At 70.1% G+C, this 53,635-nt stretch carries 64 protein-coding genes (1 of these 64 cut by a window edge); 20 read left to right on the top strand and 44 right to left on the bottom strand.

Annotation, left to right across the window (positions count from 1 at the left end; genetic code table 11):
• Positions 1–910: the 5' portion of a PucR family transcriptional regulator gene (locus tag ACGFYY_RS32830; protein WP_393715026.1), read on the bottom strand. Its footprint begins 71 nt before the window's first position; the window shows 910 of its 981 coding nt (coding positions 1–910); the start codon lies at positions 908–910; its stop codon lies off the left edge, out of view.
• Positions 911–1,563: 653 nt separating this feature from the next.
• Between ACGFYY_RS32830 and ACGFYY_RS32825 the strand changes: the two genes are divergently transcribed.
• The 6 genes from ACGFYY_RS32825 to ACGFYY_RS32800 all read left to right on the top strand — a co-directional run bounded on the left by ACGFYY_RS32825 (position 1,564) and on the right by ACGFYY_RS32800 (position 9,744).
• On the top strand, positions 1,564–1,980 hold the full coding sequence (locus tag ACGFYY_RS32825) for a hypothetical protein (protein WP_393715024.1): 417 nt from the start codon (positions 1,564–1,566) through the stop codon (positions 1,978–1,980).
• Positions 1,981–2,034: 54 nt separating this feature from the next.
• A complete protein-coding gene (locus ACGFYY_RS32820) occupies positions 2,035–4,233 on the top strand; it encodes a DUF6571 family protein (RefSeq protein WP_393715022.1) in 2,199 nt (732 codons plus the stop codon).
• 2 nt (positions 4,234–4,235) lie between these two features.
• On the top strand, positions 4,236–4,823 hold the full coding sequence (locus ACGFYY_RS32815) for a hypothetical protein (RefSeq protein ID WP_393715020.1): 588 nt from the start codon (positions 4,236–4,238) through the stop codon (positions 4,821–4,823).
• A gap of 973 nt (positions 4,824–5,796) precedes the next feature.
• Positions 5,797–6,945, top strand: a complete 1,149-nt coding sequence (locus tag ACGFYY_RS32810) for a ParA family protein (protein ID WP_393715018.1) — start codon at positions 5,797–5,799, stop codon at positions 6,943–6,945.
• Positions 6,942–7,985, top strand: a complete 1,044-nt coding sequence (locus tag ACGFYY_RS32805; RefSeq protein ID WP_393715016.1) for a ParB/RepB/Spo0J family partition protein — start codon at positions 6,942–6,944, stop codon at positions 7,983–7,985. Before ACGFYY_RS32810 ends, ACGFYY_RS32805 begins: the two co-directional genes overlap by 4 nt.
• Positions 7,986–8,199: 214 nt before the next feature.
• Entirely contained in the window at positions 8,200–9,744 is a 1,545-nt protein-coding gene (locus ACGFYY_RS32800) for a DUF2637 domain-containing protein (protein WP_393715014.1), read from the top strand.
• A gap of 1,079 nt (positions 9,745–10,823) precedes the next feature.
• Here the strand turns inward: ACGFYY_RS32800 and ACGFYY_RS32795 are convergent.
• On the bottom strand, positions 10,824–10,979 hold the full coding sequence (locus ACGFYY_RS32795) for a hypothetical protein (RefSeq protein WP_393715012.1): 156 nt from the start codon (positions 10,977–10,979) through the stop codon (positions 10,824–10,826).
• A gap of 181 nt (positions 10,980–11,160) precedes the next feature.
• Between ACGFYY_RS32795 and ACGFYY_RS32790 the strand changes: the two genes are divergently transcribed.
• Positions 11,161–11,778 carry a hypothetical protein gene (locus ACGFYY_RS32790; RefSeq protein WP_393715010.1) on the top strand — a complete coding sequence of 206 codons (618 nt, stop codon included), beginning with the start codon at positions 11,161–11,163 and terminating at the stop codon, positions 11,776–11,778.
• A 185-nt stretch (positions 11,779–11,963) separates the two neighbouring features.
• On the opposite strand, the gene ACGFYY_RS32785 is transcribed toward ACGFYY_RS32790, so the two are convergent.
• The 18 genes from ACGFYY_RS32785 to ACGFYY_RS32700 form a co-directional block, all read right to left on the bottom strand.
• The gene (locus ACGFYY_RS32785; RefSeq protein ID WP_393715008.1) at positions 11,964–12,446 is read right to left on the bottom strand and encodes a hypothetical protein; all 483 of its coding nucleotides are present in this window, start codon (positions 12,444–12,446) and stop codon (positions 11,964–11,966) included.
• Positions 12,446–12,649, bottom strand: a complete 204-nt coding sequence (locus ACGFYY_RS32780) for a hypothetical protein (protein WP_393715006.1) — start codon at positions 12,647–12,649, stop codon at positions 12,446–12,448. Before ACGFYY_RS32780 ends, ACGFYY_RS32785 begins: the two co-directional genes overlap by 1 nt.
• Positions 12,650–12,674: 25 nt before the next feature.
• Positions 12,675–12,932: a hypothetical protein gene (locus ACGFYY_RS32775; RefSeq protein WP_393715004.1), complete on the bottom strand. Its 258-nt coding sequence runs from the start codon at positions 12,930–12,932 to the stop codon at positions 12,675–12,677.
• Positions 12,929–13,345 carry a hypothetical protein gene (locus ACGFYY_RS32770; protein ID WP_393715002.1) on the bottom strand — a complete coding sequence of 139 codons (417 nt, stop codon included), beginning with the start codon at positions 13,343–13,345 and terminating at the stop codon, positions 12,929–12,931. The genes ACGFYY_RS32775 and ACGFYY_RS32770 overlap by 4 nt, the downstream gene beginning before the upstream one ends.
• Entirely contained in the window at positions 13,342–13,848 is a 507-nt protein-coding gene (locus tag ACGFYY_RS32765) for a nucleoside 2-deoxyribosyltransferase domain-containing protein (protein ID WP_393715000.1), read from the bottom strand. The genes ACGFYY_RS32770 and ACGFYY_RS32765 overlap by 4 nt, the downstream gene beginning before the upstream one ends.
• A complete protein-coding gene (locus ACGFYY_RS32760; RefSeq protein ID WP_393714998.1) occupies positions 13,845–14,372 on the bottom strand; it encodes an HIT family protein in 528 nt (175 codons plus the stop codon). The genes ACGFYY_RS32765 and ACGFYY_RS32760 overlap by 4 nt, the downstream gene beginning before the upstream one ends.
• Positions 14,373–14,426: 54 nt before the next feature.
• Positions 14,427–14,669 carry a hypothetical protein gene (locus ACGFYY_RS32755; RefSeq protein WP_393714996.1) on the bottom strand — a complete coding sequence of 81 codons (243 nt, stop codon included), beginning with the start codon at positions 14,667–14,669 and terminating at the stop codon, positions 14,427–14,429.
• A 102-nt stretch (positions 14,670–14,771) separates the two neighbouring features.
• Positions 14,772–15,440, bottom strand: a complete 669-nt coding sequence (locus ACGFYY_RS32750; protein WP_393714994.1) for a GGDEF domain-containing protein — start codon at positions 15,438–15,440, stop codon at positions 14,772–14,774.
• 154 nt (positions 15,441–15,594) lie between these two features.
• Positions 15,595–16,158, bottom strand: coding sequence for a hypothetical protein (locus tag ACGFYY_RS32745; RefSeq protein WP_393714992.1), 564 nt, complete (start codon positions 16,156–16,158; stop codon positions 15,595–15,597).
• A 119-nt stretch (positions 16,159–16,277) separates the two neighbouring features.
• Positions 16,278–17,030: a hypothetical protein gene (locus ACGFYY_RS32740; RefSeq protein ID WP_393714990.1), complete on the bottom strand. Its 753-nt coding sequence runs from the start codon at positions 17,028–17,030 to the stop codon at positions 16,278–16,280.
• Positions 17,031–17,128: 98 nt separating this feature from the next.
• Positions 17,129–17,806 (bottom strand): hypothetical protein, encoded by a 678-nt coding sequence (locus tag ACGFYY_RS32735; RefSeq protein ID WP_393714988.1) that lies wholly within the window; start codon positions 17,804–17,806, stop codon positions 17,129–17,131.
• Positions 17,807–17,899: 93 nt separating this feature from the next.
• Positions 17,900–18,124, bottom strand: a complete 225-nt coding sequence (locus tag ACGFYY_RS32730; protein ID WP_393714986.1) for a hypothetical protein — start codon at positions 18,122–18,124, stop codon at positions 17,900–17,902.
• 21 nt (positions 18,125–18,145) lie between these two features.
• Complete coding sequence (locus ACGFYY_RS32725) at positions 18,146–18,496, bottom strand: hypothetical protein (protein ID WP_393714984.1); 351 nt, start codon at positions 18,494–18,496, stop codon at positions 18,146–18,148.
• Positions 18,493–19,413, bottom strand: a complete 921-nt coding sequence (locus tag ACGFYY_RS32720) for an AAA family ATPase (protein WP_393714982.1) — start codon at positions 19,411–19,413, stop codon at positions 18,493–18,495. The genes ACGFYY_RS32725 and ACGFYY_RS32720 overlap by 4 nt, the downstream gene beginning before the upstream one ends.
• A gap of 2 nt (positions 19,414–19,415) precedes the next feature.
• Positions 19,416–20,006: a hypothetical protein gene (locus tag ACGFYY_RS32715; protein WP_393714980.1), complete on the bottom strand. Its 591-nt coding sequence runs from the start codon at positions 20,004–20,006 to the stop codon at positions 19,416–19,418.
• 88 nt (positions 20,007–20,094) lie between these two features.
• Positions 20,095–21,021, bottom strand: coding sequence for a DUF6919 domain-containing protein (locus tag ACGFYY_RS32710; RefSeq protein ID WP_393714978.1), 927 nt, complete (start codon positions 21,019–21,021; stop codon positions 20,095–20,097).
• 82 nt (positions 21,022–21,103) lie between these two features.
• Positions 21,104–22,282, bottom strand: coding sequence for a hypothetical protein (locus ACGFYY_RS32705; RefSeq protein ID WP_393714976.1), 1,179 nt, complete (start codon positions 22,280–22,282; stop codon positions 21,104–21,106).
• 41 nt (positions 22,283–22,323) lie between these two features.
• Complete coding sequence (locus tag ACGFYY_RS32700) at positions 22,324–22,707, bottom strand: RRQRL motif-containing zinc-binding protein (protein WP_393714974.1); 384 nt, start codon at positions 22,705–22,707, stop codon at positions 22,324–22,326.
• 109 nt (positions 22,708–22,816) lie between these two features.
• On the opposite strand from ACGFYY_RS32700, the gene ACGFYY_RS32695 reads away from it, so the two are divergent.
• Positions 22,817–23,026: a hypothetical protein gene (locus ACGFYY_RS32695; RefSeq protein ID WP_393714972.1), complete on the top strand. Its 210-nt coding sequence runs from the start codon at positions 22,817–22,819 to the stop codon at positions 23,024–23,026.
• A gap of 4 nt (positions 23,027–23,030) precedes the next feature.
• On the top strand, positions 23,031–23,501 hold the full coding sequence (locus tag ACGFYY_RS32690; RefSeq protein WP_393714970.1) for an endonuclease domain-containing protein: 471 nt from the start codon (positions 23,031–23,033) through the stop codon (positions 23,499–23,501).
• A gap of 112 nt (positions 23,502–23,613) precedes the next feature.
• Here the strand turns inward: ACGFYY_RS32690 and ACGFYY_RS32685 are convergent, their stop codons facing one another.
• The 20 genes from ACGFYY_RS32685 to ACGFYY_RS32590 all read right to left on the bottom strand — a co-directional run bounded on the left by ACGFYY_RS32685 (position 23,614) and on the right by ACGFYY_RS32590 (position 37,479).
• Complete coding sequence (locus ACGFYY_RS32685; RefSeq protein WP_393714968.1) at positions 23,614–23,898, bottom strand: hypothetical protein; 285 nt, start codon at positions 23,896–23,898, stop codon at positions 23,614–23,616.
• Entirely contained in the window at positions 23,898–24,959 is a 1,062-nt protein-coding gene (locus tag ACGFYY_RS32680; RefSeq protein ID WP_393714966.1) for a hypothetical protein, read from the bottom strand. Before ACGFYY_RS32680 ends, ACGFYY_RS32685 begins: the two co-directional genes overlap by 1 nt.
• A gap of 110 nt (positions 24,960–25,069) precedes the next feature.
• A complete protein-coding gene (locus tag ACGFYY_RS32675) occupies positions 25,070–25,804 on the bottom strand; it encodes a hypothetical protein (RefSeq protein ID WP_393714964.1) in 735 nt (244 codons plus the stop codon).
• Between the two features lie 20 nt (positions 25,805–25,824).
• The gene (locus tag ACGFYY_RS32670) at positions 25,825–26,061 is read right to left on the bottom strand and encodes a hypothetical protein (RefSeq protein WP_393714962.1); all 237 of its coding nucleotides are present in this window, start codon (positions 26,059–26,061) and stop codon (positions 25,825–25,827) included.
• Between the two features lie 86 nt (positions 26,062–26,147).
• A complete protein-coding gene (locus tag ACGFYY_RS32665; protein WP_393714960.1) occupies positions 26,148–26,744 on the bottom strand; it encodes a hypothetical protein in 597 nt (198 codons plus the stop codon).
• A 93-nt stretch (positions 26,745–26,837) separates the two neighbouring features.
• Positions 26,838–28,919 carry a hypothetical protein gene (locus tag ACGFYY_RS32660; RefSeq protein WP_393714958.1) on the bottom strand — a complete coding sequence of 694 codons (2,082 nt, stop codon included), beginning with the start codon at positions 28,917–28,919 and terminating at the stop codon, positions 26,838–26,840.
• A gap of 150 nt (positions 28,920–29,069) precedes the next feature.
• The gene (locus ACGFYY_RS32655; RefSeq protein WP_383981155.1) at positions 29,070–29,300 is read right to left on the bottom strand and encodes a hypothetical protein; all 231 of its coding nucleotides are present in this window, start codon (positions 29,298–29,300) and stop codon (positions 29,070–29,072) included.
• Positions 29,301–29,396: 96 nt separating this feature from the next.
• Positions 29,397–29,768, bottom strand: coding sequence for a hypothetical protein (locus ACGFYY_RS32650; RefSeq protein WP_393714956.1), 372 nt, complete (start codon positions 29,766–29,768; stop codon positions 29,397–29,399).
• Between the two features lie 48 nt (positions 29,769–29,816).
• Complete coding sequence (locus ACGFYY_RS32645) at positions 29,817–30,716, bottom strand: hypothetical protein (RefSeq protein WP_393714954.1); 900 nt, start codon at positions 30,714–30,716, stop codon at positions 29,817–29,819.
• A gap of 17 nt (positions 30,717–30,733) precedes the next feature.
• Positions 30,734–31,255 (bottom strand): hypothetical protein, encoded by a 522-nt coding sequence (locus ACGFYY_RS32640; protein WP_383981160.1) that lies wholly within the window; start codon positions 31,253–31,255, stop codon positions 30,734–30,736.
• 183 nt (positions 31,256–31,438) lie between these two features.
• Entirely contained in the window at positions 31,439–31,711 is a 273-nt protein-coding gene (locus ACGFYY_RS32635) for a hypothetical protein (protein ID WP_393714952.1), read from the bottom strand.
• A 132-nt stretch (positions 31,712–31,843) separates the two neighbouring features.
• The gene (locus tag ACGFYY_RS32630) at positions 31,844–33,589 is read right to left on the bottom strand and encodes a DUF2637 domain-containing protein (protein WP_393714950.1); all 1,746 of its coding nucleotides are present in this window, start codon (positions 33,587–33,589) and stop codon (positions 31,844–31,846) included.
• A 33-nt stretch (positions 33,590–33,622) separates the two neighbouring features.
• A complete protein-coding gene (locus ACGFYY_RS32625) occupies positions 33,623–33,751 on the bottom strand; it encodes a hypothetical protein (RefSeq protein ID WP_383981166.1) in 129 nt (42 codons plus the stop codon).
• A gap of 270 nt (positions 33,752–34,021) precedes the next feature.
• Positions 34,022–34,207: a hypothetical protein gene (locus ACGFYY_RS32620; protein WP_393714948.1), complete on the bottom strand. Its 186-nt coding sequence runs from the start codon at positions 34,205–34,207 to the stop codon at positions 34,022–34,024.
• 128 nt (positions 34,208–34,335) lie between these two features.
• Entirely contained in the window at positions 34,336–34,686 is a 351-nt protein-coding gene (locus tag ACGFYY_RS32615; protein ID WP_393714946.1) for a hypothetical protein, read from the bottom strand.
• Positions 34,683–35,216, bottom strand: coding sequence for a WhiB family transcriptional regulator (locus ACGFYY_RS32610; RefSeq protein ID WP_393714944.1), 534 nt, complete (start codon positions 35,214–35,216; stop codon positions 34,683–34,685). Before ACGFYY_RS32610 ends, ACGFYY_RS32615 begins: the two co-directional genes overlap by 4 nt.
• Positions 35,217–35,572: 356 nt before the next feature.
• Positions 35,573–35,728: a hypothetical protein gene (locus ACGFYY_RS32605; protein WP_393714942.1), complete on the bottom strand. Its 156-nt coding sequence runs from the start codon at positions 35,726–35,728 to the stop codon at positions 35,573–35,575.
• Positions 35,729–35,741: 13 nt separating this feature from the next.
• Positions 35,742–36,659 carry a hypothetical protein gene (locus ACGFYY_RS32600; protein WP_393714940.1) on the bottom strand — a complete coding sequence of 306 codons (918 nt, stop codon included), beginning with the start codon at positions 36,657–36,659 and terminating at the stop codon, positions 35,742–35,744.
• 288 nt (positions 36,660–36,947) lie between these two features.
• Positions 36,948–37,229 carry a hypothetical protein gene (locus ACGFYY_RS32595; protein ID WP_393714938.1) on the bottom strand — a complete coding sequence of 94 codons (282 nt, stop codon included), beginning with the start codon at positions 37,227–37,229 and terminating at the stop codon, positions 36,948–36,950.
• A gap of 46 nt (positions 37,230–37,275) precedes the next feature.
• On the bottom strand, positions 37,276–37,479 hold the full coding sequence (locus tag ACGFYY_RS32590; RefSeq protein ID WP_393714936.1) for a helix-turn-helix domain-containing protein: 204 nt from the start codon (positions 37,477–37,479) through the stop codon (positions 37,276–37,278).
• A 159-nt stretch (positions 37,480–37,638) separates the two neighbouring features.
• On the opposite strand from ACGFYY_RS32590, the gene ACGFYY_RS32585 reads away from it, so the two are divergent.
• The 4 genes from ACGFYY_RS32585 to ACGFYY_RS32570 all read left to right on the top strand — a co-directional run bounded on the left by ACGFYY_RS32585 (position 37,639) and on the right by ACGFYY_RS32570 (position 40,713).
• Positions 37,639–38,178, top strand: a complete 540-nt coding sequence (locus tag ACGFYY_RS32585) for a GntR family transcriptional regulator (RefSeq protein ID WP_393714934.1) — start codon at positions 37,639–37,641, stop codon at positions 38,176–38,178.
• Entirely contained in the window at positions 38,179–38,943 is a 765-nt protein-coding gene (locus ACGFYY_RS32580) for a GntR family transcriptional regulator (RefSeq protein ID WP_393714932.1), read from the top strand.
• Between the two features lie 166 nt (positions 38,944–39,109).
• A complete protein-coding gene (locus ACGFYY_RS32575; RefSeq protein WP_393714930.1) occupies positions 39,110–40,147 on the top strand; it encodes an AAA family ATPase in 1,038 nt (345 codons plus the stop codon).
• Positions 40,144–40,713 carry a guanylate kinase gene (locus ACGFYY_RS32570; protein WP_393714928.1) on the top strand — a complete coding sequence of 190 codons (570 nt, stop codon included), beginning with the start codon at positions 40,144–40,146 and terminating at the stop codon, positions 40,711–40,713. The genes ACGFYY_RS32575 and ACGFYY_RS32570 overlap by 4 nt, the downstream gene beginning before the upstream one ends.
• A gap of 7 nt (positions 40,714–40,720) precedes the next feature.
• Here the strand turns inward: ACGFYY_RS32570 and ACGFYY_RS32565 are convergent, their stop codons facing one another.
• Entirely contained in the window at positions 40,721–41,560 is an 840-nt protein-coding gene (locus ACGFYY_RS32565; protein ID WP_393714926.1) for a DUF1932 domain-containing protein, read from the bottom strand.
• Between the two features lie 7 nt (positions 41,561–41,567).
• The gene (locus ACGFYY_RS32560) at positions 41,568–42,218 is read right to left on the bottom strand and encodes an HAD family hydrolase (protein WP_393714924.1); all 651 of its coding nucleotides are present in this window, start codon (positions 42,216–42,218) and stop codon (positions 41,568–41,570) included.
• 174 nt (positions 42,219–42,392) lie between these two features.
• Between ACGFYY_RS32560 and ACGFYY_RS32555 the strand changes: the two genes are divergently transcribed.
• Positions 42,393–43,346, top strand: a complete 954-nt coding sequence (locus tag ACGFYY_RS32555) for a helix-turn-helix domain-containing protein (protein ID WP_393714922.1) — start codon at positions 42,393–42,395, stop codon at positions 43,344–43,346.
• Between the two features lie 984 nt (positions 43,347–44,330).
• Here the strand turns inward: ACGFYY_RS32555 and ACGFYY_RS32550 are convergent.
• Positions 44,331–44,750, bottom strand: coding sequence for a hypothetical protein (locus ACGFYY_RS32550; protein WP_393714920.1), 420 nt, complete (start codon positions 44,748–44,750; stop codon positions 44,331–44,333).
• Positions 44,751–45,187: 437 nt separating this feature from the next.
• Here ACGFYY_RS32550 and ACGFYY_RS32545 point away from each other — a divergent pair, with 437 nt between their 5' ends.
• Together ACGFYY_RS32545 and ACGFYY_RS32540 are read left to right on the top strand one after the other, a co-directional pair.
• Complete coding sequence (locus ACGFYY_RS32545) at positions 45,188–47,599, top strand: hypothetical protein (protein ID WP_393714918.1); 2,412 nt, start codon at positions 45,188–45,190, stop codon at positions 47,597–47,599.
• Complete coding sequence (locus ACGFYY_RS32540) at positions 47,596–48,441, top strand: DUF721 domain-containing protein (protein WP_393714916.1); 846 nt, start codon at positions 47,596–47,598, stop codon at positions 48,439–48,441. Before ACGFYY_RS32545 ends, ACGFYY_RS32540 begins: the two co-directional genes overlap by 4 nt.
• Before the next feature lie 163 nt (positions 48,442–48,604).
• Here ACGFYY_RS32540 and ACGFYY_RS32535 read toward each other — a convergent pair whose 3' ends face one another.
• Complete coding sequence (locus ACGFYY_RS32535) at positions 48,605–49,609, bottom strand: DUF6083 domain-containing protein (protein ID WP_393714914.1); 1,005 nt, start codon at positions 49,607–49,609, stop codon at positions 48,605–48,607.
• 129 nt (positions 49,610–49,738) lie between these two features.
• Between ACGFYY_RS32535 and ACGFYY_RS32530 the strand changes: the two genes are divergently transcribed.
• The 4 genes from ACGFYY_RS32530 to ACGFYY_RS32515 all read left to right on the top strand — a co-directional run.
• Entirely contained in the window at positions 49,739–50,344 is a 606-nt protein-coding gene (locus ACGFYY_RS32530; RefSeq protein WP_393714912.1) for a DciA family protein, read from the top strand.
• Between the two features lie 81 nt (positions 50,345–50,425).
• Complete coding sequence (gene dnaB / locus ACGFYY_RS32525; protein ID WP_393714910.1) at positions 50,426–51,769, top strand: replicative DNA helicase; 1,344 nt, start codon at positions 50,426–50,428, stop codon at positions 51,767–51,769.
• A gap of 366 nt (positions 51,770–52,135) precedes the next feature.
• Entirely contained in the window at positions 52,136–52,804 is a 669-nt protein-coding gene (locus tag ACGFYY_RS32520) for a hypothetical protein (RefSeq protein WP_393714908.1), read from the top strand.
• A gap of 544 nt (positions 52,805–53,348) precedes the next feature.
• On the top strand, positions 53,349–53,635 hold a 287-nt coding region (locus ACGFYY_RS32515; protein ID WP_393714906.1), incomplete at its 3' end, for a hypothetical protein.

Here is a 53,635-nt window from a genome sequence, read left to right as displayed (position 1 = left end):
CCGGGTCGGCCGGGTCGGCGCCGGTCAGGCTGTGAATCCGCTCCAGCCGGTAGGTCAGCGCCCGTACGCTCAGCGACAGCCTGCGCGCGGCCTCGGTAGCCACGCAGCCGCTGTCGAAGTACGCGGTGAGGGTGTCGATGAAGAGCCGGGCGCCCCCGCGCCCCTTACGGAGCGGGCCCAGCACGCTTTCCACCAGGTCGGCCATCGCCTGCCGGTCCCGCGTCAGGACCGGGTAGACCAGCAGGTCCGCGGCGTGCAGCACCGGCCCGTCCAGGCCCATCCGCTCGGCCAGGTCGAGGGCGTTGAGAGCCTCCTCGTAGGAGTGCACCACGCCGCCGGCGCCGGGATGGGAGCGGCCTATGGCCACTTTGCCTCCATCGGTGGCGGCGTACGCCTGCTTGGCGAAGAACGCCAGAACGTCCGGCTGGTCTCCTGGGGCCACACAGATCAGCCGCCCGTCCTTGGTGGTGAGCAGGATCTGTCGGCCCGCAAACCGGGTCAGCACCGCCGACTCGATGCCGCGGGCCACCGGGTAGCCGTCTCCGTACGGCTCAGGTCCGCTCGCCACGGCCACCGCGTGGGCCTGAGAGAGGCGCAGCCCGAAGCGTTCGGCACGCTCCGCCAGCCTCCCGAGATCGCTGCGCCCGTAGAGGAGGTCGTCGATGAACTCGCGACGCGCGGCCTCCTCCTGGCGCACGGCCTGCTGCTGGGCGCGCTCGTAGCCTTCGACGAAGGCGTCCACTGCCTGTTCGGTCACGGCAAGAAGCGAACCTGCCTGCTGGATCGGCACCCGGGTGAGGACCTCCTGGGACACTGCCAGGTGCTCGCGGATCATCACACGCAGAGCGAGGCCGAGTTCCGCTGCCCGTTCCCCCTCGGCGCGGCGTGCCTCCAGCTCGGAGCGCGTCATCCGGCGCCCAGTGGTACAGGCGTCGCGCAGGCACTCGACATACCCTGTCAGCTGGTCTTGCGGCGCTTCCCGCTCCGTCACGCGCTCCCCCGTTCTCCTCGCGTCGGCGAACCCCTTGACGCGCAATCAGGTTGCCATACGCCGCAAAGGGTCCTTCACCGGCAGCCAATGGTGGGTGAAGACTGCCGGTCGACGGCAATGCGCTGCCACGAAGCGGCGAAGAAGATCAAGGGATGCCTTGTGTCGGGGAGAGCTGCGCTATCAGCGGTTTCGAGCAGCCGCCCACCGCCTCCATGACCGTCGGCACGCATGCGGCAACAGCAAGCAGCGGGCATACCGGAGCGGGCCGGGCAGCACAGCGCCAGGCCGGCCGCGGTCAGCACACAAGACAGCGGGAAGGACCGGAGAGCTCGGGCCGCGCCGGGTACCGCGGGTCATGGCATGCACTCCCATTGTGAGGGGACAGGTCGCGAGTCGGCGTCGCGGGCCGCGCTTGCACACAAGGAAGGCCGCACAGATGATCGATCATCTGTAGCCGTTCGACACCCAGAGGTGGGCGGCGTGGCGGACGTGGCAGGTTTACGACGAGTAACACGGGGGTGCTGACGGTGTCGTTCGAGGAAGAGTGGGCCGCGGACAAGGCGGCCGTAACCATGAGATTGAACCAGGCCGGCAGTTCGGGCGGTTCGGCGCCGACGCCGGGCTCGGCCGACTATGTGGTCGAGGACGACGATCTCGGCGAGATCGGCCATGCCGCCAACGGGCTCTTCAACGGCCTGGAGCCCGCGGGCAAGCACGCGAGCGCGGCGAGCGAGAGCGCCGGAAGCAGCCTGAAGGGTGACGGCTTCGACACCGGTGCCGCGCTCTCGGAGGTGAACAAGACCTGGGAGACGCAGGTGAAGACCCTGCTCCAGGCATGCGCGCACATCTCCAACCACCTCGACTACACCAAGAAGTCCAGCAAGGCCAATGACGAGTGGATCGGAGCGCAGCTGCGCATCGTCGGACCCGTTGCGCCGGGCCGCGAGGGTTCCGTGTCCGCATCCCAGATCGACAAGTTCTTCCGGTAAGGAGCCACAGCCATTCCTACCTTCGAGCAGCTCCTGAACGCCAAGCTCGGTCCGATGGGCACCGCAGTCACGCAGTGGACAGAGACAATCGCCAAGCTGGCGCAGCTCAAGACCGATGCGTCGGCCATGAAGTCCAAGGCCGACAAGTCCACCTGGCGGGGTGAGAACGCCTCCGTGACAAAGGTGTTCGTCGCGAAGACGGCCAAGGAGTTCGGTGATGCCGTCACCGAGGCGGAATCCGTGCGTGACCTTCTCCAGGACGCCCACACTCTGTTCAAGACCGCCCATGACGACCTCAAGGCCACGTACGAGAACCCTCCGCCGGGCATCACCATCTACCCGAACGGCGTGCTCAGCCATCGCGTCCACCCCGACCGCCGGTCTAAGGACAGCACCGAGCCTGTCGCGACCGAGGCACAGTTCGAGGCGCTGCGCGGCAAGATCGAAGGGATCCTGCAGCGGGCGAACGAGGCCGATGAGCTGTGTGCCTGGGGTCTGCGCGCGCTGATCAAGAACCACCCCAACGACTTCGGCAGCACCGACCTCGGCGGCGTCGCCGACGCGAAGAAGATGCGCGCGGAGGAGAAGCAGCAGGCCGAGAACGGCCGCGAGGCCGCCAAGCTGTACGCCCGCTGGGAGCACCTCGACGACAAGGAGCGCGAGCGGCTGCTGCAGCTCGCCGAGGGCGGCAAGGACTCGCCCGCCTTCGCCGAGCAGCTGATGACGAACCTCAGCTACCGGGGCCGCGACCAGCAGGAGGCCGTGCTGCTGCTCGCCGGCAGCCTGGAGACGGGCGGCCGCGACGGCCAGCTCTCCGGTACTGACGCCCGCCTCTACAAGGCCCTCTCCGGCTCCCTCGCCACCGCCACCGGCCCCGACTCCTCGATCGGCTCACCCGGCGGCGTCACCTCGGCCTGGACCGACAAGCTCATCACGACGGCCCGCGACGGCAACGGCCTGCCCCGCCAACACCCGGGGCAACTCGGGGGCGGCGCGGCCGGCCTCAAGGACCTTACGGACCTGATGGCCGCCGACGCCGGCGACAAGGCGTACGACCCGAACGACAAGAACGCGTCCCCGTACGACAAGGACAAGGGCGACCCGATCTACAGCGAGGCGTTCCTGCACGAGGTCGGCGACACCATCCGCGAGTGGGAGACGGACAACGACGACGCCTACGACGGCGTCATGAAGAACTGGCAGGGCACGCAGGAGGACCCGATGAAGGGTCTGATGAACGCCATGAGCCGCAACCCCTCCGCCTCCACGCACTACTTCGACCCGAACACCACGGACAACCTCAAGTACTTCCTGGAGGACCGCAAGTGGCCGGGCGGCGAGGTCGAGTTCAAAATGCCCGAGGAGACGCAGCGCACCTCGGCCCGCACCGAGTTCGGCGCCGCCCTGGAGGCCGCGGCCACCGGCCGTGAACCGGGCAGCCCGCTGCACGGCGTCCCCGCCCACCACGACGGCGCGCAGGCCGCGATCTTCGAGCGGATCGCCAAGGAGTACACCGGCGAGCAGACCTACGGGACCCAAAGCTCCGTGCCCCTGGCCATGCGCACGAGCATGGGCAACATGATCGGGGACTACGCCTCGGACGTGCACCAGATCCTCGGCAAGAACATGGACGGGCCGACCGACTTCAACAACCTCACGATCGAGCGGGGCGACCTCACCCGTCTCATGCGCGGCGTCGCCGAGGACCCCAAGGCCTTCGGTGTCATGCACCACTCGCAGAGCGTGGTGATCGCCGAGGGACTGAACGGCTTCCCGCCGGACTCCTACCGCAAGGAGGATCCCGAGATGCGCGCCTGGGTCAAGCAGTCGGCGTCGGTTCTCGGCCACCTCGACGGCGTGCGCGGCGACGTCATCTACGACCTCGGCCAGGCGGAGAAGGACACCAACGCCTGGAACCAGAGGATGAACTACCACGCCATCGGCGCACCCCTGACGGCCATCCCCATCGTCGGCGACGCGCTCCAGCGCACGGTCGACGCCGGCACGGCCGGGTACATGAACGAGCTCAACGCCAAGGTCGACGAGGAAACTCGTAAGAACATGGTCAACCACTTCGAGAACGGCGAGAACCAGATGAACGCCATGATGCGGAAGATGGCGACCGAGAAGGGCCTCACGAACGAGGAGCTGGACGCGAGCCCGGGCGAGTACGAGGACGGTCTCCAGACGACTGCCGAGAACTGGTACCAGCAGGGCATCGAGGACGCCCAGAAGAAGATGGGACAGCCGTAGACATGGACAGGAAGTGGCTGCCGCTGACCATCGCGCTCGGCGCCGCCGGGGTGGCCGTCGTGACGGCGAGCTTCTGGCCCGGCGACGAGAAGCCGCCGCTACCGCAGACGCTGTGTCATGGGGCGCTCAGCCGGCAGACGGCGGAACTGATCGACGACGGCAAGGGGGGCGAGGTCAGCACGGAGGAGTGGGAGAGAAAGGGCAAGAGCACCGATCACGCGGTGTCCAAGGGGTGCCAGGTGCTGCGCGCCAACACAGGCAGCGACTACCCCCGAGGGGTCTACACCCTGATCATCGAAGACAACCGGAACGACCCTCACTACACGCCCAAGAACTCCGTCCCCCTCGGCCCCGGCTTCACCGGCTGGGCGCTTCCCGACAAGGCCGAGGCCAACCTGCCCGCCGGCTGTGCCGCCCGCATGGGCTCGACGGCGCCGAACATCACGGTGGCGCTCACGGCGCCCTCGAAAAAAGGGGAAGAGGAGGGGAAGGACCTCGTCGACCGGGACGCCCCCGAGATCCGCAACAATGCGGCCGTGGTGCGGGAAGCCGCCACCAAGCTCGCCAAGAAGTACGGCTGCGCCAGCTGACCATCATCTGACAGTGATCATGGTCGACGCGGCTCCAAGGGGTCTCGGTGGAGCAGTCCGCTTTGGAGTGTGGCGTTAGTGGAGCCCACCGCGAGGGTGGAGGCCACTGAGTTTGTCGGCCTGGAGGCGGTCTCGGGCGACTTGTTGTGCTCGATGGGCCTGCCCAGCACCGTCGCCCGCCGCGCCTTCGCCGGATCGTCGCCCGCCTCCAGGCGCTCACGCTCGATCCGGTCGGCGCCCGGGTGCCGTCGTGAACGCGGACAGGGACGCACACCTCGGTCTCCGTGTTCGGGCAGTGCAAGGCGACTCTGAAGCGAGGCGGGTATGCCTCGCCTGCCACCGTCACCAGCGGATCCGAGTGCCAGACCTCCTCACCGTCGTATATCGCCGGCTCGGCACCGAAAACGGACCACGGCCGGGAGTCCACGAGTTGCCGTCTGGATCTCCGGACGAGTCTCCATGGACCAACGCTGCCGACGGCTGGCAGCGTTTATGTCACGTCCCCGGATACCGCGGGACTGCCAACCGGTTTCGCCCGTCAGGGCTTCGCGCGTCCAGGAGCGCCAGTGACTACGCCCCCAACAACGCCCATCACGAGCACGAGCCACCCGCTTCGCTGGACGGCAAGCGAGGCTGTTGCACTTCTGATTGATTGCCAGCTCCTGGTCGCTGCAGGCGCCACTGCCGCATTTGGGGTCTGGGAGCAGCACTGCACTCATGGCCCTGACTGCAGGCTTGATTGCGCTCGCCGGGATCTCGGTCACGGTCTGGCTCCACTTCCGCAAGGAGCGGTTCGGGGCGAGTTGACGCCCCCTTCGTCCCCATGGAGCCGTCCACGTTCACCCTCACCCTGCTCCTCGCCAGTCATCATGTCGTTGCTGATGCAGGCTGCTTGCGCCTGCATCGACACCAAGTTGGGCGAACCTGACTTTTGTCACCCTCCATCCGCACCGCTCACTGGTAAGTTGCCTCCATGACCGCAGGAATCAGCGACTCCGAAAACGAAAAACTAAACGTCAACCTCACTGCGGAGCTGCGCATGCGTCTGCGCAGCGTCTCCGCCCAGCGTGGTCTGAACATCTCCGAAGCGACGAGCCAGGCGCTCGGCCTCTGGTACCGGACGCCGGAGGCGCCGGCCATAGAGGTCAAGGACGCGAAGTCGTGGGGCACGTGGCTTCCCACCGGCGGTGTGGCTCGGTTCTACACCGAGTGCGAGCAGCGTGAGCTGACCAAGGTGCAGGGAATCGCTCAGGCGTTGTCGTTGTGGATCAGCAGCGACCAGCCAGCTCCGGCGGCACCGCGCCCGCGTGTGCTTCGGCGCCTCCTTGTCGCTCTCCAGAAGGGCGGCGTGGGGAAGACGTTCCTGGCCGGCGGTCTGGCGCAGGCTCTCGCCGAGCTCGGGCTTCGCGTGCTCCTGGTCGACTACGACCCGCAGGGTCACCTGACGCGCCGGCTGGGTGAGCAGCCCATCGCCATGGACAGCGGCGGCAGCCTGCTTGAGCACATGCTGGGGAAGGCGACCCGTCACATCCGCCGCTCCATCGTGGTCCTGCCGCAGGAGCGCTTCGGAGAGCGGCTGCACCTGCTGCCCTCCTGCAACGACGCGTTCCTGTTCGACGCCGTGATGAGCACGATGCGCGCCGGTCGCGAGGAGGCACTGGCTCGCGCACTGGAGCCCGTCGAGAAGGACTACGACATCGTCATCCTCGACGGCCCTCCGAGCCTGGGTCTCGCGATGGACATCGCCATGCACTACGTCCAGCGCCGGGAAGGCGAACTCGCCGAGCGCTCTGGTGTGCTGATGCCGGTGTGGGCCGACCTGCCGAGCTTCGAGGCGTACGACCTTTTCACCAGCCAGCGCCAGCAGCTGGAGAAGCTCGCCCGGATCCAGGTGGACGAGGTCGGTTTCGTCATCAACGCGTACGACAGCCGCCGCGGCGCCTCCGTTCAGATAAGGCGTGAGGAATGGGAGGAACGCAGCGCGCCCGGCGTCCTCGCGGTCTTCCCTGATCTCAAGGAACAGCGAGACGCACAGGACCACCGCACGCCCTTGCTCGAATGGGAGCCTGGCTGCTCCCTCTCCAACGGGCTGCGGACCCTGGCGAAGGAGCTGGCCGCATGAGCAAGAAGGACTCCGTGCCCCGCTACACGAGCGCGGCCGAGACCTCCGGCCCCTCGCGTAACGACATCCTTGCGCACTACGGCATCAGCGGCCCGGCCGACGAGGATCCGGCTGAGCGTGAGATGCGGGAGTGGGAGGAGCAGCAGCAGCGCCGCCTCTCAGGCCCGGCATTGCCGTCCGAACTCGCGCTAGAGCTCATCAGTGCCAATCCCGAGAACCCTCGTGAATCTCTCGGGGATCTTGAAGGCTTGGTCGAGAGTTTGAGGGAGGTCGGCCAGGTAACGGCGATCACCGTGGCCACAATCGACGCCTACCTGGATGGGCGGCCGGATCGCCAGGCCGAGCTGGAACCCGGGGCGCGGTACGTCGTCGTCGACGGCCACCGACGGCTGGCGGCTGCCCGGGAAGCCGGGTTCTCGACGCTCAGGGTCACTGTCAACGACGCCTTCGCCGCAACCGACGAGACGCTCCTCGAAGCGGCGTTCGTCGCGAATGCCCAACGGGAGGACCTCACCGAGATCGAGGAGGCTCACGCGCTGCAGCGCCTGGTCGAGCACTACGGTTCGCAGCACAAGGTGGCGGCCAGGCTCGGTCTGACACAGCCGTATATCTCTCAGCGGCTCTCGCTCCTTGTTCTGGCTCCTGACCTGCAGGCCGATCTGGTCGCAGGCAAGCGCAAGCTCGAACATGTGCGAGGGCTGGCCAAGCTGAGCCATGAGGAGCAGCGGGTAAAGGCCGACGCCCGGAGTGTGTCGGTTCCGAAAGCCAGGAAGGCACGCCGCACTCCCACCCCGGCTCAGCAGCCGAAAGCGGCAGCTTCCTCCGGGGGCGATAACGCCGTTATCACTCCGGTCGAGGTCCTGACGGAGCGGCCGGAGGAGGCAGCCGCCGATAACGCCGTTATCACCCAGCCAAGCGCCACCCCGCCCCCGGCTGTCGTCAACTGGTCCACGCCTCAGACGATCGCAGACTCCCTGCTCGGCCGGCTCTCCCCCAGCGAGCTCGCCCAGGTCGTCGAGCTCCTCATGCCTCATCTCTGACCGACCAGGTGGCCGTTCTGCCCGGTAGAACGAGCCGACCACCGCGGGCCTGACGGCGGTCCATCGCGCTGTAGAGCGCGTGGGCCGCCCGCACCCGCCGCACCGACACGAGCGGCACGAACCCCAGCCTTCTCCTGGCCGTGCTCGCACTCACCCCCGCCGATGGCCCCGATCCGAGGGTCGCGGGAGCCAGCCTATGGAGGGACGCCAGCACGTGGCTCAGCTAGAGCTGACACGGACGCACCGGATACTCATCGGTGTCGTGATCACCGGTGCTGTGATCATCGCGGGGATCGGGTTCGCCGGCTCGTACTCCGCGGTCCGCGCACTCGCGCTGCAGAAAGGGTTCGGCAGCTTCTCGCTGGTGTTCCCGATCGGTATCGACGCGGGCATCTGTGTGTTGCTCGCGCTGGACCTGCTGCTGACGTGGCTCCGGATCCCCTTCCCGCTGCTGCGGCAGACGGCGTGGCTGCTGACGGCGGCCACGATCGCGTTCAACGGCGCGGCCTCCTGGCCGGACCCGCTGGGCGTGGGCATGCACGCGGTGATCCCGATCCTGTTCGTGGTGACCGTGGAGGCGGCCCGGCACGCGGTGGGCCGGATCGCCGACATCACCGCCGACCGGCACATGGAGGGCGTGCGCATCACGCGCTGGATCCTTTCCCCGGTGCCGACGTTCAAGCTCTGGCGGCGCATAAAGCTGTGGGAGCTGCGTTCGTACGAGCAGGCCGTGGGGATGGAGCAGCACCGCCTGATCTACCAGGCACGGCTGCGGGCCCGGTACGGCCGGGCCTGGCGCCGCAAGGCTCCCGTGGCGGCCTTGATGCCGCTGCGGCTGGCGCGGATCGGCGTCCCGCTGGCGCAGACCGCGCCGGGCGGGCTGGCGGCGGCCGGTATCGACCCGGTGCTGTGGCCTTCGCTGCCGCAGCCGGGCGAGGCGCAGCCCGTGGCCCCGCCCGTCGTACAGGCTGCGAGTGCCGCTCCCGCACTGGCAGTCGGTCCCGTAGCGCAGGCAGCGAGGTCGGCTGGGCCGAGTGTCGGCGACGAGGTGGACCTGGTCGCGGCGGGGCGGCTGTTCATCGAGCGGAACGGTGCCGTCCCGGGGGCCGAGGAGTTGGCCGCGTTCCTGGCGCGGGACTTCGGAGTAACCGATCCGGGGACTGGTCAGCTGGTGGCCGACGACATCCTGGAGCCAGTCCTGGCCGAGCTCGCGCAGGCCCGCAAGGAGGCTGATTCGGCACCCATGGAGCATGAACCGGCGGCGGACAGGAATCGGGCGGCAGCCGGCTCCCGGATGACGGAGGCTATGGCTCCCGCTGACGCGGGTCCACGCCTATTCCTCGAGCAGCCCGCCGCGCAACTGGCCGCGGCGCCAGCGTCGGCTTCCGCTGACCGGCAGCCGGCTCCCCTGTCGACTGCCGCGGCCGACATGACCTCTGCCCGGCGGGCCATGCCCGCGCCGGCCACAGCGGAGTCGTTGGAGCCAGGGCTCCTCGGCCCCGGAACGGCTACCGCAGCACTGCCCGAGCAGCAGACCGCCGAGCTGGAGCTGGACCCGGTGCAGCAAGAGATTGTGACGGCAGCCCAGTGGTTGGCCGAGGCTGAGGACACCGGAGGCAAGCTCTCCGGCGCCGAGGTCGGACGTCGGCTGGGCGTCTCCCCACGCACTGGTCAGCGCCGCCTGGACAAGGCCGCCGAGTACCTGGCGGAGCAGCGCCGGCAGCAAGGGCGCGCGCACCTTCGGTCGGTCAGGACCTGACCGGCTCAAGGAACAGTTCGTCTTATGGCTATGGCCGATGCCGCGCGCTGGCTCGTGGCCGATCGGCGCTGAGCGCGGTCGATGGCCGATCAACTCCTCGTCGGCCATCGGCCATGCCGGACGCGTCTGGATCGGCCACGCCCAGCCCGTCGCGCTGCGATGGTCGATAACGGCGTTATCAGCAGCCACCCGCTCCGATCGGCGACACCCGACGCCCGTGCCGATCGAGCCGTCTCCCGATAACGGCGCTATTGGGAGTGGCCAGCTGGCGGGTCGGGCTGGCCGAGCACGTCCCCGCTGTGGCCTCAGGTGGCCGATGGCCGGCACCAGGAATCGGCCCTGGCCGATGGGAGCAGCGTGTGGCTGGTGACCGATCGCGCCGTCATCGGCCACCGGCCATGGCCGATCGGCCAGCCTAGTCGTGGCCGATCCCGCCGAGCATCGGCCGCATCCGTACTGGTGACGGGCTTGTGGCCGATCGATCGAGGCCGATGGCCGACGCATCGGCATCGGGGTCGCGTGGCCGACCGGGCGCTGCAAAGCGTCTTCCCACTGTCTGCCGGAGGGCTGTGGTGCGTCCCGGAGGCAGAAATGTGAGAAGGCTTGCACTCCCTGCGATCGCGGGGAGTGCAAGCCTCGGTGTGGGTACTGCTGGTGCGGTCAGATGGTGGCCGCCAGGAGTGCGACGGCATCGTTCTCGTACGGGCCGCTGTAGCTCTCGTGGTCGCTGACGTCGAAGGGCATGGTCGTCGCGGTGCGCGTGAACCCGGGGGGTGGCGGTGGCCGCCTTGCCTTCCATTTCGGTGTTGAGTCGGTCGGCGTCGCGGCAAGCAAGCCAGATCTGGGCAGGGCCCGAGGCGCAGCAGCGTGTAGCCGGGCTCGTCGTGGTGGTGGGCTTCGACGTGGACGCCGTAGTGGGCGGGGGCCATGCCAACGTCGTCGGGGAGGGTCAGGTTCGCGGCGTGGCTGTGCGGGGGCCGACGGGCGTCTTGAGGACGCGCGGCAGGTGGACGTCGACTAAGAAGCCGCCGCTGTACCTGGGCCTTTAGGCTCGCCCGCCGTATGCCACCAACGGCCCGTCAGCCTCGACGGCGGTTGTGCTCGCTGCGGGCCGACCGTCGGCGGCGCCAGGACGTCCACGCCACACCGAACAGGGCCACGGCGCCGCCGGCGATGATGTCGGACGGCAGATTTGCCAGCAGGCCGTCAAGAATGAGGCCGAGCGACTGGTTCATGGCGGGTGCTCCTAGAACGACGAGTGGTTGAGTGTCGGAGACGCCAAGGTGCACCCGGCCTCAGCCTGGTCGGACGGTCCGAGACCAGGTCCGTACGTTTCCGAATGCAGGCCCCCGAATCCGGACGAGATGGCATGCTGCTGGACGGTGCTGGACGGTTCTGGACGCTCAGGGAGTACGGGTGGGGAAGCCGGGGGTATTCAAGAGGCCGCAGCTCGACGAAGGGCCATTGAAAGAACTGAACGAAGCCCTGCACGCGCTTCACTTGTGGGCCGGCCGGCCGTCTCTGAGCGAGATGTACGCGGCCCTCAGCGATGAGGCGAAGAAGAAGATCTCCCGCAGCACCCTGCATGCAGCTTTGGCCGGCCCCGCGTTACCCAGGCGAGACACCGTCGACGTCCTGGTCGAAATCCTCGGCACCCGAGCCCGCACTACGACGCCAGAGGAACAACTCCTCCGCTTTGACACGCTGTGGCAGCGGGCCGCACTCGCTGACGTCACGGAGGACGACCTCCTGAGCCTGTCCTTGCCCACGGTTTTTGACGGCGACGTGTCCATGGACCTGGCCTCGCTGGTCAGGCAGCGATTGAACGGCCACCTGGAGGACACCGACCGGGTGTTCGCCCTGCTCGTCCTTGATGCCCTCAAGCCGGGCGGGACCGACGAACGGCACGACAGGGCCGTGAGCCTCTTCCGGTTCTTGCTGGCCGAGAAGCTCGGCCACATGCGCCAGGCCCCGCCCGTTGCTTCCATCGAAGGCCCCGGTAACGACATCATCGACGCGGAAATCGTCGACTAGGGCCCCAAGCCGTCCCCGTATATCAGGGGCGTGGGGTGTCAGTGAATAGGGCAGGTCCATCACGATCTGCGCCTGTGTGCCCTGGGCACGTTAGGCGGCGGCGTACTCCTCGGCTGGCCAGGCGCCGCGGGGGCCTCTGGCGGGGAAGCGCTCCAGGACGGTCTGGGAGGACGTGGCGGTGGTCATCAAGCGTCGCCGCCGTTCACGCGCTCGTGAATGTCGATGAGGGTGGCAATGGCGTCGGGGTTGTCCGCCAGGCCGACCCACGTACCGTTCGCGGTGAAGACGGGCACGGCGTCGGTGTCGGCGTCGAAGATGACGCAGTAGCCGCCGTACTTGTCGAGCACCATGTCCCGCAGGACCGGGATGAGCGCGGTGTCCAGAACTTCGAGGGCGTCGACGGTGAGCCGGGCGGGTTCGCCGGGAGCCTGGGGCTGGAGCAGGGTGCCGGTCGCGCGGAGCAGGTCGCCGGACTGTATGCCGTTCAGCAGCTCGTGGGTGATCCGGGGGTCGCCGCTGGTGCAGGTGACGATCGTGTCGGGGGCGTCGTCGTCGAGCGTGTCGATGTCGGCGGGCCGGACGACCAGGTCGAAGGTGACAGTGTCGCGCGGGCCGGGGACGGGGATCGCGTCGACCCAGCCGTCGACGGCGCAGTGCGTGGTGTCCATCAGCTGGCCTCCGCCAGGGTCTCGGTGGGGCGAGGGGAGCGGGGTCGGGTTGTGCGCTGCGCGATGTCCAGCAGCTCGCGGTTGCGGCGCTGCTGTTCGGGGCTGAGCGGGCGGGCCTGCGCGCCGTGGCGGTGCCAGAGCGGGGAGGCGGGCGGCTCGGGGTAGGCGAGGGCGTGGTCGACGTCGCGTTCGGTGCTGCTCATGGGGGCCTCCGTGTGGAGGGGAAGTTCAGGCGTGGTCCTGGCTCTTGCCGCTCTTGGGCGGGTCGGAGACGAACCGGGTCTCGCCGGGGTGCGCCGCGTTCCAGAGTTCCGCGCACGTCTTGTGCACGGCTTCTCCGGCGTGGGACCTCAGCGGAGTGGTCTTCCGGCACAGCACGCACCGCTCGGGCCAGGCGAAGTGCCTGCCGTCGTGCCAGTCCAGGAGTTGGACCGGTACGGCGGGTGGCTCGGGCGGTGCGGGTGCGGGGCGACGGCGGGTGCTCACGGACGCAGGCCGGGCAGCTGCTGACGCACCTGCGCGAGCAGGTCCTCGGTGGGCTTCCAGGGCCCGAGTTGCCCGCGTGCAGGGATCGGCAGGGCGAGCTCTTGGGCGTCGGTGAGCTCCAGGTGCCACCGGCCGGGCTCCGCCCACTGGGTGCAGGGCGGGGAGCCGTCCGGGTCCTGGTGGCAGCCGGTCAGCCGGGCGACGCCGATCACGGCGCCGGTCGGCAGGTCGCGGCCGCGGATCGTGCGGGCGACGTGCGGCAGGTGCAGGGCGGGCCGGTCGGTCTGCAGTCCCGCGTGCAGCAGCACCAGGCCGCGCCAGTTGGTGCGCCAGACGCGGTTCTCGGTGCGCTTGCCGTTGTCGAGGGCAATGCAGTCGGACCAGGGTGACCGGATGGTGAGGGCTCGGATCACGGGCGCGGAGCCTTCCTCATGACAAGGGTGAGCGCGGCCGCCACGGTGTCGTCCAGGGTTTCGCGCACCGGTACCCCGTGGCGGCGCGCGACGTAGATCAGGTAGCGGTTGCGCTCGGGGTTGGGGCAATTGGGCGGGCAGCCGAGCACGACCCGGCCGGTGGTGACATCGAGGCCGAACTCCACGTTTGTGGTGAAGCCCGGGAGTGTCTCCAGGTCTCGGGGGATCCAGAACAGGATCGCGTCGGCGGCGGCGCGGGCTGCGGTCTCCCAGCCGACCTGGTCGTCGTAGTGCTTGGCGCGGACGCCGCCGCGCGACTCCGGGGTGAGCACGGTCAGCGGTTGCTCGCCGGTCCACCGGGCGGCGAGCTCCTCGATGGCGGCGGGCCGCCACGAGGCGATGTCGCCGCCAGCGCGCGGGGTCGGTCCGGCGAGGAAGACGCTCGGCCCCGAGGCAGGGATCGGCTCGCGCGCGTAGACGAGGGTGGGCGTCGGACGGGTCATTCGTCGAACACCCCCTCGGCCTCCTGGGCGCGGACGTACTCGGCGACCGACCGCGCGGTGCCGCCTTCGAGGGCCTCGCGGACATAGTCGGTGACCATCATGCTGCCCGCGTCCTCGACCCGGTCCCGGAGCACGCTGAGCGTGGTGTGGGCCGCGTCCCGCTCGGCGTACAGCCGGTCCCAGTCGGACTGACCGGTCCAGGGGAGCGAGAGTCCGTCGCCCTCGACACGGGGCACCACGTGCACATGAAGGTGGAACTGGGTCTGCGTTCCGTGCGTGCCCTTGGACGTGATGATGTTCGCGTGCTCGTGTTCGGCCATCAACTCGGCCGCGCGGCGCATCACGGTCGCGGTCACCTCGGGGTCCTCTCCCGCGTCCTGGACGTGGACGCGGGGCAGGACCAGGACGTGCCCGGGGTGAACCCCGCCGGAGCGGGGGCGGATCGCAATGGCGTCGTCCCACTCCCGGACGACAGCGGCCGGAGCGGTCCCGGCGGCGATGGAACAGAAGGCGCAGTGAGTCATGTCAGGACTCCTTGGTCCGGTCAACGGGTTGGTGACGGCCGCAGCGGTGCGGGGTCACAGGATGGCCTGCAGGGTGGGGCGGGTGAGGGCGCAGCCGATGGTGGTCAGGAGTATCTGGAGCGCTGCGCCGGGGTGGGTGTATTCGGAGGTGGCGGGCAGGCCGCAGGACCAGCAGTCGGCCTCGGCGCCGTTCCAGGTGACGGAGCAGCGGGCGCACAGGTGGTCGTGGTGGGCCCGGATGCCGATGGCGCGGATGGTGGCTGCAGTGGTGCGGCGGGCCGTGGCGGTGTGGGTCATTGCGCGGGTCTCCGGTTCGTTTGGGTGACGGGGTGTGCCGGGATTCAGAGGGGTGGCCGCCGCCGCACGGGTGCGGCCACCCCCTGGGCGCGTGCGAGGGGTTCAGGCGGCGAGGGGCTGCGGTCCGGTGCCGGGGCGGCCGAGGCGTCGGCCGTTGACGGTCGGCGTGGCGGCGTGCGCGGGGGTGGCAAGCCGGTAGTGGCCGGTGCGCTCTCGCTTGTGCTCGTACATCGCGGCGTCCGCGCCCCGGAGCAAGTGGGGCAGGTCGCGGGTGTGGAGGTCGCTGGGGCTGGCCGCGCCGATGGACACGCCGACGTTGACGAAGGCGCCATCGATGCGGATCGGCTGGTGCAGCGCGCGGTGGAGCTGGGCGAGGCGGGCTTCGCGGCGGTGGGCCGGGGAGCGGACCGCTGCGGCGAGCTCGTCTCCGTGGAGGCGCGCGGCCACTCCGCGGGTTCCGGCCCACTGGGCGAGGCGCGCTCCGAGCTCGGCGAGGACCCGGTCGCCGGCGGCGTGTCCGTAGCGGTCGTTGAGGGCCTTGAAGTCGACGATGTCGAGGAAGGCGACGAGGGCGTGGTCGCCGTGGCGGGCCACGAGCTGGGTGGCGGCGCGGGTGTATCCGTCGCGGGCCAGGAGTCCGGTGAGGGGGTCGCGGCGGGCGGCGGCGAGGCGGCGCCGCATGACGACGCCGTCGGCGATCCAGAGGGTGGTCGGGACGGCGGCCGCGACGGCTATGGCGAGGGGCTGCGGGGCGGGGAGGCGTAAGGCCATGATGGTCAGGTGCTCCTTCTCGTCTTGGTGCGGGAGGGAAGTACGGGTCCGGGACAGCCGGTTGGACGGACACCCATGCGGCTGTCCCGGGGCGCATTCAGGCGCTCGTTCTGCGGTGCGCGGTGTTGGTGCGGAGCTCGGTGTGGCATGGGCCCTAGAAGGGCGGCTCGGTGCTGTCGTGCCGGGGGTCGAGGTAGCTGGAGCGGCGGATCCTCAGCCGGTAGTCGCAGGGGACCGGGGCGCCGGGTTCGGTGTCGAGTTCGTCGAGCAGCACGATGAGGGCGTCTTCGTCGACGAGTTCGACGTCGGTGTAGGCGCCGCAGTCGCAGGGGGCGATCAGGGTGAGGACGTGGAGGAGGTCGCCTTCCTCGTTCTGCTCGTCGGGGCGGCGGGTGTAGTGGAGCCACCAGCCCCGGGAGCCGTCGGTCGAGCCGAGGTAGGTGACGGCGGAGGCCGGCAGGCCGTTGTCGGTGAGCGGCGGGTGTCCGGTCCAGGACATGACGGGGACGACCTGGTCGAGGGTGTCGGAGAACGACATCGTGAGGACGGAGTCGGCGAGGAGGACGGCGGCCATCGCGAACTGGGCGTCGCGCTCGGCCGCACGGTCGGAGAGGTCGAAGTCGCGGACGCGCTGGTGCAGGGCGGTGATGGGGGCGGGCTCGGCGAGGTCGGCGGTGCGGTCGTGCCGGGGGACCGGGGCGAGCTGGAGAACGGTCATGGGGAATCTCTCCTTGTCGGTGCCGAAGCGCCGGGCGAGCTGTCCGGTCCTCCGCACCGCCCCGGCCCCAGGTGCGGGGTCGGGACGGCACGGGGAGCCGTCAGGGCACGAGCAGGGTGTTACGCGTCGGCACGGAGCCGGCTGCTGCCGGACTCGAGGTGGATGCCGCGCAGGGTGTCCGCGAGGTACGGGGTGAGCCGGTCCGCGAGGAGGACAGCCTCGGCGAGGTGTGCGGCGCGGCGGCAGGAGTAGTGAATCGCCGCCTGGTCGGCGCCGATGGAGGAGGCGGCGCGGGTGGCCATGTCGATGGCGATCTTCCGTGCGGTCGTCAGGGCCTCGCCTCGACGTGCACGGTTCGCGGCCTCGGCGGCCATGGCTTCGGCGCGTACGCCGCTGGTGGTCGTCTCGGTGTTGCACAGGCGCCAGTCCTCGTAGCGCTGGTGCATGCCGTCGGGATCGGCGCTCCACTCGTGCGCCCAGCCGCGGGCGAGGGCCGGCAGCTCCGTCCAGGAGTCGAGGACCTTCTGGCCGAGCGGTCCGAAGGCGCGCCAGGCGTCGGTCTCTTCCACCACGCGCAGGGCGTGGGTCATGCGCTGGTAGGGGTAGTACCGGTCGCCGGTCCCGGTCTCACCGACCGGCTCGACGATGAACAGCCGCACGGGCCAGCGCCACAGTCCCCGCAGCGATTCCCCGGGCTGGGTGACGATCGTGAAGAAGGAGTCGTTGTCGAACCAGCGCTTCCCGGGAGCGGGGTGGCGGGTGATGCCGTCTGCGCCGGCGGTGAGCAGGTCGAGCGGCGCACGGCCGCCGGTGATGGTCGGAACGGTGCCGTCGGGGAGCGTGGCCGCGTAGTAGGTGGGCGTCTTCGTCATGGCAGAGCCTCCGGTGGTGAGGGGGTCCGGGCCGGGTCTGTCCGGTCCTCCGCACCGTCCCGGCCCCAGGTGCGGGGTCGGGACGGCACGGGGAGCCGTCAGGCGCTCGCGTCGGAAGCCTCGGGGCGGGGACGGATCACCGCGTCCACTTCCTCGTCGGTCAGAGGCTTGTCCCAGGTGTGCGGGGGACCGGCCTTGAACTGGTCCATAAGGTCGACCAGGTGCGCGGCGCTGATGACCGGGTCGCTGCCCGCGACGGTCTCGAACGTGTACTGCTGCTCCCAGCCGAGGGACTGGTCGGTGCCGAGCTGGCGGTGGGAAGGCTGGTAGCGCAGGTACTGGCCGGAGCCGAGGTAGTAGACGGCGGTGCCGTCCTCGTAGCCGGACCAGCGGGTCCGCTCCCTCATCTCGGTGAGGTCGCCCATCGCCCAGTTGAAGGCGGCGTTGGACTCGGCCTCGGCGGCCGCCGCAAGCGCGGCCTGGGCGCGGGGCCCGTTGCCGTGCCGGGGGTCGGGCAGCCGCGGGGCCGGCCGGTGGAGGTCGCGGCGCACGGGGGCGGCAGCGGCGGTGATGAGCGAGTCGGTGATCAGGGCGGCGGTCAGGCCGGTGATGATCCCGGCGGCCAGCCGGGCGCTGCGGGGGAGGGCTCGGGCGCGGTGGTGGGTCCAGCTGCCCAGGGCCGCGCCGGTGGCGACCCCGCCGACGGTGGTGATGCTGTCGATCAGGCCCGTGCGCAGGGCGCGGGTGGCGTGCTCCAGCGGGCTGTGGTCGGTCATCGGGTGTGCTCCTTTGAACGTGGGGCCCGGGCTGTCCGGTCCTTCGCACCGTCCCGGCCCCCGTCAGGGGGGTCGGGACGGCACGGGGGGCCGTCAGAGGGTCGGTGTGGCTGCGCGGAGTGTGTCGAGGTGGCTGGCTGCCGTCTCGGTCTGGACGGCGAGGCGGGCGATCTCGGCGGCGGGTTCGCTGACCGGCTGTCGGCGGATCAGGGCGGCGGCGAACTCACCCGTCCGCGCGACGAGGTCGAGGGCCAGGGCGGCGAGGTGCTCCAGCTGCTTCTCGGTGTCCGGGTCGGCAGGAGCCGGATCGGTGGTCATGGCGTTGATCTCCTTGAGGGTTCAGAGCTGGGCGAGGAGCTGTCGCAGGGCCTGCGCCATGACGCCGATGGCGTCGGTGAGGTCGCCGCAGGACAGCCAGTGGCCGAGGTCGCGGTGTCCGGCCACGTCGGCGGTGTAGAAGCCGGTCGGGGTGAGGGGCCGCTCGTCGGTCCATCCGGCCTGCAGGGTGATCCGGTTGGTGGCCGGATCGGGGTCGGCACCGATCCAGCGGCCGACCCGGTAGTTGGTGAGGATGACGGCCGGGGCTCCGACGTCCATGGACGGAATCCAGGCCGCCCCCAGGCGCTGGCGCAGGGCGTCCCCGAGACGCTCCATCGGGTCCGGGAGCAGCGGCTCGTCCTGGCGGGTCACACCGCCTCCGCGAGCAGGTCGTCCAAGTCGGATCCGGGCCGCGGGCCGCAGTGGGTGCAGGTCAGGTCCTCGTCGTCATCGAGGTCGCCGCAGTACGCCTTGTAGAGATCGCCGGCGTTGTAGACGGGCGCCCAGGCCGGGGCCGGGCAGCCCTCGGGGCAGGACAGCAGGACGTCGAAGCCGAAGTCGCCCTCGCCGTCGACGTCCTGGCGGAAAGCCAGGGTGAGGCGGTCGGCGCCGAGGCGGAGCTCGCAGACCCGGTCGCCGCCGGCCACCATCGAGCCGGGCAGCCAGACGGCCAGGCGGGCCAGCTCCGGCCCGAAGAACCGGCGCAGGAGCAGCTCGTCGCCCAGGCCGTCGCTGCCGTCCAGGCCAAGCTCCGCACGACGGGTCTCGCTGACACGGGCAAGCAGCGTGCCCAGGCGGTACACGTGCTCGGAGAAGACCACGTGCTCGAACCCCTCGTCGTGGAGGTAGGGGTGCGCGGCGACGATCGCGGCGTGCTGCGCACGGACGACGTCCTCGGGTACCCGCCCGTTCTCCGGCCGCCGCCGGTTGCGCTCCAGGCACACCGACAGCGGGGTGGCCACCAACAGCGCAATCGGAGTGGCCCCGTGGCGGCGGGCCGTGTCCACAAGGCGGGCCCTGACTGGCGCGTCGGTGTGCGTCGCGTCGATGACGGTCGTGAGCTTCCGGGCCAGGCGGGCTTCGAGGACGCAGTGCAGGGCGGTGACCGCGTCGGCGGTGGCCTCCTGGTCTCCGGCATCGTCCGAGACGAGGGCACGGAAGTGGTCGAGTTCGAGGACCTGCGTGGCGGGCCAGGTCGAGGCCAGGGCGCTCTTGCCCGCGCCGGCCGCCCCCAGAAGGACCACGAGGTAAGGGCCGTCGCCCACGATGGCCGGGGAGATCAAGGTCATGGTCAGGCTCCAGTGGGGGTGTCGGCGCCGAGGATCGGCTGGCCGTGGAAGAGGAAGCCGCCCTCCGCGTACGGGCTGGGCTCGGCGCGCAGCAGCTCCGGGGACGCCTCGGCGGTGTGCAGCAGTACGTCGCGGATCCAGGTGTCGTCGCGCTGGAGCTCCAGTCGGTCGCCGAGGAACACCTCGGGGTTGATCGGGCGTGCGCCGCGCACCTGCTGGAGTTCCACCAGCCGCTTCAGCAGGAGGGTGCGGGCGCTCTCGTCGTCGGGGCGTTCGGGAACCGGGTTGCCCAGGGCGTTGCAGGTGCTGGCGTGGCTGTTGGCGAGCTCCACCGCCTCGTCCTGGCGGAGGATGCGGTCCCCGCTGAGGGCGCGGCTGGCCTTGTAGGGGCAGCCGAGGCAGGCGACCGCGTAGGAGGGGTAGCGGGTGTCGTCGGCGGAGGCGTAGACGAGGGTGACCGACAGGTGCCGGTTGCCGAAGCGCCAGGGGACGCTCAGGCCCTCGGGGGTCCAGGTCTCCGGGTACAGCTCCTGCGGGAGCAGCTCGTACGCGGGGGTGGGGTCGGGCTTGGGGCAGCGCGCGAATAGGGCCATCAGGTCTCCGTCGTGGTGATGGGGGTGGCCGGGCTGTCCGGTCCTCCGTGCGGCCCCCGCTCGTGGGCGGGGGCCGCACGGGGAGCCGTCAGTACGGGAGGTCGTCCGCTGCGGCGAGCGCCTGGCGCTCGGGGAGCTCCTCCGCTGATCCGGCGTCGTCGCTCGGGTGGTCGGCAGCACGGCAGCCGGGGGAGCAGTAGCTGCCGCCGTGGTGGAACGGGGCCCCGCACAGCGCGCATTCGAACTCGTCGCCGTCGGTGTTCCGGGTCCAGTCGATGAGTACGCCGGGGGCGATACACGCCTGGCAGCGGCCGTCGCTCTGGTCGGTAACGCCCTCACAGCCGTCACCACAGGTGCGGTAGCCGAGCGCGGTGCAGCCGCAGGCCGTACACAGGACAGCCGGTGCGGGGGAGGGCGGGGCTGACGGGGCGGTGGCTTTGGCGAGGGCCTCCCACAGGCGGCTACTCGGCCCGTAGTTCGGGTCGGCGAGGGTGATCTGCAGGGCGGGTGCGAACGCGTTGACGGCGGTCGGGAAGCCGCGCCACATGGCGACGAGGTTGCGGATGCCGAGCGCGTACCCGAAGACGATGTCCTCGTCTTCGGCGCCAGTGGTGACGGTGACGCCGGATCCCGGACCATCGTCTGCGTCCAGGAGGTCGGCGAGGATGATGTCGAGCCCGGCCTCTTCGGCAGCGTCGACCAGTCGGCGGATGAGCTCGGGGTCGCGGGCGAAGCCCTGCACGGCCGTCTTCTGGCGGCGCAGCCCGCGCTGGCTGATGTCGCTGAAGCCGACCTGCGCGGCGATGGTGCAGAACCCGGCCCGGTTGGCGGCCGTGAGCACGCCGATGTGCGAGGTGAGGTCGGCGGCGGGGCCGCGGCCCGGTCGGTGGCCGGGGATGGAGCGGATCTCGCCCTCCAGCCAGGCGGCGGACAGCCGGCCGAAGTCGGCGAGCGTGCGGGCCGACCTCCACCGCGCACGATCGGAGCGGCTCATCCAGGGCAGTAAGCGCTTCATCGGGTTCTCCCCACGGGGTTGGAGCGGGATGGTCACGGAAGGAGGCGGCCGCCGCCGGTGAGGACGGCCACCCCCGGCCAGGTCAGTTGGTGCGGACGCTGCCGCGGTGGGTGATGGTGACGACATCCAGTTCCGGGCGGCCCGCGACGCCGCGCAGGCGGATGTTGCCGTTGTGCGTACGTGCCTCGATCCGGCCGCGCGCGGCGGGGGTCGCGGTCAGGCTGATGCCGCCGTTGTTTCCGATCAGCAGTGCCGCGTTGCCGCTGTAGCCGGTGATGGTGACCGAGCCGTTGTGGACCTGGATGTCGGCCTGCTCCTGGACCGAGCCGACCTCGACGCCACCGTTGTGACCACGGACCTTGATCCGGCCGACGGTCTCGGCCCGCAGGCCGCCGTTGTGGGTGTCGAAGCCGAGGGCGGCCAGGACTCCACGCACCGTGAGGTCGGCGTTGGTGGTCGTCATACGCAGGCCGGATCCGACGGGAAGGGTGACGTGCACCTTGACCGGGCTGGGGCCGCTGGACATACGGGCGCCGGTGATGCTCCCGACGGTCATGCTTCCGTCGGCGTTGATGGTCAGGCCGGTGATCGACTCCCCTGTGAGGATCGTGCCGACGTTCTGCATGACGGTGGTGCGCCCCCCGCGGGTGGTGACGGTCTGCGAGAAGCCGCCGCCGGGCAGGTCGGGGACGGTCACGGTGAGCAGGTCACCGACGGCCTCGACGGCGCTGTCGCGGACGGCGTCGGCGGCCGGTCCCGTCGTGTCCTCGGTGGTCACCGTGGCGCTGGCCTTGGTGGCGGCCGGGTCGACGGTGACGGTGACGACGCCCCTGGGGCACCGGATGTCGGCGAACGCCGGGCGGGTGGTCGGATCTTCCCGCAGTGCGGGGAGGGTGCCGGTGATGGAGGTCGTTCCGGTCGTCAGCAGAGTGACGATCTCGGCCGCGGCCTCGGCGGCGATGTGGTGCGCGCCGACGAGTTCGGCGGCGGGGTCCAGGCCGGAGGCGAGCGCCTGCTCGTACGTGGCCCGGTAGGCCGGCAACTGCCGGTCGAACTGGGCCTGCACGAACTCCGTCGCCCACGCCTCACCCTGGGCGACGGCCTCGGTCGCGATGCGCTGGAACTCCTTCTCCGCGTCGGCGTCGGGCATCGACGTCGCGATGGTGAGGAACAGGTCGGTGACCTTGCGGGCGGTGGGCTCGCTGACCTTGAAGTTGGTCATGAAGTCGCGGATCAGTTCGGTCTCGAAGTCGGCGGACACAGGGGTCTCCCTTGTGAAGTGGGTCGGGCAGGTCGGTGGGGTCAGGCGGCTGCGGCGAGAGCCGGTACGGCTTCGGGCGAGCAGCCGAAGCAGGACCCGAGGGTCTTGAGCGGCAGGCAGTGGTCGAAGCGGATGCCGCAGACCGGGCAGGTGGAACGGGCAGCCATGGCCCGGTCCAGTGCCCACTCCTTGGCGAGCGTCATGGGGCGTACGGGCTTGGCCAGGGCGATCCAGTACAGGTACGCGCGCCGCTGGCCGTTGCGGCACAGGACCTGCGCGGCGACCGGCTGGCCGCCGATCCGCAGGCCCAGTGCGCGCAGCTGGCGGCGGGTGGCGAGGCCCTCGTCGGTCGGGGCCATGCGCCAGGGGTAGGTGGGGAGGCCGCCGTGGTTCTCACCGGTGGGGTCGAAGTCAAGTGCCCGCACTACCCTCCCCTTTCGACGTGAACTTTGTTCGCGAACTGAGTTCACGTTAAGCCGCACAGATTCCGGCTGTCAACTTTGTTCGCGAACTTAGTTGTGAGAATCTGAGGGCATGACTACTTCGCAGAGTGAGTACGACGAGGCCAGAGCGGACGTCCGGCAGGCCAAGGCCAAATACGACGAGGCCCGTTCCGTCTTTTTCGCAGCGATCAAGAAGGCGCTCGGTCTCGGCGTCCGCCCCTCAGAGTTGGGCCGGGACAGCGGCTTCACCCGCGAGTACATCGCCAAGATCCGCGACGGGAAGGGACCCAAGGACGTCTGATCACATGCCCGAGCACCCGCGTCCGGCCGGCCGTCAGTGCAGTCACACCCGGTACCGCCTCAGCTGCGACGAGTTCGACAAGCTCATGCGCGCTGTCCGGTCCCGCTGCCAGCTCTGCGGTCGTACGGCGGCGGAGACCGGACACGGCCATCTGGTTGTCGACCACGACCCGCAGGTGGGCGACTGGGCGGTGCGGGGTGTCCTGTGCTCGGCCTGCAACCTGTCGATCGAGTACGGCCGCTCGGAAGTCGCAGCCACGGCCAGGTATCTCGAGGACCCGTGGTACCAGCGCGTGCTTGATGAGCGCGGAGTCGCCATAACTCCGCCCGAGCCGCCCCTTGGAACCACGGTGCGAGCAGGCCGGCGCAGCTGGCTTCGTACAGATGAGGGGTGGCAGGCCCTGGACCGCTACAGGGGCGGCCTCTTGAGCTGGAAGGAATTCGTGCGGCGATTCGGCCCGCACAACATCGCCTGAGGCGGACGCAGATCCTGGGGCGCCGTACGGATGATCCGTACGGCGCCCCAGGCGTTTCCATTGGAAACGGACATCCCGACCGACTCGCGTTTCCATTGGAAACGCCGCCGGGTCAGGCCCGGTCTGCGGCGTTCTTCATGATCTCCAGGCCGTCGGGGTGGGCGTGGACGGCCGCGACGATGTGGTCGGTCCAGTCCCTCAGGCCCTGGTGGTGGCGCTTGAGAGTGGCCAGCTCCTCCTGGGCCTTCGCGAGCTCGTCGGCGAGGGTCGGGCAGGTGCAGGCTTCCTCGTCGGGGTCGTGCATCCGGGCCATGCAGCCGGGGACCAGCCCGTCCGGTTCCTCGGTCCAGCCGCAGCGCAGCGGCCGCGGCTTCGGCTCGGTACCGGTGCCCGGCATCAGGAGACCGCGGCCTTGGTGGTGACCCGGGCCAGGTGCTGCTCGTACTCCTCGTTCCACGCTTCAGGATCGTGGCCGGCCTGCCGGGCGGCCTCCCAGGCCCACTCGCAGAAGTCACCGTCCTCGAGCTCGGCGTTCACCTCGGTGAGGGTCTTGCGCAGCAGCTTCGGGGCGGCCATACGCAGGGCTTCCAGGAGCCGATAGGCGATCCAGGAGCGGCCTCCGGCCAGCGCGTACGCGGCGAGCGCGCCCGGATCGCTGGTCGCGGCACTGAACAGGTCGGTCGCCGAGCGCATGGTCTGTTTGAGGAGATCCTCCGTCATCGCGTCGGCGAGCTGGTCGCGGGCGGTGCCTCCGGCGGCCTCGGCGAGGAAGTCGTCCGGGTCGGATGTGGTGGCGGACCCGGCGGGGGTAAGGCTGTTCTGCCAGCCGGTCCAGACAGCTTCCGGGGTGGTCGTGTGCTTGCTGTTCATGGGCATCTGGAGGCCGATGAGGTCGTGTCCGAGGATGACGAGTGGCCCTGCGGCGGCGTTATGCCAGACGGTAAGTGCGTAGCCGGCGGCCGTCCAGCGGGCCAGGAACTCGCTGGACCATCCGCTGGACGGGGCCGGTTCCGGCGTCAGGGCGGTCTCGGGCAGGGTGTCGAGGTGGCGGCGGATCAGGGTACGCCAGTCGGGCCAGGTCTCGTCCCGGGTACCGACGGTGAGCTGGCGGCCGCCTCCGGCGCTGACGTTGAGGGTGTCCTTGCCGGGGGTGAGGGTGAGGGTGGCGGAGTCGTCGATGTCGGTGGTCCAGGCGGTCAGCGCGATCAGGGCGTCCTGGGTGAGGGTGAGAGCCCAGGCGGGGGTGGGGCGGATGCCGACGCGGGCGACGGCGAGGGTGTAGCGGTCGGTGGCGACGGCGTGGAGGTGGACGCCGTCGCAGTCCAGGCGCATGCCCTGGACTGCGGCAGGCGCGAGCTCGTCGCCGATGTGAGGGCGGGCCTTCTTCAGGAGTTCGCCGAGCTGGTAGGCCGTGATCTGCGTGCTGGTCACGGCTTGCGTCTGGGCGTCGTTGGACATGTGGTCCCCTCCTCGGTGTTGGGGCATGGGCCGGCTGGTCCGGCTCCCTGCCCGCTCCCGCGCCGTTGTGGGCGGGGGCGGACAGGCAGACGTCAGTGGCTGCGAAGCGGTTAGTCGTCAGCGGATTGCAGTGCGCGGCCGTTGATCTCGACGCGTTTGACGACGGGCTCCGGTACGTGGACGTGCGCGTCGACGGAGACCGGGGTGGGCTGGACGTTGTTGTAGACGTGGACGAAGGTCGTGGACCGGAGCGTGAGGCCGCGAAGGGCGATCGTGGAGGCTGCGGTCCAGGCGAGGATGGTGAGGGCTGCGGCGACGGCGCGGCCGGAGGTCGGGGAGGCCGTCCAGACCATGGCGGTGGTGGCGGCGCCCCAGGCCGTCCAGGTGAGGCGGGCGCCGGCGGCCCGGGCCCAGGCGCTGAGGATGAAGGAGCCCGCGCCGAAGAGCTGCCAGGCCCCGTAGATGGTTGTGGCGGTGATGGGGAGGCCCGTGGTGTGCGCGGCGATGAAGTCGCGGACGGGCTGGTGGAGGGTGGCGATGAGGCCGGTTCCCAGGGAGTGCCATTCCCAGCTGGTCCAGGCGACGATCACCGCTGCGACGAGCCCCCACACGAGGAAGCCGGCGGCCGCGAGTCCGGCCAGGACGACGATGGTCTTGATCCAGGTGGCCATGCCGCGCCAGCCATCGTCGGGAGCTTCCAAGACGTCCATGAGTCGGTCGGCGGCGGCTTCGGCCAGCCAGGCGCCGAAGCGGCGCCAGCCACTCCGGGCGGGAAAGGGCGTCGGCTCATCGTCGAGCGTGTCGTGCTGCGGCTTGCGCGGGAAGGGAACCGTGTTGTTGGTCATGGTGCTGCCTCCGATGACGTTCAGCGGGCGGGTGTCGGGTGGCGCAGGGGCTGGACCGAGGCGTCGGGTCCGGGCACGGCCGGGCCGGTGTAGGCGGGCCGAGACTCGGGTACGGCGGCGTGGCCGCTGAAGTTCGCGCACAGCTGCCATCCGGCCCACAGGCCGAAGGCCAGGCACACCCGGTGCCGGTTCGCTTTCCACCAGGTCGGCGGAGCGGGCTCGGTGATGACTCCTATGACGCGTGTGCCTTTCGCCATGCAGCGGCTCTCCCCAGATACGAGTCGGTGTGTGGGTGCGCGGCCCGGTGTCGGAGCTCGCGCGAATGCGGCTTGGTCGCCGATGGTCAGCTGTTGAAGGTGTTGTTGATCGAGCCGCGCGAGAAGACGCCGCGGTTGACCACGCTCTGGTGGATGTGGGTGTCTCCGACGCGCTGCACCCCGCGGGCGCCGGGGGCCGATCCGCCGCCCATCCGGGTGCGTAGGGCGTTGCGGAGGGCGGCGACGGCGACCATGACGGTCGCGCCGATCGCGGCGGCGCTGTAGAGGATGGTGGAGACGTACGGCAGGGCGGGGGCGGCCAGGTTGAGGCCAAGGCCGATGAGGGCGCACGTTCCGCCGGTGGACAGGGTGATGGCGGCGTAGCGCTTCACCCAGGCCGGGACGGCCGGCTCCGGCTGGGGGGCGAACAGCTGTGCCGGATACGGGTACTGGGGCGGGGGAGCGGTGTGGAAGTGCTGCACGACGGCGGTCTGCTGGTGCTGGGCCACGGCCGGCTCGTAGGGGAGGTCGCCGGTGCGGATGAGGGAGTCGCGGACGGCGGCCTGGTAGAGCTCCTCGGGCGTGTAGCCGTTGAAGCGGGGGTGCAGCGGCCGCGGGGCGGCGACCGGGACGGGTGCGGGGCCGACGTTCTGGTCGGCCTGGAGGTAGGTCTCGTAACTCATCAGGGACTCCAGAAGCGGCATCGCGCATAGCGGGTGGCGGGGCCGGGCCCCGCGACCCGGATCGGGTGGCGGGGCCTGGTGGAGAGACGGGGGTCAGGCTGCTTCGGCGACCGCCCACATGCCGTGGCCCATGTCCGCGACTTCGCCCTTCTTCACGGCGCGGGTCAGGGTGGAGGACACGGTGGACAGCGGGATGTTCAGCCGGTCCGCGATGAGACCGGTGGTGGTGACGCCCTGCGAGGCGACGAACTTGAGGATCTGCGTCTTCTTCGTGCCGGTGACGGGCTTGGACTCGGCCTGGACCATCGCGGCCAGGTCGTCGACCGGGGCCTGGCGCTGCTGGACCACCTGCGGCGCCCTGCTGTTCGCGTTGTTGTCCTCCTCGTTGTCGTCGGTGACGCCCGGTACGGGCGGCTCCTGGCCGGTGCGGCGCAGGGCCAGGCGGTCACGCCACTCGGTGTAGAGCGGGCCGATGGCCTCGCCGGCGCCCGGGGTGAGTTCGGCGACCGCTTCGGTCTTCTTCGCCCAGCGGGTGGCGATCTCCTTGGGCTCGGGGGCCCAGCCTCGGAAGATGGCCGCGCGTTCCTGGACGCCCTTCATGTAGCCGAGGCCGGAGGTGGGGACGCCGACCTCGTCGTCCCACACCGACGGGATGTCGTTGGGGTCGGCGGGCAGGTTGATGACGTACCCGGCGGAGCGCTCCGTGGTGCGCAGGGCGATGTTGTTCCCGGCGGTCAGCGGCTGGCGGAGCTTGGCGCTGCCCAGGGACTCCAGCGTCGGCAGGTGCGTGCCGAGGCGGAGCTTGATGCCGCACTTGCGGCCCAGGATGGCGATGCGGACGGCGAGCTCGATGGCTTCGGCGCCGTAGGCGCCCCACACGTCCTGCCACTCGTCGATCGTGACGGCGAGTAGCGGGTCCTCGCCGGGTTCCCAGTCCGTCTCGCCGTACATGGTGTCGCCGTCGGCGTCGACCCAGGTGGACAGCGCCGAGTTCTTGGAGCGGCGGTCCAGCTCGGTGTTGGCGGCGATGAGCATGCCCATGCACTCGTCGGGGCCGCAGGCGAAGTAGTCCAGGTAGTCCTGCCAGAACCCGAAGGACTTGCCGTACTGGGGGTCGCCGCCCCAGGAGACGACGAGCCCGGACTGCTTCTCGATGGCGAACAGGGATCGGAAGATCGCGGACTTTCCGGCGCCGGTGGAGCCGGAGATGTGGGAGTGGACCGCGCCCCAGCCGGGTCGCCACATCTGGTACATCGCCGGGGTGCCGTCGATGTACCAGCCGATGGTGGCGATGCCGGTCTTCTTGTCCAGGACGTGTGGTCCGGGGAAGACGGGGACCTTCTTGAGCGGGTTGCGGCGGTAGACCTGCAGGCGGGCCAGGGCCGCATTCCCGGACGGGTCGTTCTCCACCGACACCGAGGTCGGCGACAGCCCGTACGCGCCGGCGATCCGCACCACCGCCGCCTTGGCGTCGGCGCTGGTATGCCGGACCGGGTCCAGGGCGATGGTGCCCTGCCAGGCGCCCTCGACGTCCATGTCGGCGACATCGACGAGCTCGGCGCCGGGCAGGGCGCCTCTGGAGGAGCCGACCGTCCCCAGCCAGCGGGCGACATGCTCCTCCAGGCCGGTGGGGACTTCCTCCTCGGTGGGGCGGATCCGGCGCCGGTACCACCAAGGGATCGCCACCGACGGCAGCCAGCCCAGCCACCACGCCCCGGCCATCCCCGGCTCGAACGGCCCGGCATCCAGGATCGGCATGAGCGTGGTCAGCACGGCAGCCGAGCCGACCGCCCCGGCGGAACGCAGCAGTTCATCGCGGCGCAGCGGTCTACCGGGCGGGGTGGGCAGGGCGTGGTGGCGGCTCAGAAACTGGGTGGCCTTGTGGTCCCAGCCTTCCTTGGTCCGCCACTTCGTCCAGGCGTAGTAGGTGGCCGCGGCGACGGTGTCGGTGGCCAGGGCGCCGGCCACGCCGTACGGGGCGGCGGTGAGGGCCTGGCCGTAGGCGGCCAGGGCGACGGAGCCGTACAGGGGAGTGAGGTGACGGCGGTTGCGCCAGCCCCACCGGCGCACGGCGTGCAGCGCCCGTGCGGCGGTGGAGGCGTCGGCGTCGACCGTCGTCTCGGGCTCCTTGGCCAGGACGGCGCGCTCGGATGCGGGGGAGCGGGTGGCGGACAACTCGGGGAACCTCCGGGGAAGGCACGGCAGGGCCGGCCTCCCCACTGGAGGCCGGCCCGGGAAGGGCCGTGTGGGGAGAGCGAAGGGCGGGGCTTCCCCGGCGGCCGGGGCGTGCCCCGCCGACAGCAGGGGGTGTGGTGGAGCGGGTGGCTATCCGGCGGCGGGCGGCTCGTACGACGCGGCGAGCTCCCCGGTGGTGGGGTACTGCCAGAACCGGGGCAGGCGGCTGGGCCGGTTGGGGACCACGCCGTTCTTGCGGCCGGCGGTCGCGATGCGGCGGGCCATGTCGGCCGCCTCACCGGGCAGCGTGGCCATCTCGTCGATGACGAGGACCAGCGGCTCGGGGTCGGTCGGGCGGGGGGCTCGGGTGAGCGGGTTCATCGGGGACCTCTCTTCCGTGTCGGGGGGTGCCTGTGGGCACACGGCCGGAGCCCAGCCCCGTCCGGACGGGGTGGGGGCTGGGCTTCGACCGTGCGGTCACAGGCCGATGTAGGCCGTCCGGTTGGCCGGGGCGACGGGCGCGGAGTTCACTGCGGAGTGGATCCCGCCGTGGTTGCGGCGGACCGTGTTCGCGGCGTCCTTCGCTCCCGTGCTCAGGTCGTTGGCCGCGACCGCGGCCGCGCCCGCGGCGCGGGCCTGCCCGACGAAATTCCCCGCGATCTCGCTGACGTCGTTCTTCGTGCTGTCGTCGAATTCCAGCTCGGTGAGCCGGTCGACGACTGCGTGGGCCTCGGTGGCCTTCGCGTTGATCCGGCGACGGCGGTGCTCAGCGGTCTCGGCCTCGGCGGTGGTGGCGTCCAGCAGACGGGCGATGACGCCCAGCATCTGCCGGTAGGTGATCTCTGCCATGACGATGTTGCCTCTCTGATTTGGAAAATGCGGTGGGCGGCGGCGGGATCAGTCGATGTAGGTCGTCGACTCCGCCATCTCCTCGGGCGCCGCGGCCGCGGCCTCGTTGATGCCGCCGTGGCGGGCCAGGACGTTCTGCCCCGTGACCGAGGAGTTCGCGGCGGCCTCCGCGCTGTTGCTCGCGTCCGCCTCGCGGGCAGCCTTCAGCCGGCCGAGCTGGTCGCGCAGCGCGGCGAGCTTCCCCAGCACCTGGTTGTCGTACTTGGCGGCCACGGCCTGGTTGTAGGTCGCCTCGACCTTCGCTTCCAGGTCAGCGATCCGCTTGACGGCGGCGACGGCGTCGTCCCGCTCGCGGTTGGCGAACGCAAGCGTGCCCTCCAGCCAGATCACGAGGGTGTCGACGTTGCGGACTTCGACGGCTCCGGGGGTCGTCACAGTGCTGCTCCCAGGGGTATACGAGGACGGCCCGGCGGATGCCGGGCCGTTGGTGGGCGGGTGTGCGGGGGGCGGGGGGATCAGGCCCCCGTTGTTCGGATCGGCGGTGCCGGGTGGTGCGGCGGGGCCGATGGTGCCGTCGGGTCGGACGACGCCCGCGCCGTCGGCGGGGGTCAGCGGGGGCTGGCCGTTGGCGGGCGGCGGGATCGCGCCGCCGTTCTCGCGGGCTTCCCTGGCGAGCCGGTTCTTCTCGCGCTGGGCCTTCACGACGTCGCGGGCTTCGGGGTAGGCGTCCTTCCAGCCGTTCTTGAAGCCGGAGCCGAAGGTGTACAGGGCGGTGCCCGCAGTGATGACTCCGGCGGCCACGTTGGTGCCCACGCCGGCCTTGTCCCCGTTCTTCTTCGGGGACAGCTTCTCCTTGGTGTTCTCGTGGGAGTCCTTCACGTTCTTGGTGCCGCCGGCCAGGCCGCGGCCGACGAGGTAGGCGATGACGAGGACGGTGAGCGGATCCATCGGTGTCGGCCCCCGTCTCAGTTCATGCCGAAGAGCGTGGCGACGATCCCGCCGACGGTGGTGGAGATGAACCCGATCGCGGCGGCCGCTCCGGCTCCGACGGTGCCGGGGATCGCCACGACCGCAAACGGGGCCGCGGCGGCGATGCCCAGGGTGCGCGGCTCGGACTTGTCGTCGCGGATGTCACGGATCAGGATCACGATCAGGGCGCCGGACACGAGCCAGCCCAGGCCGACACCGATCCACTCGGTGAGCAGGACGCCGATCTGCTCGTTGCACCAGGAGATCCCGGTGTTGATCCACTCACCGAGCTTCGTACCGACGAACCCGAGGCCGCCAGCGATCCACAGCCCGACGTGCAGGCGCGGCATCTCCAGCTTCGACAGGAGCTTGCCGCCCGAACGGCCGCCGCCCCCGCCCTTCCCGTGGTGCTTGCCGCCGCCCCCGCCGCCCTTGCGGGCGACGACCTGAAGCGCGACCGACAAGGCGATGCACGTGGCGCCGACACCGGCGCCCATCACCGCGTCCACTGCTGCCATTTCTGTTCCCCTCCTGGGTTCCGTTTCCATTGGAAACGGCTCGTGTGAAGTCGATGCGGCCACCGGTTGCCGATTACGGAAGGTGGCCTGTACCCTCGCGCGCGCCCGCGCGCCCGCCTACGCGTCGGGGGTCCGGGTGCGGACCCGCGCCTGCGAAATACGCACTGCGAATTACGCAATCAGTCACTGCTTGTGACGACTGCTCAGCCCTTGGCCGAGCTGCCGCAGGACTGCGGCGAGGGCCTTCCACTCCTCGTCCCGGCGGTGCTCGGGGAGGGCCCCGATGACCGATCGGACGATGTTGAACTCGGCCTCCGCGACACCCTTGATGCCGCGTGTCGCGCCCTCTCGGCGCAGCTGCTGGCGGTAGTTCTCGGTGCGCTGCGCCCTGGTCTCGCTGCGCTTCTGGTCACGCTTGCGCCGCCAGGTCGGGCGGTCTGCGCTGGTGCTGCTCACGTGCCGGTTTCTCCTCCCTGACGGGGGTTGGGGTGGCAGGGTTGGTGCCGGCGCTTCGGCGCCTTCACCGTGTCCCCGAGGCATTGCCCGTGCCTCGGGGGCCGGTGGAACCGTCGAAGCAGTTCGTGCAGGTCAGGCGGCTTCCGCGGGGAGCTCGCCGTTCTCCTGGAGGATCTGGATCGCGCGCTTGCGCCGGGTGGACGCGGTGCCCTGGGAGACGCCGAAGTGCTGCTCGATCCGGGTGAGGGTGACGGCCTTCAGGCCCTCGGCGCGGATCATGTCGGCGATCTGCCGAGCCTCCCGTTCAACCGGGTTCAGCCGGGCTTCAGCCTCCAGAGCGGCAGCCTTCACCTCGTCCTCGGCGGCCTTCAGCCGGGCGGCGTTCGCGGCGGCTGCATCCTCGGCGGCCTTGCGCTCGAGCTCCTTGGCGTCAGCTTCCGCTTGAGCTGCCTTCAGGAGGGTCTGCTTGGCCTTCAACTCCTCCTCAGCAGTCACGCGCAGAGCTTCAGCTGCCTCGCGGCCCGCCTCGGCAGCGGCCCGCTCCTCCTCCTTCGCAACGCGTCGGGCGGTGGCCGTCTCGGCGCTCTCGATCAGCTGGCCTTCAACCTCGCTCTGGCGGGCTTCAAGTTCCAGGCGGCGGGCTTCAGCCTGCTGGTCGAGAACCAGTCGGGCGCGCTCGGTCTCCCAGCTGAGCTGGTCCTTTTCCCGGTTGCGGGCCAGTTCGTCCTCGCGAGCCTGTCCGGCAAGTTCAAGCTCGCGGACCTTAGCTTCGGCCTCGGCAGCAACGCGCTTGATCTCGGAGTCGGCCTCGGCCTTATTGACTTGAAGGTCGGCTTCAGCCTGCTGAACCCGGATTGAAGCTGCCGCTTCGGCCTCCGCCTTGGCGGCTTCGAGTTCGCCCTTGGCCTTGACCTCCGCAGCCTGCGCGTGAAGCTCGGCGCGCTTGACCTGAGATTCCGCTTCAACCTTCTGAAGCCGAGCGCGGGCCTGCTGAAGCTCCCGCTTCTGGTCCCGAAGCTCGGCCTTCGTCAGCTGACGGTCGGGCTCTTCGAGTGCCTCCTCGATCCGCATGCCGTACGCGGTCAGCCTCAGCGGTTGAAGGCGCTCCTCCGTGGCCTTGAAGCGCCACAGCCGTCCGAACTCCTTGCGCAGTCCGGACCGGTAGACCGAGATTTCGCGGTCGCGTTCCAGCGCCTCGTCGTAGGAGGTGATCTCCCAGACCTTCATCAGCCGGTTGACGCGCTGCGTACTGACCGGGGTGTAGAACCAGCGGGAGAGGCGAATCCGCTCCATCTCGCGGCGGCCCTTTAGCCGACCGATGTGCGCGGCGTACAGGTGGGCCGCGATCTCGGAGAGGACCACCCACAGTGCGGCGAGCGCAGCGTGGCCGATCTTCCCCTCAAGCGTGGCGCCGGTCTGCCAGTTCAGGACGATCGTGACGATCGTCAGGACCCGGGGGACCCACTTGACCCAGCCGAGCGGCTTGTCGGCCTTGACCAGGAGCAGGTTGACGATGCTGAAGGTGAGGATGCCGAGGTCCACGCCGACGGGCAGCATCCAGGCGTAGTCGCCCCAGCCCCAGCCGCCGGCCGACGCAGGGGCGGCGGCCTTCTTCTCCAGGGCCCGGTAGGACGAGGCCAGGCCGAGCGTGCCCACGCCGACACCGGAGGCAATGCCTGCGCGCAGCAGCCAACGGTCGCCCTTGGACCAGTGCAGGGCCGCAGCCGCGGCAGGGCCGGCGTTCTGCTCGTGTGTGGTGGGGGAGCCGGTGTCGGAGGTGTGGGGGCGGGCATCGCGGGGGGCCGGCGGGAGGACCGTCTGCAAGGGCGGCCTGTCCAGCGGGCTGTGGTCGAGGTACGGAGGGCTGGGGCTGGTCACGGGGGACTCCTCACGGAGAGGGGGTGTACGGGGTCAGCGGCGGGAGTTGGCGGCGGCCCACGCGGTGACGTAGATCCCGGCCGCCATGAGGACGCCGGTCAACACCTGGCCCTCGATGGCGAAGGCCGTGAAGGCGAGGGCGGCAAGGAAGAGGCGGATCACCGGGGGGCACTGGCGGGCTTGTCCGGGCGGACGGGGGCGACGGCGGCCCAGACGGTGAAGACGCCGAGGGCCAGGAGGTAGAGCATCGACAGGACGATCAGGAACTGGCTCACGTCACTCCTTACGGGAGGGATCAGGACTGAAGAGAAGCGATGCCCCGGACCGGGGTGGTGAAAGGCCGGCGTCCCGTGCGGCGGGTAGCCGATCAGCGCAGCGCCGGGGTGGCGGTCAACAAGTTGTCGTCCGCTCCCGCCGGGCGGGAGCGGCGAATCAGCTCTTGCCGTGCCGGGTGATGGGCGGGTGGATGTCTGTGACGCGGTGGCCGCTCTCCCAGGCAGCGGCCGCGGTGAGTGCGGCGGCCGCCAGGAGAACCCGGGTGAGTGGGTGGGCCAGGCCGCGCGCGGCGATGGCCCGCACCGCGTGGTGCTGGGCGGTACGGGCGGTCGGTATGTGCACGGGCTCCTATTTCTCCGTCTGGGCGTCGGCGCCGCACTTGCACGGCTCGTGCCGGACCGACTGGAAGGGCTTGCCGTCCGCGCCGACCGAGTTCACGGTGACCAGGGTCGGCGGGTGGCCGCAGGAGCTCACCGGACCGTGCCCGTCGCGCGCGAGCGAACCGGGGCGGTGGCGGCCTGGCCGCAACGGCAGGTCCAGAACCCGCACAGGCCGCACGCGTCCTCCGCCGCCCTGAACGACAGCGTCTTGAACGAGAGCAGCGGGGGTCGGGTGTAGCCGGGGGCCATCTCGGCGAGGGTGCGCCGGACCCGGCGCCCGTCGGGGATCCGAACATCGTCCCGCTGGGCCATGGAGAGCAGCAGGGTGCCGACCTCGACCTGGTGGAGGGAGTCAGTCTCGTCGCGCTCGTAGCCGCGGGAGTCGTCTTCGCGACGGATGTCGTCGATCTTTCCGGCGCGCGGGGTGAGGGTGGTGGTCATGCCGCTACCTCCCAGCCAGTGCGGGCGCGGCGGGCGGAGCGGATCTGGCTGATCTGGGCGACGAGATTGCGGATCCGCTGGTTCTGCAGCGCCTGCAGCTCGCTCTGGCGCGGCATACCGGAGGACCTGGTCGGCGTCCTGCCCGCCTCGCGGTTCAGGTCGACGGTGAGGCTGGTCAGCTTCTTCCATTCCGTGTCGCTGGCCTCGTCGGCGGCGATCGCGGCGCCGACGCGCTGGGCCTGGCGCTCGCGGAGGGCGGCCAGCTCGCTGCCGGACCTTCCGCCGCGGACCAGGTCGTCGACGCGGCTGTTGCCGTCGCCGTCGCGCAGGGCCAGCTCCTCGCAGGCCGCCCGTGCCGGGCAGCCGTGGCAGAAGCGGACCGCCTCGGCGCGCTGCGCCTGCCACGTGGCCGGCGGCTGACCGTCGGCGCGGAAGAAAAGGTCGGGGTCCGCCTTGGTGCACCCGGCGCCGGCGTCAACGGCGGCCTGGAGCACCGGGCGGCGCATCCGGCGGGCCTGAGTGGATGTCATCCTGTGCATGTGCGTCTTCCCTTTCCGGAGGGTGACTGCAGAGACGAACCCCCGGGCTTAGGCCCCCGGGGGTTCGTCGTTTCTGGGCTGCTGTACGAGCAGCCACGGCCGCCGGCCCCCCCCGCGGGGGGGGGGGGGGGGGGGGGGGGGGGGGGGGGTGGGGTTGTTCTGAGGTATGGGGGGCCCGCGGCCCCCCCACAACAACCGGGGGGGGGGGGGGGGCCCCCGCCCCGGGGGGCCCCCCCCCCGGGGGGGGGGGGGGGGGGGGGCGTGGCGCCCCCCCCCCCCCCCCCCCCCCCCCCCCCCCCCCCGGGGGGGGGGGGGGGCCCCCGCGGCCGTGGTCGATCGTGCGAGTGTCAGCTGAGTTCGGCGTCCCGGGCGTCCAGCTCATCCAGGTACTGCACGTACTCGGCGTGGTCCGACGCCTCGTACCACGCGTGCATCTCCTCCAGCTCGGCCTGCCGCTGCTCATACGCGGCCATTCGCGTCGCCTGGTCGTCGTTCTTGGCCATGGGCCCTTCCCTCCTACTTCTTGCGCGGCTGCGGGCGGTAGATCGTCGTGGCGAGGCCGGTGATCCGGCTGTCGAGTGCTGCCCGCTCGAAGCGGTCCAGGTTCGGGTTGAGCTGCCGCAGCGTGGCTTCCAGCTCGTCGCGCAGCCTCTGGACGTCGGCGTTCTTCACCGCGGTGGCGGTCGTCTCCCACTGCTGTGCGCGCTGACGTGCGGTGTCGCGGGTGCGGTGCTGTTCGACGACGGTGGCCTGCTTGTCCTGGTGGCGTCGGGTCTGGCGCAGGTCTGCCACGGTCTGGGTGACGGTGGCCCGGTGGGCGATGAGCTTCTGGCCGGTGGTGCAGGGGCGGCCGGTGCGGCAGGTCGTGCAGGTGTGGCGGTGGGCTGCGAGGGCGCGCTCGGTGCGGTCGAGGGCGGCGGCCGGCCCGGCGAGGTTGGAGCCCGGCCGCGAGGGGATGGCGGCCTGGGCCTGGGCGTTGATGCGGTCGGAGAGGTTGATGGCGTGGTCGCAGGGGACGCCGATGCGGCACACCTGGCAGCTGGCGCGGTGTGCCCGGAGGCCGTTGCGGAGGGCGTCCGTCGTGTGCGCCAAACGGCTGATCGCGGTCGGCGCGACGGGAAGCGGCTTGCGGCGGGTGCCGCCCTGGGCGCGGCGCCCGGTGACCGTTTCCTCCGCGCGGAGGAGGCGTTCGCCCCACTCCTCGACGGAGAGGTCGAAGGTGACGCGGCGCAGGCTGCCCTTGCAGCGGGGGGCCGCGCCGGCGGCGCCGCGTCCGGTGCGGTCGAGGTGGTGGGGCTTGACGATCTTGCGTTCCAGGCGGTGCCAGGTCTGGCAGTCCGGGCAGAGGATCGTGCGGGGTTCGCCGTCGCGGAGGTTGATGTTCTGCGGGGCGAGCTTGCTCAGAAGGAGGGGTTCGCGGGTGCTGGGTCGCATGGGGTTCTCCCTGTTCAACGGGCAGGAGGGGGAGAGGCAGAGGTGCGGAGTTGGGTTCTCCGTCCGACACAGACCCGCCCACTGGAGGCGGCGGTGCTGTGTCGGGCAGGCAGCCAAACGGCCGCGAGAAGGTGGTGCGGAGCGGTGACTCTGGAGCCACGGGGACCTCATGGCCGAAGCCCGTCACCCGTTTCCAGCCGCTCTCGATATGAAGATTTTTGGGGGCCGTCTCCGGCTCCCTTCACCAGGACCGCGTACGGAACGCGGTCTTGGTGAGGGAAGCCGGAATCAGCTGGCGAGCAGGACGGGGGACACGGTGCCCTGCGAACCGGACACCTTCGCGCCGGCGGCGATCCGCCGGGCAAGGGCGTCGGCCGTCCCGAGGTCGACGACCACCTCGGTGCCCTCCGCATGCAGACCAACCACGAAGGTTCCGGTGGCGGCGGCCCGGACGAAGGCCGGGTTGGCGGCCTCGAGTACGTGCTCGTAGCCGTCGAAGTCGGCGGCGGACCAGGTGGCGATGTCGCCGGGCTGGGCGCCGAGGCCACCCGGAGTGAAGTCGATCTGCATCGTGGTTCCTCCTCGTTGAGGTGCAGGCAAGCTGTGGGCGGTTGCGCTACTCGTTGACGACATAGGCCGACTTGGCGAGGTGCTCCTTGAGCGCCTCTTCCGGGATCCGGATCGCTCCGCCGCGGGCACGGGTGCCCTGCTGCCGCGGACGTCCGCTGCGTACGGCCTTGATGTCGCCGGACTCGATCAGCCGATAGACCGTGGCGGTGTGCACGTTCAGGACGGCGGCGACTTCTTTCACGCGCAGCACTGACAACCTCCCTCCGTTTCGGGGTGCCCGGCTGAGCACACTCGAACTGTACTGAATTAATGAGCACAGTTGCAATAGCTGCAGCAGCTCCGCGCTGTACTGATTCAGGTAGCAAGGCGATAACCTGGGGGTTCGGATCGAACGAGGAGGGCGAAGCGCATGACGCAGCAGTGGACGAGCGGCTCGTCCGCGTACATCACGCCGCGGGAACCTGGCACCGGTGACGCCTGGGCGGACGAGGCCGCACGCATGGGGAAGGCCGGCACACAAAGGCTGGTCGAGGTGACCGAGTGCATCCCACCTGCACTGATCGCCTCTGCGCTGCGCCTCGCCCCCGGCGAGGCCGCCATCGTGCGCCGTCGGGTGATCGAGCTGGACGGCAAGCCCATCGAGCTGGCGGACTCCTACTACCCGCTGCACGTTGCGAGCGAGACGGCGCTGGCCCTGCCTCGCAAGATCCCCGGAGGGGCACCGACCCTGCTGGGCAAGCTCGGGTACATCGCGAACGAGGTCGCCGAGGACATCTCCGCCCGGGAGGCCACCTCCGACGAACAGGTTCTGCTGCACCTGAACGAAGGTGATCCGGTCCTCCTCCTGGTCCGACTCAGCCTTGATCAGGAAGGCCGCCCCATGGAGGCCGTCCACATGACCATGACCGCGCAGGGCCGACACCTGCACTACCGGATGCGGACCAGTTGAATGGCGAGAGAGCACGTCGACTCGAGGCCCCAGCACAAGCAGATCGCTGCCGAGCTGCGAGCACTGATCCTGTCCGGGGACATGCCGCCAGGGAGTAAGTTCCCGTCGGTCCGCGACCTGATGAGCAGGTTCGCCGTCGTCAACCAGACAATTCAGCGAGCCTTGAAGATCCTCAAGGACGAGCAGCTCGTCGTGGGCAAAGCTGGCGCTGGCGTGTTCGTCCGAGGCACCACTCAGCAGATCATCAATCCCGCTTCGTACATGCCCCCCGCACAGGGAGACGCTCCGTACAGCTGGATCACCGAGGCTGCCAAGCGGCAGCAGGTCGGTACGAGCGAGATTCTCGACGTCACCGAGGTCGAGCCTCCTGTTCAGGTGGCCGAAGTACTCGGGCTGGCCAGTGGAGAGACCGCCGTTCTGCGATACCGGCTGATGCTGCTCGACGACGAACCGGCCGAACTCGTCCGCTCCTACTACCCGGCGGATATTGCCCGCGGAACGGCACTGGCGCACCGCCGCCGCATCAAGGGCGGATCCCCGACCCTGCTCGCGGAGATGGGCTATCAACCGGCCGCCGCCGTCGATCGAGTCTCCGTGCGAATCCCCACACCCGAGGAAGTCCGTCTCCTCGAACTTCCGGAGGATGTGCCGGTCCTTCGCACCTTCCGCGTCGTCTCGACCGACAACGGGCGCCCCATCGAAGTCTCGGTGATGGCGAAGGCCGGCCACCTCTACGAGCTGCAGTACCAACTGCCGATCCACTGACCGCACCGCCTTCGCTCGATGTCCTGGCTGACGAGGCAAATCACATCGCGCTCAGTGCAGACGGGCCATCACAACGGCTTACAGATGTGCGTGCGCATCTCCATTCACGGGTTTTCAACATCTACGTACACATGGGTTTTGGGGGCCTGAATCTAGGCTCACGTGCATGACGACGAAGGAGGGGCAGAGGGTGGGGAAGTACCGAGCGGGGTGGGAGCCGGACCGGCTGCGTGAGCAGCGGGAGGCGCATGGCCTGACCTTGGAGAAAGCGGGCGATCGTCTGCGGGAGGTTGCGGAGCAGGCGAAGTTGAAGGGCATCCCGGCGGCGAATCCGCAGACGTTGTGGCAGCACGAGCAGGGTGAGGTCTACCCGGGTCCGCACTACCGGCGTGCTTACTGCCTGCTCTACCGGGCCACCGAGCCTGACCTTGGGTTCCGCAATGCGTTGCCGGGCGAGGAGAGCTCGTTCAAGCTGACTCCCCTGGATGACCGTCTCAACGGCTCGCACGTTTTGGCCGTGGAGCGGGCGATTCACCGCATCGGGCCCGGCACCGGTGAGGCCGATCATTTCGCGTTGCAGCAGCGCATCATCGACGCGTGGAAGAGGCGGCACACCGGCGGTGACCCTCACCGCCCGGTGTTGATCCTCGTGGGTGGCTATGCGGGCAGTGGGAAGACGGAGCTCGCCAGGTTCTTCGTCCAGCTGACGGGCTGGCCGCTGCTGGACAAGGATCCGCTCACCCGCCCGCTTGTTGAGCGCCTGCTGGTCGCGCTGGATGGAGACGCGAACGACAGGCACACCGACCTGTACCGGGAGAAGGTCCGGCCGGTGGAGTACGACTGCCTGATGCAGTCGGCCATGGCGAACATCAAGTGCGGCATCTCCACCGTGTTGACGGCGCCGTTCATCGCCGAGATGACGGACGTGAACTGGATGCAGCGGCTCACCAACCGGTGCAACGCTCTCGGGGTCGATGTCTTCCCGGTCTGGGTTCGTTGTGACGAGGAGTCGATGCGGGAGTACATCGGGTTCCGCTCTGCTGCCCGGGACGCGTGGAAGTTGCAGCGCTGGGAGGAGTACATGGCCACGATCGACCTGGAGCTGCGGCCAGCGGTGCCGCACCTGGTTGTCGACAACCGGATGGGTACCGCGGTGTCGCTCGCGGACCAGGCCCGGCAGGCGATGGGGGCGATGTACGCGTGAGCCGGAGGCAGGGTGTGATCCTCTATGGGCCGCCGGCTGCGGGCAAGGACACCGTGACGCAGGCGCTCACGGGGCTCGATTCGCGGTACGGACAGTTCGCCAGGCTCAAGGTCGGCTCGGGCAAGAGCGACGGGTACCGGATGGGCTCGGAGGCGCAGCTGCGCGAGTTGGAGTCCGCTGGCGACGTCGTCTACGCGAACCGGCGGTACGGCAATACCTACGTGATTGACCGGCCGGGGGTGGATGCGGCGTTCGCGGCCGGGGTGCCGGTGGTGCACCTCGGGCAGATCGACGGCATCCGCGCGCTGGTCGACGGCTATCCGGCTGACTGGGTGGTCGTCCTCCTGTGGTGCCCGCAGGAGGTGACGGCCGCACGGTCCGAGGGCCGGGGTGACAGCGACACCGCTGCGCGCCTGGCGGCTTGGACAGCGACCCGCGAGGACCTGGACGCGCACCCGGATACCGCCTGGGACCTCACGCTGGACACCGCGGCGATGTCGCCGGGGGAGTCCGCCCGACTCATCGACCAGCTCCTGGTCCAGCGGGCGGGAGCCGGAGCGGCATGAATGCGGGCTACGGCTGGGCAAGCCGGTCCAGGGCGTCGGCGAGCGTGAGCTCGCCGTCGTCCTTAACGTTGTCCCACCGGGCCAGCGTGGACGCGGCCGCGCGCAGCATCTCCGGGGGAAGGCCGGCGGCCGCAAGCATGTCGGCGGCTTCCTCCAGCTCGGGCCCCCACCTCCATGCACGCGCAGCCGTCTTCGCGATGTATTCGGGCTCGGAGAGGTACGAGTCGGTGCGACGGGAGGCGATGTCGATGAGCTCCTGGTCGACGCCGTGCTCGCGGGCCAACCCGATCGCGAGGGCCACCAGCACGCGCGAGGTCTTCTGGAAGCTGGCGTACGCGAGCTTCAGTGCGGACGCCTGGCCGACCTCGGTACCCAGCACCTTCGTCCGCACTGCGGTCCGGACGAAGAGCGCTTCGATGCGAGCGGTCTCAGAGGCCAGACCGGACAAGTACAGGGTCGGCGTCTTGCCGTTCACTGGTGGAGAGCCGACGACGCCGCCGTCGACCACGGCCGCTGTCGGCCCGAGCAGGCCCGCGATCCTTACCGCGCGTTCGGCGCTGATGGCGTTGGCCTCCACGTACAGGCCGGCGAAGCCGTGCGCAGCAACGTCACGGGCCAGGTCCTCGGCGACAGCCGGCGGGCACAGGCTGATCACGATCTCCGAGCGGTCCAGCAGCTCCTGCAGCGTCGATACCGCCCCCAGCCCGAGCCGCTCTGCGCGCGTGGCGCTTGCGGGGCTACGCCCTGCGTCGCACCAGAGGACTGCGGACGCGTTGGTCGCGGCGCACGCCGCGACTGCGGCGCCCATGCTGCCGGGGTGGAGGATGCCGACGGTGGGCTGGTGCATGGTGCTGCTACTCCGTGGGTTCGTTCAGGAGGATGGTGATGGCGTCGGTGACGTCATCGACGGCGTGGTGGGGCGGGACGAGGTTGTCGGGCCACGGGCGTACGCGCAGCCAGATGGTTCGCAGGCCCGCCCGCCGGCCACCTTCCATGTCGCCGGCTGGGTTGTCGCCGGTGATCCAGCCGCCGTCGGAGAGTCGCAGGCCGGAGCGGGCAGCCGCGAGTTCGAGAAGTCGCCGGTCGGGTTTCCGGACGTCGATGTCGCCGGAGACTGCGACGCCGTCAACGAGCTCGCTGATTCCGGTCGCGGCGAGCTTGGCACGCTGGATGTCGCTGGGCCCGTTCGTGGCGATGGCGATTGTCCATGCGGCGGCCCGGAGGTGGGCCAGGCCCTCGAGGACGGTCGGTCGGCACGTGGTGGAGGCGGCCATGAGGTCGACGTACGCGTGCCAGAGCTCCTCAGCGGACTCGTGCAGCCTGAAGGCCGTGCGAAGTCGGGCGAAATCAGCAGGGGTAGCGCGATCGGCGAGTTCGGTACGCAGCCACTGCTCGACGGCCGGCTCGTAGCCGCGTGCGAGGCAGAGGCTGGCCACCGCACTGCTGACCGCCGACCGTCGGTCGATCAGCGTGTCGTCCAGGTCGAAGATCGCGAGGCGTTGCACGGGGATGGACCATACCCGGTGACCTCTCAGGGCTGGTCAGCATCTCGTGGTGCGGGGCGGTTTGTGATCTGCCTTCCCGTCGTACAGGAGGGCGTGCTGCGTGATCACGTCCACACCAATGGGGCCTGGCGCGAGAGCGTCTTGTACTCGCGGACCGAGTGGAGGTCATGAGCAGTGCACGAAGGCCCGTACAAGAAGATCAGCACGGTTCGTACGGCTGTGTATCGGCTGTACGACGCCGAAGAGCGCCTGCTGTACGTCGGAATCACCATGAACTTGCAGCAGCGCCTCGCCGATCACCGCCGCCAGAAGTTTTGGTGGCATCTGGTGAAGCGTCAGGACGTCCGGTGGTACGACAGCCGGCCCAAGGCCGAAAGCATCGAGGCAGAAGCGCTCCGGACCGAAGGCCCCCTGTACGACGGAACCGACCGCATCGCCAACTGGGTTCATGCACGCCAGTCGCGCCCAGCGGATCCATTCTGGCGGCCGGTCGCCGAGGCGCTCCTCTCGCAGATCACGAACGGCACGTGCCTAGTGGGTAACCGCCTTCCTACGACACGTGAGCTTGCGGCCCGCTTCAAGATCTCGGAGTCATCCGCTGGCTTCGCTCTGCACATGCTCCGGACAGCCAGGGTGATCGGGGCTCCACCCCACAACGCGGTTCGCCCTATCGCGGACCACCAGCCCCTCGGACGGACCGACGCCGAAGTCAGGAACCGGCTTGCAGGAGGCGATCCGCCGGAACGAACGGCCACGACACCTCCCTCTCAGAGTCCTAGTGGTGTATCTTTCAGGGATCTGTCGATCATGAGAGGCTGCGCCATGCCCGACCCGGACCGCTTGAGGCAGGTCGATGCCCTGCTGGACGGCCTGGACGACGTCCTGCCGCCACCCCACGTGCGGGCCCAGTTGCGTCTTGCTGCTGGCCTCACGCAGAAGGATGTCGCGGACGTTGTGGGTGTGAAGCGCGTGGCGGTCGCGCGCTGGGAGTCGGGCGAGGCCCACCCTCGGCGCCCACACCGCGACGTCTACCTTCACCTGCTCAGTGGGCTCGCGAAGCGTTTTCCCGAAGCCACACAGCTGGATGAGGGCATGCCGACGCCGACCTCCGAGGGGGGATCGGGATGACCTAAAGGCCATCGGCCGCGCGCGCCACAAAGCGGACTAACCATCCGCTGGCCGTCGCGCGGCCCGTCTACCGACTACGGATTAACCACCCGCGTCGGCCGCTCAGGTCCCAGTTTGCCGCTGGTCCTGAGCTGCGGCTCACCGAGCCGCTCGTTTTCTCCGGCCCCTAACCAGGGCCACTGACACACCAAGCCACTAACCACGGCCACCACAGCTGTAGCTAGTAGTTGCGTTACCCGCGGGCCCCCACCACAGGGGCTTCGCGGTTCAGCAGTACCGGGCGGGACGGAGAAATCTCCCCCCACCCGGTCGGTGTCTGCCCCGCTTCTCACGAAGGGGGGCTTACCCGTCACATCCACACATCCGGTGGGCCAGCCCCGAGGGGCACGGTCGTCCAGCTACATGGAGAGCAGGTCGTTTCTCATAGTGCACGACGTGGTGTCCCCTTGTCAGCCTGACAGTGTCCGTTTCACCCCGGTTCAGGCCCGGCGGTCGTCCCGTGTGACGGGATCGACGTACGGTTCATACCCCTTTTCCCAGTTCGTACAGGAAGAGGGGTTTCCGGTAGGAAGCTACAAGAGCGGGGCTTTCGGAGCGGGTTCGACGGACGTGGTCGCGACGACTGCCGCCTCGCCCGTACCCCCGCTCTCGGAGGTCGTCGACAACTCCGTCGACGGTGGTGTCCGCGAGGGCTTTGTCCCGTGTGGCGGGACGGGTTCGAAGGTTGCTGCCCGCCGTGCGGGAGCGCTGGGGGCAATCGAGGCTGGCCGGTCTCTGTCCACAGGGCGGCCGGTCCAGTCTGCCGAAGTGATCACTTCTCGCGCCGCTGCGCCCTTCGTCCGTCCCGCCCCCAGCGGAGGTGTCCGCTTCAGCCGGTACACCACGGCCATGAACATCTGCCCCGCTCTGCCCACCCCGGGCGTCCGTTCGCACGGGGCCGCCTACCGCCCGGGCGCCGGAGGGTGCTCAGTGAGCACCCGAGCATCAGCCGGCGACGGCCTTCAACGGCGCGTCCGCCTTCTTCTCAATGAATGCCCACTGTCCGCTCGGAGCCGAGTTCGGGGTTCCAGGCGGGACTGTCAGCCACAGGGATCCGTCGTCGGCGATGAGCAGCAGTCCCTGCGCGTGGAGGGAGTGCACTGTGTCGCGGGTCTCGGTCTGTACGGAGCCCATGGACTCGGCCAAGTCAGTGGCCAGGTTAGTGTCCTCGAGGATCAGGTCGAGATGGCCCGCGGCACCGAGCGGGAGGTACGGCCCGTAGATGCGGCGGTAGTCCAGCAGGAGCTGCATGGTGCGGGCTTCGCCCGACTCAGGCCCGAATGCTGTGGCGATGGTGCTCATTACCTCGGTGTCGGAGCCGACCGGGTGTTCCCAGTCCTCGTAGAAGACGCCGGGCGGCTTCATGTCGTACAGGCTCTTGGGCTGTCGTGGGCGGGGGGTACGAGCCGGGCGGGGGCCGATCCGCTGTGCGGCGGCTGCCCTCCGGGCGGACTCTCGGGCTCGGCGGGCTGCGGGGTCCTTCTTCTTGGCTGCCATGTGCCGCACAACGATCGGTTCGGCAGCAGGTTCCCGTTCACCTCGGTGTGCTGCGTGGACGGGGGTGTGTCCCTGTGATGTCGAGGGCGACGCTCGTCGCGATGCACCCGCACTCGGCAGGCGACTCCGCGGACAGCTCTGCAGTCCTTCCACGACAGCGGGCCGCGCTGCGGTCGGTGCCGGCCTGCGGGACCTCGCGCCGCCGACTGCGGTCGGTTTCGGCGCAGGCCAGTCCGGTCCCGGAGCGGGCCGCAGGTCATCCGCTGTCGCTCGGTCGCGACGCTCGTGCGCGTCTGGGTGGCGCGGTGCGCGCGCTGCTGGACGTGCCCGGCCTGGACGGTGCGTCGGACGCGGTGCGTCTGGCGGTGCTGGTGCTGGCGTCGCGGACGCCGTCGGAGACCGGCGTGGTGGAGATCCGCACCTCGGAGTTGGGCCGGTGGCTCGGGCTGTCCGCGTCGCACGTGGCCTCGAACGTGGTGCCGGTGCTGCGCCGCTCGGGCGTGGTCTCCGTGGAGACGGCGCCGGGCGAGTACGGGCAGGACGACGGCCTGGAGTGCAAGGTGCTGCCGCTGTGGGCGGCGCAGGACGTCGTCGGGCACCCGCTGAACCTGGCGAAGAAGGAGTACGCCACCCTGTGGCGGCTGCTGCAGGCCGTGATGGGTCCGGGCTGGACGCACCGGGACGGCTCGGTCACCCCGGCCGGGCTGATCGGTACGCGTACCGGTCGAAGCGCGGCGACGGACCGCCTCGCGCTGCTGCTGCTGGTGCTGGAGGCGCGGGAGAACGGGCGGGTGCGGCAGTGCGGCGGAACCGTGGACACCAAGCGCGGCCGTGCGGCGACGACGGTGGCCCGGCTGCTGGGGTGCACGGCGTCGGCTGGCGAGCGGGTGCTGGAGCGCCTGGAGGACCGGGAGCTGGTGCTGCGGGTGCGTCTGCGGACGGGCTCGGGCATGCGGAACCGGTCGCGTCTGATGGTGCCGGCGGTTGCCGCCGCGCACGGCCGCACCGTCGCCGACGACGTCCAGGAGGACCGTGCGCAGGCCCAGGAGCCCGAGTTTTCAGACCCCGACGTTGCGGCAAGGGCTGGTGAGACGCCGGAGCTGGACGAAGAGTCGCAGGTCAGCGGCGTGCCGGTGACGGATGAGGCCGATGTTGCAGACCCCGACGTTGCGGCAGCCCTTCACACTGACCACCCTCACCTGGTTACTCCCGTCGTCCCTCCGCAGCTCTCTCGTGGCTTTTCCGGCGAAGGCCGTGGGGCTGACGGCAGTCGGCCGGAGCGCGTGTGCGCGGGCGAGGACCAGGCCTTCGACGGCCAGGCCAGCGCTGCCGGGACCGGCGAACTGGTGGCCAAGGACGGCCCGCTGCGCGGGGAAAAGCCGAAGGAGTCCCCGGTCGATGAGCAGGTGGGGCAGCGCGCTGCCGGGGCTGGCCCCGGTGGCCGACCGAAGGCCGCGGGGTGGGAAAAGGCGCAGCAGCAGAGGCGGGTGGCCCTTCCGGCTGATCTTTCCCTGCGGGTAGCCCTGGGCCCGGTGGCGTGGCTGTGGAAGCAGCTGAACGGCTGGCAGCAGAACAAGGTCGAGGCGGCCACGAAGGCGGAACTGGCACAGCTGGCGGGCCTGGGCGTGGCGCCGGCGGGTGCGCCGCGGCTGCTCGCTGACCGGCTGACCGACCGCCTGGAGCAGACCGGCGGCGAGGCCCTGGTCGACAAGCCGTACGGGTGGCTGATCGGACGGGGCCTGGTGCAGCGGCCCGCCTGCTCGCACCGCAAGTGCGACGACGGAATGCGGCTCGACACCGCGCAGGACTGCGAGAACTGCGGCAACGTCCGCCATTTGCGTCGTGCCTGGCGTGCACGGATCGGCGCGGAGATCGACCGGGAGCTGCCCGGCCTGGCCGACGGCGAGCGCCGCCGCGTCCTCGAGGAGCGGCTGCGCGAGCGGGTCGCCCTCGAGGCGGAGGACCTTGCCTGGCGCCAGGAGCAGGCCCGTGCGGAGCGGGCCCGGCGCGATGCGGCCCGTGCGGCAGCCGCTGAGCAGGCGGAACGCGAGCGGCAGGCCGCGGCCGCCGCCGACGCGGTCCGCCAGGCGCTGGCGTGCGAGGACTGCGGGCGCGTCCGGGCGGCCGGGCTGTGCGAGGCGTGCGACCACGGCCGTCATACCGAGGTCCTGATTGGTGAGGCCGGTCTCCTCGCGGCGGCCGGGTCCGCCGACCTCAGCGACCCAGGCAGCATTGCGGCCGCCGGCGCCGGGGCCCGCACAGCCATCAAGCACAGCACCGCCGCTGCGTGGCAGGAGTTCCTCCAGATCACCGACGTGGCCACCCTGGAAGCCGATCCGCAGGCCGCTGCGGACGCGTACGTGTTCACCGCGTTCCACAGCGCGCAGCAGGCCCTCGGCGAGTACCACGAGAGCGCCCTGGCGATGCTGCGCGGTACCCCGGAGGCTGAAGCCGAGGCCCGGCGGGCGTACCGGTCCGAGCAGGGCCGTCCGTGGTTCCAGCACCACCCGACCGGCGCGGATGCCGTCACCGCCGCGACGAAGGCCGCCGACACGGCCCGGGACCGCGTGGCCGAGTGTCTTCTGGCGGCGCGGCTGGAGCAGCTGCGCGAGCAGTCCGCTGCCCGGCCCGAGAGGTCCGCGTCGTGGACGGATCGGCTGCCCGAGCTCGCCGCGCGCCCACTGGACGGCGACGCGGCCGGGACGGTGATCGCATGACCGAGCTGAGCGGCGTCGACCTCGCGCGCCAGGTCCTGTTCGCGGCCCGCGAGGCGGCGAGGAAGAACGGGTCCACCACCAAGAAGCCGAAGCGGCTTACCACCACCGTCGTCGTCCGGCGCGACGGCCGTGCCCCGCTCGGGCTCGGCGCGGCGATCGACATGATGATGACCGAGCGCGGCCTGGCCACCCCGGCCGCTGGCGGTAGCGTCCTTGCCGAGTTCGACGCCATCCTCGCCGCGGCCGTGCCCGAGCTCGCCGGGCGTGTGAAGGCCGTGGCGTTCGACGCCGAGACCGGCCGCCTGGACGTCGTCCCCGACGCCCCGGCCGTCGGCACGAAGCTGCGCTGGAGCGCAGCGCGGCTGATTGCGGCGGCCAGCGAGCGGGTGCCGAGCGGGAACGTCCGCGCCCTGCACGTCCTGGCGCCCGCGCCCGTGAAGACGGACCTCACCACCCCGGCCGATGTTGCTCCGGACTCGCCCGCGCCTGCCTCACCAGCCGGTCCGGTGGAACGCCGGACACCGCCGGACGGGTACCGCCGCGCGATCGAGGCGCACCGTCAGGCCGCGCCACCGTCCCGGGTGGAGCCGGCGATCGCGGAAGCGGTGGAGCGGCAGACGAAGGCGATGCGCGAGCTGTCGCACCGGGCGTTCCCCGAGCCCGGCGTCGTTCTGGACGATGCGCCGGCCCCGATCGCGCAGGCCCGCACTGAGCGCCGCCGCCGGGCAGCGGCGATCGAGGCCGCCGCGCTGCGCCGGGCTCGCGCCGAACGAGCCGGGGCAGCCCTGCCCGCGGCGCCGCACCCCGGCGGGCTGGTGAGGGGGCATGAGCCGCAGCAATGACAGGGAAGCTGCACACATTATGGCGAGAGGTGACCGGGGACGCCGCTGACTGGGTGCGCGGCTCCCCAGCTGCACGGACAGGCCCCTCTGGTGTTCGTCTACCGTGATCGCCGGGCAGGTAGACGGCGGCGCGGGTCCGGGCGCGGTTGGGAAGTGGTCACGGTCAACCCTGGCCGGAGCGGCCCGGATCTGCTTCCCAACGACGGTGCGTGGCACGGCGAGCCGTGTGCTTGGGACGGCACTTGTAGCACATCCAGCCCAGCCCTTCCACGACCTCCCTGTCCGGCACCGCGCCGACCTTGCCCGCATCGCACCCCTTCCCGGCGCAGATGAGCCGCGTCGCCTTGCTCGGCTCCGGGGAGAACACGGGTACGGCGGTCGGCCGCTGGTACCGGATATGGCTGCTGTGGCGAAACGGGTCGAAGTGCTCACATTCGCGAGGATGGGCGTCGGGCGTGGTGCTTTCGGCGGCGTGGGCGGGACAGTGCTGGTCGCGCCAGCGCACGCTCTCCTTGTAGCTGACGTTGTTCAGACTCCACACCCACATTGTCTGGCCCTCCCACAGCGGGGCGTCGCCGGTCGGGTCGCGCGGGTAGGGCATCTCGATCTCCGCCCACTCGCCCTGAAAGCCCGCCCGGTCATCACGCACCAGGTTGTCGCACCGCTGTCCTGTTGCTTCCGACAACGCCACGCACAGCAGCTCACCGACCGTTGACGGGGCGAGGAGGTGCACGGAGTGGTAGGCGACAACGTCCCGGCGAGTGCTGCGGCCGTCGCGCTCGCGGCCGGCGCCCTGGTCGTCGTTCTCCGCTCCCGTCAAGGGCGCGGAGAATCTTCCTTCCCGGATCGCGGTCTGCATGTTGATGGCGGACTGCCGGTGCAGATCGGCCAGACCCGTGTCCGTGAACTCCTCATGCTCGATACCAGGGCAGACGGTCGGGTGCGCGATCCAGCACGTGTCTTCCACCGACCCGAGTCGGGCGACACCGGCATCCACGCTCCACCGCGCCCGAGGCGGAACACGGGAAGTGGGGAACTGCCTGGGCAGCAGAGGAATCCTGCCGCCATCGGCCCGGTCATACCACCACACCACGTTGTGGCAGTACAGGCAGCGTCCCGTGTTGTCTCCTCGCAGGGACTTCGAGGGGGCGTGGGGATGAATGCGCATGGCCTTCGGGAGCCGGCCGCCGCTGTCCCAAGGAGCAGTGTTCACATCTCCCTTTGTATGCCTCAGCACACACCGAGTACAGGACAATCATGAACCTGAGAGCACCATCGCTGTAGTCCAGGAGGGCGCATGGAGCAGCATCAGGATCTCGCCCGCCTCGCACTGTGGCAGGCCAGACAGGACGCCCGATGGCGGCGCGGCGAGCGCGCTTCACGCCGGCGAAGTCAGCCCGGGGCGGGACCGGTGCTCCTGCGGAAGGCCTTCTCCGACCTGCTGTCCGAGCGCGGGTGGATGATCCCGGCCGTGCACCCCTTGTTCACGTCCTGGCCCGACATCGTCGGACCCGAGATCGCAGCGCATGTGACGGTGGTCGACGTCGATGGCGGCGGCCGGTTCATCGTGCGTGCCGACTCGAAGGCATGGGCAAGCCAGATGCGGCTCCTCGCGCCCCAGCTCGTCGCCCGCCTGAACCTGGACCACGCGGTAGTCCGTGCGCTCCAGGTCCTGTCCCCGCAGGACCCCCAGCTCCCGGTGGAAAAGGCTCCGCTCTGGCGACGAGCCGGCCTGGTCAGTGGTGCGCCTGCCTCCGGAACCTCCGACAACACCCCGCAGCCCAGCGACGGCGAGCCGTCCACCCCGTTCTACGCCCCGCCAAGCCCACCCGAGACTCCGCCAACGGCACAGGATGTCCACCGCCTCGCCCTGGCCCGCGCCCGTGCCTCCAAGCGTTCTTGATCCACATCATGGCCCAGTCCGCGGGCTGGCTACCCTGACCCGGGGCACCTGTGCGCGGTGCCGGACAGCGAGAGGAACCACATGGCCGAAGACGGCATCGAGCAGGCCCAGCCCAACGACCTGCAGGCGGAGAGGGCCGTCCTTCACCACATGCTGCTCTCCACCGACGCCATCGCGGACACCGTCGAGATCCTCCGCGGCCACGACTTCTTCCGGCCGGCCCACGCGGTCATTTACAACAGCATCCTGACCATCTACGGGGCGAACCAGACGCCCAACCCGTTCTCCGTGTGTGAGGACCTCACCAAGGCAGACCAGCTCGACGAAGCCGGCGGCGCCGACTACATCAACGACCTCGCCCGGCAGAAAGCCAACAGCCGGAGCCTGGCCAAGAACACCGAACGGGTGCAGTCGACAGCCAGACTCCGGCGGCTGCAGGCCGCTGCCCTGCACATCCACGACCTCGCCACCGACGGCACTCCGGAATTCATCGACCGAATCGCCGACGCCGCACAAACCAAAATCTTCGAAGCCACCGCAGAACGCCCCGACAGCGTCCCGCCCGCCTTCGTCCTCGGCGAAATAATGGAAGACGCCCTCGACCAGATCGAAGCCATCGGGCAAAGGCGCGGCAACCCGATCGGCGTACCCACGGGATTCACCGACCTCGACTCCCTGACCGGCGGCCTCCAACCCGGCCACCTCACCGTGATCGCCGCACGCCCCGCCATGGGCAAATCCACGCTGGCCCTCGACATCCTCCGCTGCGCCAGCATCAAGAACAACCTGCCCGCCGTCCTGTTCACTCTGGAATCCAGCCGGACCGAAGTCGCCATGCGGATCCTCTCCGCCGAGTCCCGCGTCGCACTCCACCACATGCGCTCCGGAACCATGACCGACGACGACTGGACACGCCTGGCCCGACGCATGCCCGACACCTCCGCGGCCCCGCTCTACGTACAGGACAGCTCGCACGCCACCTTCACCGAGCTCCGCGCACAAAGCCGCAGACTGCGCACTCAGCGAGGTATCGAACTCATCGTCGTGGACGACCTGCAGATGTTCACCTACGGCACCCGCCCCTTCTCGTCCCGATACGAGGAGATCTCCGAAATCTCCCGCTGCCTCAAGCTCCTCGCGAAAGAACTCGAGATCCCGATCGTGGCCGTATCCAAACTCAACCGCGGCCCCGAACAACGCGCCGACAAAAAGCCGCAAGTCAGCGACCTGCGCGACTCCGGCGCGCTGGAAGACAACGCTGACCTGGCGATCCTGCTCCACCGCGAGGACGCGTACGAGAAGGACTCCCCCCGCGCAGGCGAGGCCGACCTCATCGTGGCAAAACACCGAAACGGACCCACGGCAACCATCACGGTGGCCTTCCAGGGGCACTACTCGCGGTTCGTCGACATGGCCTCCACCTGACACCCGCCTTGTAGGACCCGCGACTTCGTTAGCGATGAAGGCAATTCGTTAGCACTGGATTAGCAAATCCGCGGTTCGGTGAGCAATCGATCTCGTGGCCTGGGAGTTCGTCTGGCCCGCGGTCACGACTTCCGAGCCCCATGACCGCGCAGGTACTCGTGATCGGCCGACAGAGTCGGTGCTAACGAAGCCCGGATTCCGGTGTTTCCGCAGGACGCGTGCTCACGAAGTCGCGGACCCTACACCGCCCCCATCGTCGCCAATCAGCCCGGCACGACTTCAAGCCCTGACCGACAGGAACAGACATTGGCCCAGCACGACGAGCAGAGGCATCCTGCACCGTTACCGAAGCCACTGCGTCGAACCATGGAAACCAGCACCCCGATCCCCACACCGTGGCCAGACCTGACCGACCTCGCCGAGCTGAACTTCCGCCACAAGGTAGGCATCGTCGCGCAGCGGGGCAGCCGGGAAGCCAAGGTCGGCCGGGACATCGCCGTCCACGCAGCGAAAGCCGGCGTACCCACGCTCCTCTACACCGGCTATCCCCCTAATGAACAGACCGACTGGCTGGCCGTCGACGAGACTCCCAACCCGACCCCAGCAGACGTGAACGCACGGGCACAGCGAAGGATCAACGGCGAGAAGCCTTCCTTCGTAGTCATTGAGCGCTACGAACGCCTCAGCCCCACCCCACCGCCGTACCGCGAATGGGACGACCCCATTGACGACCCGGACGAGCCCGAGTCCCGGGCAGACCAGCTCATGTGGTCCGTCAGGGAGATCAGGATCGACCTGCCCCTCCTGCTCACCACCGTCGTCGATCCCGAACCGCAACTCTCCCGCCGCATGTCCACCTGGCTGCACATCGATCACCCTGCGATGGTGATGACCGATGTCTGCAAACCCACCCTTGTCGTGCACCGCACCAGCCCGCAGACGGTGGACACACGGATGGAGGTCGACCCCCACGAATACCGCACTAGAAGTCACAGCACCTTGCAGTGGACCCCCCTGAACCTACGCCAAACCTGAACAAGCCGCGGCTTGCAAGTCCACAGTTCCGGCCCCTTGGCCGGAGCACAACGCGAGGCACCTGCCGCAGGAGCCCCCAGCGCCCGAACGTACCGCCGAGGAGTGAGCACGAGGTAGACGGAGCCGGCCGAATCCCCGCCGTGGAAGCCCGAAGACGGGCCGAAGCCGAGGATTTGGTCGTGGCCCGCGGGCGACCGGCCGACCACATAAGTACAGTCCCGCGGAGCATGACGGGCTCCGCCGTCTCGCGCGTACCACCATCGGTGGACCGTCCGGATGCACAAAGTCCGGCAGTGGTACCCCAGTACCCAGGAACACCGGCTCATCTGGCGCGGCCCCTACATCAAGGGCCCGGCCGATGCCCCCTTCATGATCGGAGAGAAGGCTTACGCCGTGGGCGGAACCGGCCGCCACTTACGGAGGGGGAGACATGAGGACGGCCCGGGAACTGCTGCCTGACGGAACGATCGGGCGAACTGTGTCCGCAGAGGAGATCGGTCCCGACCCGGAGCCCTTCAGGCGCCCGCTGATCTGTGGCCTCTGCATGACCGGAGTGCTGCCTGTCCGCGGCTACAAGACCGTGCCCAGCCTCTTCCGGCTCGGGTCCGGGCTCCAGCACGAGGCCGGCTGTGACCTCAACCCGACCGAGGTCATCGACTCAATCGCCCGCGACTCCCATGGCCTGGCCCACGTCGACCAGGGCATCCTCCGCCTGGAACTCCCCTCAGACCTCACGGGAGCACCGGGCCCGGACGAACCGACGGGCACCGGAACCGAGAGCGTTGTCCGCACGCGGAACGTCACCACTGTCCGCCCCAAGCTGCCGCCCGC

The sequence above is a fragment of the Streptomyces sp. NPDC048331 genome (genome assembly GCF_043201215.1).
GTDB lineage: Bacteria > Actinomycetota > Actinomycetes > Streptomycetales > Streptomycetaceae > Streptomyces.
The sequence above is the reverse complement of the archived record's forward strand: the minus strand, read 5'-3'. Positions and strand labels throughout refer to the sequence as shown.

Bases quoted from the DNA above. Each gene is read 5' to 3' on its own strand.
- ACGFYY_RS32740 (WP_393714990.1), bottom strand. From the start codon at position 17,030: ATGACGAAGACGCCCACCTACTACGCGGCCACGCTCCCCGACGGCACC.
- ACGFYY_RS32735 (WP_393714988.1), bottom strand. From the start codon at position 17,806: ATGACCGACCACAGCCCGCTGGAGCACGCCACCCGCGCCCTGCGCACG.
- ACGFYY_RS32680 (WP_393714966.1), bottom strand. From the start codon at position 24,959: ATGTCCAACGACGCCCAGACGCAAGCCGTGACCAGCACGCAGATCACG.
- ACGFYY_RS32675 (WP_393714964.1), bottom strand. From the start codon at position 25,804: ATGACCAACAACACGGTTCCCTTCCCGCGCAAGCCGCAGCACGACACG.
- dnaB (WP_393714910.1), top strand. From the start codon at position 50,426: ATGGCCGAAGACGGCATCGAGCAGGCCCAGCCCAACGACCTGCAGGCG.
- ACGFYY_RS32615 (WP_393714946.1), bottom strand. From the start codon at position 34,686: ATGACCACCACCCTCACCCCGCGCGCCGGAAAGATCGACGACATCCGT.
- ACGFYY_RS32685 (WP_393714968.1), bottom strand. From the start codon at position 23,898: ATGCCGGGCACCGGTACCGAGCCGAAGCCGCGGCCGCTGCGCTGCGGC.
- ACGFYY_RS32575 (WP_393714930.1), top strand. From the start codon at position 39,110: ATGACGACGAAGGAGGGGCAGAGGGTGGGGAAGTACCGAGCGGGGTGG.
- ACGFYY_RS32605 (WP_393714942.1), bottom strand. From the start codon at position 35,728: ATGGCCAAGAACGACGACCAGGCGACGCGAATGGCCGCGTATGAGCAG.
- ACGFYY_RS32760 (WP_393714998.1), bottom strand. From the start codon at position 14,372: ATGACTCACTGCGCCTTCTGTTCCATCGCCGCCGGGACCGCTCCGGCC.
- ACGFYY_RS32805 (WP_393715016.1), top strand. From the start codon at position 6,942: ATGAGCAAGAAGGACTCCGTGCCCCGCTACACGAGCGCGGCCGAGACC.
- ACGFYY_RS32780 (WP_393715006.1), bottom strand. From the start codon at position 12,649: ATGAGCAGCACCGAACGCGACGTCGACCACGCCCTCGCCTACCCCGAG.
- ACGFYY_RS32795 (WP_393715012.1), bottom strand. From the start codon at position 10,979: ATGAACCAGTCGCTCGGCCTCATTCTTGACGGCCTGCTGGCAAATCTG.
- ACGFYY_RS32820 (WP_393715022.1), top strand. From the start codon at position 2,035: ATGGGCACCGCAGTCACGCAGTGGACAGAGACAATCGCCAAGCTGGCG.
- ACGFYY_RS32785 (WP_393715008.1), bottom strand. From the start codon at position 12,446: ATGGACACCACGCACTGCGCCGTCGACGGCTGGGTCGACGCGATCCCC.
- ACGFYY_RS32710 (WP_393714978.1), bottom strand. From the start codon at position 21,021: ATGAAGCGCTTACTGCCCTGGATGAGCCGCTCCGATCGTGCGCGGTGG.
- ACGFYY_RS32665 (WP_393714960.1), bottom strand. From the start codon at position 26,744: ATGAGTTACGAGACCTACCTCCAGGCCGACCAGAACGTCGGCCCCGCA.
- ACGFYY_RS32730 (WP_393714986.1), bottom strand. From the start codon at position 18,124: ATGACCACCGATCCGGCTCCTGCCGACCCGGACACCGAGAAGCAGCTG.
- ACGFYY_RS32825 (WP_393715024.1), top strand. From the start codon at position 1,564: ATGAGATTGAACCAGGCCGGCAGTTCGGGCGGTTCGGCGCCGACGCCG.
- ACGFYY_RS32745 (WP_393714992.1), bottom strand. From the start codon at position 16,158: ATGACCGTTCTCCAGCTCGCCCCGGTCCCCCGGCACGACCGCACCGCC.
- ACGFYY_RS32765 (WP_393715000.1), bottom strand. From the start codon at position 13,848: ATGACCCGTCCGACGCCCACCCTCGTCTACGCGCGCGAGCCGATCCCT.
- ACGFYY_RS32645 (WP_393714954.1), bottom strand. From the start codon at position 30,716: ATGGATCCGCTCACCGTCCTCGTCATCGCCTACCTCGTCGGCCGCGGC.
- ACGFYY_RS32610 (WP_393714944.1), bottom strand. From the start codon at position 35,216: ATGACATCCACTCAGGCCCGCCGGATGCGCCGCCCGGTGCTCCAGGCC.
- ACGFYY_RS32755 (WP_393714996.1), bottom strand. From the start codon at position 14,669: ATGACCCACACCGCCACGGCCCGCCGCACCACTGCAGCCACCATCCGC.
- ACGFYY_RS32810 (WP_393715018.1), top strand. From the start codon at position 5,797: ATGACCGCAGGAATCAGCGACTCCGAAAACGAAAAACTAAACGTCAAC.
- ACGFYY_RS32600 (WP_393714940.1), bottom strand. From the start codon at position 36,659: ATGCGACCCAGCACCCGCGAACCCCTCCTTCTGAGCAAGCTCGCCCCG.
- ACGFYY_RS32640 (WP_383981160.1), bottom strand. From the start codon at position 31,255: ATGGCAGCAGTGGACGCGGTGATGGGCGCCGGTGTCGGCGCCACGTGC.
- ACGFYY_RS32540 (WP_393714916.1), top strand. From the start codon at position 47,596: ATGACCGAGCTGAGCGGCGTCGACCTCGCGCGCCAGGTCCTGTTCGCG.
- ACGFYY_RS32580 (WP_393714932.1), top strand. From the start codon at position 38,179: ATGGCGAGAGAGCACGTCGACTCGAGGCCCCAGCACAAGCAGATCGCT.
- ACGFYY_RS32530 (WP_393714912.1), top strand. From the start codon at position 49,739: ATGGAGCAGCATCAGGATCTCGCCCGCCTCGCACTGTGGCAGGCCAGA.
- ACGFYY_RS32750 (WP_393714994.1), bottom strand. From the start codon at position 15,440: ATGGCCTTACGCCTCCCCGCCCCGCAGCCCCTCGCCATAGCCGTCGCG.
- ACGFYY_RS32535 (WP_393714914.1), bottom strand. From the start codon at position 49,609: ATGCGCATTCATCCCCACGCCCCCTCGAAGTCCCTGCGAGGAGACAAC.
- ACGFYY_RS32585 (WP_393714934.1), top strand. From the start codon at position 37,639: ATGACGCAGCAGTGGACGAGCGGCTCGTCCGCGTACATCACGCCGCGG.
- ACGFYY_RS32715 (WP_393714980.1), bottom strand. From the start codon at position 20,006: ATGGCCCTATTCGCGCGCTGCCCCAAGCCCGACCCCACCCCCGCGTAC.
- ACGFYY_RS32550 (WP_393714920.1), bottom strand. From the start codon at position 44,750: ATGAAGCCGCCCGGCGTCTTCTACGAGGACTGGGAACACCCGGTCGGC.
- ACGFYY_RS32670 (WP_393714962.1), bottom strand. From the start codon at position 26,061: ATGGCGAAAGGCACACGCGTCATAGGAGTCATCACCGAGCCCGCTCCG.
- ACGFYY_RS32720 (WP_393714982.1), bottom strand. From the start codon at position 19,413: ATGACCTTGATCTCCCCGGCCATCGTGGGCGACGGCCCTTACCTCGTG.
- ACGFYY_RS32520 (WP_393714908.1), top strand. From the start codon at position 52,136: ATGGAAACCAGCACCCCGATCCCCACACCGTGGCCAGACCTGACCGAC.
- ACGFYY_RS32655 (WP_383981155.1), bottom strand. From the start codon at position 29,300: ATGAACCCGCTCACCCGAGCCCCCCGCCCGACCGACCCCGAGCCGCTG.
- ACGFYY_RS32650 (WP_393714956.1), bottom strand. From the start codon at position 29,768: ATGGCAGAGATCACCTACCGGCAGATGCTGGGCGTCATCGCCCGTCTG.
- ACGFYY_RS32815 (WP_393715020.1), top strand. From the start codon at position 4,236: ATGGACAGGAAGTGGCTGCCGCTGACCATCGCGCTCGGCGCCGCCGGG.
- ACGFYY_RS32595 (WP_393714938.1), bottom strand. From the start codon at position 37,229: ATGCAGATCGACTTCACTCCGGGTGGCCTCGGCGCCCAGCCCGGCGAC.
- ACGFYY_RS32565 (WP_393714926.1), bottom strand. From the start codon at position 41,560: ATGCACCAGCCCACCGTCGGCATCCTCCACCCCGGCAGCATGGGCGCC.
- ACGFYY_RS32690 (WP_393714970.1), top strand. From the start codon at position 23,031: ATGCCCGAGCACCCGCGTCCGGCCGGCCGTCAGTGCAGTCACACCCGG.
- ACGFYY_RS32695 (WP_393714972.1), top strand. From the start codon at position 22,817: ATGACTACTTCGCAGAGTGAGTACGACGAGGCCAGAGCGGACGTCCGG.